This is a genomic window from Flavobacterium anhuiense, from assembly GCF_004151235.1.
Taxonomy (GTDB): Bacteria; Bacteroidota; Bacteroidia; order Flavobacteriales; family Flavobacteriaceae; genus Flavobacterium; species Flavobacterium anhuiense_A.
The window spans coordinates 1-57671 of the sequence record NZ_JUIV01000006.1 but is presented as its reverse complement, the minus strand read 5'-3'; the positions used below and the strand labels follow the sequence as shown (position 1 = coordinate 57671).

The window sequence follows — 57671 nt, the reverse complement described above, 5'->3', positions numbered from 1 at the left end:
TATACGTATGAATGTTTACACGAGGCAATTCTTTTAAATTCATGGCACTTGCCAAAATCACTTCGGCTTGACCGTGAGCATTTCCTGCTGCATCTGTCTCTAAACTCGGCGGTAATAAAAATCGCTTCTGATCTGAATTGAAATAGCCCACCACTAATTTAACGGCTTTTGTATTTCTAAACTTCAAATGCGTTCCTTTTTCGTTTTGCTCATTTTCTACAAACGAATATCCTCTTAAGTTTTGAAGCTCTGGAGCAATTTTCGTTAATTCAGAAATATCTGTTCCATACACTTTCGTTCCAGTCTTTACTAAATAACTTCCTGGTTTTTCATCGATAAAAGTTACATCAGCCGTTTTCCAAGGTTTTCCTTCTTTCGTTTCAATTTTACCGTCTTTTGATGATTTTAGCTTTTCTAAATTTCTTTTGAAATTAGCCAATTCACGCTCGTAATGCGGTAACAATTCAGCCCAAGTTTTGTTGTTTCCGTCGTCTCCTCCAATCGGGATTCGGCGCTGAGCAGTCTGCATACTATTCGCATAGTAATAGGTATCTTTTGTCAAGTTTACCAATAATTCGTAATGCTCGATGCTTTTCTCTAAATGAGGCATTGCTTTGTCTAAATCGGCAATGTCATTGGAATAACTGTATCTTAAAACCAATAAAGCGGCTTTTACTTTTTCTGAAAAGAAATCTGCAAACGCTTTGTAGGCATGCATATCATTTTTAAGACGTGCAAATTCTTCTTTATCTTTGGTTACGCTCGCTTCAGCTTTATCAATTGCTTCAACAGCCAGTCTTCCGTGTTCTGTGATTTCAGCAATAATCTGCGTTGGAAGTTCGCCAGAATGCGGTTCTTTGTTCCATTCTTTTTTAGCATATTCTAAAAGCAATTCGCCTGCTGGCCCGCATGATTCGTGGAATCCCGGATAAACTCTCCATTTTGATGGATTTACCAACTGACTTTCGAACATTCCCAACAATAAAGTCTGACGGTTTCCTTCTGTGATTCCGAAACGTCTTAAAGTTTTTGGAGCGATTTCTCCTGTTTCTTCGTAAGCTTTTAAAATATTGTTTGCTGCTTCTTGAGAAGTTCCGAATTTCGCAGCTAAATCATTATCCCAAAATTTAACTTCTTCGTTTCGATCTCTTTTGCTGTCCCAAGCATATCTTGCCCAAGCTTTATACCAAATCCAGTCACGATCCATTTCTAATAAACGTTCTCCTGATTTTGTTTTATCTGCCGAATATGGCCAATCCCAATATGAAGCTTGCGGATATAAGTGCAATGCATTTGCACCGTGAACGCTGTGCATTGCTTTTACCGTTTTCTGAATAAAATCTGGCGAACCATATCTAAAAGGTTCTAAGTTTGCCAAAATGTGAACATTCTCAATATGAATCGATTTTAGAGCACTCAACTGTTTGTGCGTTTCTCCCCAAGGGCCGCCTGGAGTGTACGTCGTTAAAGATTCTCCTGTATATTTACTTTCTGTATATAAGTTTTTGTATAACGGAAGTGATTTTTCCATAACCAAAGGCCCGTCTGTATCGTGAGAACGAAGGATAATTGGCGGTTCTTCCGTTTTTCCTAATGCTTGCAAACCATCGCGAACCCCCGGAATAATGGTTTTAGTAAACCATTCTACGTCATCATCAACGGTATTGATGGCTTCTCCCAAACAAACCATTAATCCAACATTTGGATATTTTTCAATGAATGCTGCAATAGATTTTCTGGTGTAATCTGACAATAAAGGTGTAATTGGTCTAGAACGATCCTGCGTTTTAATGTTATAATGTTCTGCAAAAGGCTTAGAAACAAGAATATTATAGAACATCTGAATTACCCAGATTCCGCGTTTGTTTGCCTCAACTGTTAGGAATTTATAGATTTCTTCGTTCTTTTTGAAATCCTCATCGCTCACTTCAACTGCAAACGGATAGTCTTTTAATTTTACTAAAGATGCAAACGGATGTCCGTTCCATAAATACAAAGAGTTCATGCGGTTTTCTACGAGCATATCCAGATATTTTATCCATAACGCTTTATCATAAAACCAAGGGAAAGTTTCTGGTGTATATGGGTATTCATAAACGTCACGTCCTGGAAGATAAACTGGTTTCTGCATTCCGATACAAGCTCCTCTCAAAACCATTTCCGGACTGTCGTCAATATTAATTTCTGAATGAAGCTGACCTGAATTTTTGATTCTATCTGCTAATTCTAATGCACCGTACAAAGTTCCAGAAGCATCTGTTCCTTCTATATAAACGACATTATTCTGAGTGCGAATCTGAAAACCTTCTTTCTTTGATAATTTGCTGTCGTTGATCTTAGCGCTTTTAGCATTTTGTTTCCAGAAATCGGTTCCTTTTTCTCCAATAACAATTACTTTATCTTTTGATTTTTTGAATTTAGCAGAAGAAGTTACGCTGAAGCCTTTTGACTTAAGCGTTTCAGATAATTTTTCTGCTCCAAATTTTGCTCTCGGCGAATTTGCATCACTCACAACAGTGATGTTCTGCGCTGTCGCGAAAGTGATATAAAAAAATAAAAAGAGTAATTGTAAATATTTCATGGTATGCTGTTTTTGGGTATTCATTCTAAAAATAATCTGCTAACTCTTCCTTTATCTATATAAAATCTGTGTGCAAAAATTTTTCACGCAGATTAGGCAGATTTAAGCAGATTTTATTTTTATTCTTTTGCCACAGATTAAAAGGATTAAAATGATTTTTTAATCTGTGGAAATCTTTTTAATCTGTGGCTAAAAAAAAATTAATTCTGAAAAATCTTTTTTAAGTAAGCCACATTTGCTCCATAATTGGCTTTTACATTATGGACTTGTGTTACGTCGCGAGAACGTTCTACAATAAGCCATCCACTCCATTTCATTTCATCTAATGTCGCTTTGATTTTTGGCATGTCAATCGCTTTGTCATTTTCTAACCAAAACTGATCGGTGTTGGAAGCGTGAATTTGTGCTACATATTTCTTTCCTAATATTTTCAATTCTGATGAAATATCTCTTTTATTATCTAAAGCATTCGCAAAATTGAAAGAGCTTTTTATGTATTTTGACCCCACTTCATCTAAAAGTTTTTTCTCTTCTGTGGCACTTAACGAAGTTTCAATCGCAATTACACCACCTATTTTTCCCACTTCTTTTCCTGCCCATTGCAATCTTTTAATTACTTCTGGACGCAATTCCGGATTTTTAACTAAATCGGTTTGTGTTCCTAATGGAAGATACGCCACTTTTACTTTCATGTTTTTCATCGCCTGAATACAATCCGTAATCATTGGCGTGATTTCTCTTGTGGCAAATGACTGTGCGTAAAATCCAGACATAGCAATCGAACTAATTCCAACTCCTGTTTCTTTTGATTTGTCTAGGAATTTTTGTCTTTCTACAGGATCGCCTAATTTACTATCAAAAGTTGGGCGGTTTCCTAAACCTCCCATATCCAGTTCGATTCCGTCTGCTTTAATTTCAGCAGCCAAACCAAAAGCGCCCAATTTTTGTCTTTTTAAAATCATCCAGTCGCAAACCGCTACTTTATATTTTTGCTTTTTATTGGAAGACTGAGCCGTTGCACAGCTGTTGAATGTCGTTGCTAGAACGACAAGCATTGCAATTAATAAATGTTTTTTAGATTTCATGGTTATATTTTTTTGCCACGAATTGCACAAATTTCCACGAATTAGTTTTTAAAAAATTTGTGAAAATTAGTGAAATTCGTGGCGAACTTTATTTTACTCTTCTTCCGCTTTTACTGCCGTTACCACCTTTCCTTCTTCACCTGGCCAGATTCCATTTTTGATTGGAAGTGCCACTAATTTACTTGGATCGATTTTCACATATTTCAGTTTTTCTCTTCTCCAAGTGTAAACAATATGAACCATACCGTCTGAACTTTGAATCATTGAAGGATAAGAATATTGGCTGATTTTTGAATCTTCTAAAACTAAAGCAGCATTCCAGTGAATTCCGTCTTTTGAAACCGAAACATTCAAAGGCGTTCTTGGACCTTTAGCTTCTTTTCCTGGAGGTAAAACGTGATTGTAAACTAACAAATGTCTGCCGTCTTTAAGTGTTACAGCATCAGTTCCAGAGTTGTTGTTTGGAAGTCCGATTAACTCAACAGCTGACCAGGTTTTTCCGTTATCTTTTGAGAATGTGCTGAAAATCGCTCTGTTTCTGGTTCTTCCGATAGCCTGAATACTTCCATCTTTGTGGAATAAAATACTTGGCTGAATCGCATTAATTTTTTGTTTCCCTCTTGGAAGCGTATCGCCCATTACCCAAGTTTTTCCAAAATCTGGAGTAGATTCCATGCGAAGTCTCCATCCGTCGCCTTCAATACTTGACGGACATAATAAAGTTCCGTTGCTTAATAAAACTGGTTTATTTTTAATTGGCCCTAAGAAACCGTCTGGCATTTTTTTAGCCTCAGACCAAGTTTTTCCGCCATCAGATGAAGTTCTGATTACGCCCCACCATTCTGATGGTTTTGGACCTATTTTGTAGAATAACATTAAATCGCCACCTGGAATCTGATATAAAACAGGGTTCCAAGTTGGCAATCTCGGGCCTTCTTTCATCACTCCATCAGCAACTTTTACTCCTTCGTTCCAAGTATCGCTTCCTTTTGGTTTGATGGCTACATAAATGCAAACGTCAGGGTGCCTTTCGTGTGTTCCCCCAAACCATGAGGCAACTAAATCACCATTTGTAGCTTCAACAATTGTTATCGCGTGACAAGACGGATAAGGCGCTTTATCGTAAACAAATTGATCTACCAAAATTCCTTCTTTCCAAGTCTTTTTCTCTAAAGCCGATTTACAACTTCCTAAAAGGAAAAGTCCAAACAAGACAAATGCTAATTTTGTTATCTTCATTCTTAATTAAATTATGAATTATTTTTTTTGACTATAAATACATACCTAACATTTTTTTAGGTAAAAATATTTAATAAGTGTAAAAATAACACCAAAAAATTAACAATCTATCCTGTACTGTCCCGAATTATTAAAAATGCGGATTATTTAACGTTTATCGCATAATTTCCTGACGAAAGTGTGACAACTATTTTATTTTTTTCTACCGAATAAGTGTAAGAAGTCTTATCCAGCTTCTCTTTATTGATTGAAATGGCTGAAACATTAGTCGCAGGAAGATACACAATTGCAGAAGTATTAGCCGGAATAGTAATATTCCAAACCAATACTTTTTTATCTTTTTTCCAATCGCTTTTAATTGTTCCGTAAATTGATTCGTATGACGCATTTACGTAAGTCAATCCTGCATTAAAATCTGGTTTCATGATGATTTGTTTGAAACCGGGAGTTTCAGGATTGCTTTTAATTCCTGCCATATTTTCGTAATACCAAATCAATAAATCGCCTAAAAGCATGACGTGGTTTTGCGAATTCATTGCAGGATCTGCCGTGTTTCCGTTCCAAAGCTCCCAGATTGTTGTAGCGCCATTTTCGACCATATAACCCCAGCTTGGATAGGTTTTGTTTGATGCTAATTTGAAAGCCAAATCTCCACGACCAAAATTGGTTAATGTTCGCATTAAAAACTGCGTTCCGATAACACCTGTACTTACATGACCGTTTTTAGTAACTTCTACTTCATGTACAAGATTTTCGAAAACCTTTTGTTTTAATACTTCTGGAACCATTCCGAAAGTCAAAGGCAGTAAATTAGCTGTTACGGTATTATTGGCATAATTATTTTTTGATGCATTGAAATATTTAGCGTTGAATGCTTTTTTGATTCTTAAAGCTAACTCATCATAATGTTTAATATCATTTTCTGCATTAGCAATTACTGCAAACTTTTTCATGATATTTAAAAGCTGATAATAAAACGCACTCGAAATCAATTCGCCATCCGTCAAACGAGAAGGATCTTTCGAACGAATTAATTCCAACGATTCTGGAGGAACACACCAATCGCCGTATTTATCTTTGGTCATAATATCATCAACCAAATAATTTTCTTCCATATAATCCATCCATTTTTTCATGTATGGATATTGTTTTTCTACCACTTTTGCATCTCCAAATTGCTGATACAGCATATATGCAACTGTAATATACGTTCCCGGCCAAGTTACATTATCGCCGTAATAACGCCAAAAAGCTGGTGCCACATCTGGAATTCCGCCATCAATAGTTTGTGAATTTTTAATATCATCCAACCATTTTGCGTACAAAGTCTGATTATCAAATAAGAAACTTTCTCCGTAAGCTCCCGTTGTTCTATCTCCCAACCAAGGCTGACGCTCATTTCTTTGCGGACAATCAATTGGCATTCCTTTATAATTACCGCTGATTCCCCACCAAGCATTTTTAAAAATCTGATTCATAGTAGGATTAGAAGAATCGAAAGTTCCTGTTGTTGCAATATCATCATAAACGACTTTTCCAACAAAATTTTCTAAAGTCGGTTTTGTTTTGAAACCCGAAATTTCTACAAATCGAAATCCGTGAAAAATAAAACGAGGTTCCCAAACTTCTTCTCCTTCTCCTTTTAACGTATAAATATCAGTCGTTTTCGCATCACGAAGATTGGCAATATACAACGAACCATCTGGTTGTAACGATTCAGCAAATTTCATCGTGATTTTGTTGCCAGCGTTTCCTTTTACTTTCAACTGTAACCAGCCCACCATATTTTGCCCCATATCCAAGATATAAGTTCCTTTTGGTGTTTGTTTGATCGAAATCGGTTTTACTTCACGTTTAATCTTCATATTCGCCGACATCTGTCCTTCGTAGAATCCGCCTGGTTCTTGAACGTATCTGGCATTTATCCAGTTTTTATCATCAAAATTGGTCGTGCTCCAGCCTTTCATTTCTTTGCGGGCGTCATATTCTTCTCCATCGTATTCGTTATTCGATAAAATCGGTCCGTCGGTTGTGATTTTCCAAGTATCATCAGTTCTGATAACGTCTTTGCTTCCATCGGTATATTCTACAAATAATTGAAGAGCCATTTTCGGCAAACCAAATGACTTAATTTTATAGGGTTTATAATCTTGGCGCATGGCAAAAAAACGTCCGTTCCCTAAAATCGTTCCCAACATATTTTTGCCTTCTTTCAATTGCGAAGTCACATCAAAAACATTGTATTTTACATTTTTAGTATAATCCGTAGGAACGGGTGCCAAAACCTGATCGCCAATTTTACTCCCATTAATGTACAACTCATACAAGCCCATTCCCATGATATAGACTTTGGCGCTTTTAACTTGTTTTTTCAAGTTGATTTCTTTTCTCAGATAACGCGCTGACAATTTTGAATACTGCGAAATACTGTCATCATTCGATAATTTTTCATAACCAATCCAGCGTGTCGATTTCCAGTCGGCATAAGTTAAAATTCCGATACTGAAATGTGCCGTTTCTTTTGATTGAATTTCTCCTTTATTGGTAAAAACCGTTACTTTCCAATAAACGTCTTGTCGATCTTTTAGTTTTTTTCCGTTATAAATCACATTGACAGAAGCATCACTTTGCACTTTTCCGCTGTCCCATAAATCTCCGTTTCCTGCATTTAATTTCTCTAAACTTGATGAAGCAGTAATCTGATATGAAGTTTGTTTTACATGGTTTATATCTGCTTTAATTTTCCAGCTTAATCTTGGCTGTAAAACATCAATTCCTTCCGGATTGGTCAGCATTTCGCATTTTAAATCACTTACAATGATTTTGGTTTGGGCTTTCGCCGAAATGGTAAAAAGTGAAATGATTAATGTAAGATGTAAAAAAAACTTTTTCATGGTATTACTTTTTAAGCTTTTGGCTTTATTTTTTTCTCCCGCAGATTTTGCTGATTGAGCAGATTATTTTTGCTTTAATTTAAAATCTCCCCAATCACCAAAATCTGCGAGAGTAAATTCTGTACTCATTTTTGTCATTTCGACGTAAGGAGAAATCTTCGCAAGAAACTCCACAATCAAAATCGACAATCTTTGTCGAGCTACTAACGGAGATTTCTCCTTACGTCGAAATGACAAACAAGACGGTTAAGCATTGATTTTATTCTGAAATAACTCGCTCTAATTTCTCAGAAAACGCAATTTCCTTTCCATTTTTAAAGATTCTAAAACCTTTTCCTTTTTTATATTTTTCTCCTGTTTTATCCCAAAGAATGGTAATAATATTTCCGTGATACAGAACATTATCCAAACAAAACCAATCCCATTTTTCTTGTGGAATCAACGGATTTACTTCAATCTTTTCATCTGCTCTCGGACGTAAACCAACCAAACCTGTAATCACCAAATCATTGAAAGTCGAATGATTATAATAACGGCTTCTTTCTCTATCGCCCATTAACCAATACCCTGTTGTTTCGTCTAAATATTCGCCAAGATAAGGTTTACCTCTGTAATACTGCGACTGAACATACAATTCCATCTGCTTGAAATAATCGGTTTTACCAACATAATTCTGATTGTAATTATTCAAAACATTCGCCAAAGCGGTTAACGTCTGCGAACTCGCAAATGGCCAAATTGCACCGTCCCATTCACAGGTTCCTGTTCCGTGTGTTCTAAATCTCGGACTTCTTCTTTCTGCCGTTGTTAATCCAAACGGAGCCGAAAATCCTTTTTCATCTTTAATTTGCTCCCAAGCTTTTTCAAAACCTTTTCCTTTTTCAGGAAGATTAAAATACCATGGAATAAATCCGATGGCTTCGCGAACTTGAGCTAATGTATCTTTTTGTGTCAAAGTTTCAAAAAACTCACTTTTAGAATTCCATAATTTCGTTTGTATTGATTGTTGTAGAACAGAAGCTAAAGCTTTATATACGGTTTCCGCAACCTTATCGCCTTTCATTTCAGCCATTTTAGAAATCGCTACAGCATTTCCGTACATATAACTGTTAATCGTTGGTCTTGCATTTTGCACTTTTCGTCCACCACTTAAGGATTCTTCCATTCCGTCCTTTACATCATGTTGCCAAAACAAACCATCTTTACGCTGACGGTCTTTTACCCAAACAGCATAATCGGCAACCATGTCCGGGTACAAATCCAATAAGAACTTTTCATCTTTATTCACCAAATAACGATTGTATAAAGCATCGGCTGTCCAACTGCTAAACTTATACAATTTATTCATCGGTTTTCCATCATTTCCTCGATACCAGATTTTCACATCCTGCTCAATATATTTCGGATCATGAACCCATCGGAATTCATTGATATGATGCCCCAAAGCACAGCTGATCATATTGTATTTGTCGGCATAAGAACGGTCTACCAAAAACTCGGTAATCGCAAATCCTTGCGGCGTATTTTTAATATGTTTACGAACGCTCCACCATCTGAAATAATAAATTTCCTCGAAATTCTGCTGTGGACATTCAAACAACGGAATATTCTTTTCCATCCAAGTCCACGCACTGTCGTTTGGAATTGCAAACTTCAAATTTTCATCTTCCATCGTGTTGAAATAATCCACATAATGTTTGAAGTTTTTTTCTTTTAAAATAACTGCTTTTCTACTTTGAGAATGCTTCGCAGTCGATTTACAACCGCTACTTATACAAGCAATTACTATTGAAAGTGTTATTATTTTATGTTTGAAATTTGTCAACATTATTCTGTTTTTTATTTTATTCTTTTCACACAATCTTGTCATTTCGACGAAGGAGAAATCTCCGCAAGTAACTCCGTAAAGTGAGTCTCCAATCTTTGTCGAATTTCTAACGAAGATTTCTCCTTCGTCGAAATGACAAATATGGCGTGCTATTATATTTTCTTAAATCACTTATATGGTTCAAAATTTTTAATTCCCAGTAAAAGTATAAGTCTGTCCCGCTTTCATATTTATATCATAAATATTGTAATTCGGCAATTGTACTTTAGGCAATTTTGCTTCCTTAGAAATAATTGGTTTCTTTACTTCAACATCGTAAAACAACGGATTTGAATTTTTCCCTTTTGCTTTTTTGTTTAAAGAACCTTTCAATGTATTCTCAACTTTCAATCGGCAGTTTCCTCCAATTTTCGAATAGATTTTAAGCGTCGAAACTTTATTGTTCTTCCAAGTCATATCGATTACGAAACCGCCTCTTGCTACTAAACCTTTTATGCTTCCGTCTTTCCAAACCGTTGGCAAAGCAGGCAATAAATGAATGGCATCTTCCTGACTCTGCATCAGCATTTCAGCAAAACCAGCCGTGCATCCAAAATTACCATCAATTTGGAACGGCTGATGCGCATCTAACATATTCGGATACGTTCCACCACCTTTTCTTTGATCTGCCGTAACTAAATGCAATTGATCCTGAATCAATTTATAAGCGTGATTTCCGTCTAACAATCTTGCCCATAAATTCACTTTCCATCCCATTGACCAGCCAGTAGATTCGTCTGTTCTATAAATCAATGATTGTTTCGCAGCTTCAAATAATTCTGGTGTTTTGATTGGCGAAATCTGATTACTTGGATACAATCCGTACAAATGCGAAACGTGTCTGTGATTGTCTTTCGGATTGTCCCAATCGTCCTGCCATTCTTGTAACTGATTGTGTTTTCCCACTTTCATTGGAGGCATTTTTGCCAAAGCATCGCTTACTTTTTTTATATAAGATGCATCTGGAGAAACCAATTCCGAAGCTTCGATAACATGCGTAAACAAATCGAAAACAAGCTGATTATCCATTGTTGTTCCCGATGCAATTGTTGCTTTTCCTGTTCCACCAGCGTGTGTGTTTTCAGGAGAACTTGACGGAACAACAACCAAATATCCTGTGTTTGGATCCACAATCATAAAATCCAAAAAGAAATCAGCAGCCCCTTTCATGATGGGGTAAATTTCTGCTAAATACTTTTTATCTCCTGTATATAAATATCTTTCCCATAAATCCTGACAAACCCAAGCACCGCCTGTCGGCCACATTCCCGAAGCAGCTGAATCTACTGGAGCGGTTACACGCCAAATATCGGTATTGTGGTGTAAAACCCAACCGCTGGCATTATACATTGTTTTTGCTGTTTCTGCACCAGTTACAGCTAACTCTTTTGCCATTTGTACAAAAGGTTCGTGCATTTCCTGCAAATTGGTTACTTGTGCCGGCCAGTAATTCATTTCGGCATTGATGTTTGTCGTGTATTTACTGTCCCAAGGCGGAGTGACCATATCGTTCCAAATTCCTTGCAAATTCGCTGGCTGACCGCCTGGCTGTGAACTCGAAATCAAAAGATAACGTCCGAATTGGAAATATAGCGAAGCCAACTGCGGATCGAATTGTTTCGAAAAATCTCTGATTCTTTCGTTTGTTGGTTTCTTTGTCAATTCGTTTGAACCTAAATCTAAAACCACTCTGTTGAAGAATTTTTGATAATAATCAACGTGGGCTTTCTTTATTGTTTCAAAATCTTTTGTTTCTGCTTTCGCTAAATAATCTTTGCTTTTTGCAATTTCATCTCCAGAAATGTCTTTATAGTTTTTGAAATTCGTTGCAATGGAAATATACAATGTCACTTCATCAGCTTTGTAGATACTTAAAACACCGTTGCTGGCTTCGATTTGGCCGCCTTTATTTTTAGCTGTCAGTCTTCCTTGGAATTTTACTTTTCCTTTTACGCCTTCAAAGTTAGTTCCAACTCCAGAAAGTATGATCTGGTTTCCTTCTGTCGAAGCGACTGTTTTATCAATCGGACTGTTCATGAAAACGTTACACGTAATCTGTCCCGGCTGACTTGCAGTAAGTTTTACCACAATAACCTGATCTGAAAATGCGGTTAGAATTTCTCTTGTAAACTCAACACCATTTACTTTGTATTTTACTTTTGCCGTAGCATTGCTGATGTCTAAATCTCGGTAATAATCGGTATATTTTTGATGTCCGTTGAATGAAATATAAACGCTTCCAAAAGTCTGATACGGCATTCCGTCATTCGTCTGCGACATAATATCTTGAGTAGCCAAATCCTGCGCTTCATCAAATTTTCCGTCAAAAATTAACTGACGAACAATTGGCAGCGCTTTAATAGATTTATTATGTGCATTGCTGTTTGGAGAACCTGCCCAGATGGTTTCTTCGTTCAATTGCAAACGTTCAACTGCTGGATCGCCAAAAACCATTGCGCCCAAACGTCCGTTACCCAAAGGCAAAGCTTCGTTCCAGATAGATGCAGGTTTATCGTACCAAAGTTTTAGGTCGTTGTTGTTTTGCGCTATTGTGTTTTGTAAAACAAATAACGAAAGACCTAGAAAAACAATTATTTTATTTTTAAACTTCATATTTTATACTTTATGGGCAAAACCCGAATTGTTTTTTTAACCACAAATTTCACAAATTAGCACAAATTTTCTTGAGTTACGAGAGCGCGTGAGGGATAGAAGCTGGCTACCGAAGTAGCGCGGATAGTCCGACACGATTTGAGAAAGGGGGCGAAATAAACGGTTACAAAAGTGCCCACTTTTTCAAATTGGGTCACGCCCAAATATCATTTCTTAACTTCATAATTTTTTTCGCCACAAATTCACGAATTTTCTCTAATTATTCTTTGCGCTTTATTTCTCTAATTTTTACCGAAAGCTTTAATTCGATTAATTTGACACAAAAATTGCATATCCATTATAAAAAATAATTCGTGAAATTCGTGGCTATAAATCTATTTTTTAACCTCGTAAACTTTCAGATTTTTTTCTCCGAACATTTCGTATAATTTGTTAATGTCTTTCAATGCATTTTTTGGTAAATTTTCTGCTTTATTACCAAAAACATATAATTTATCATAAGGTTCAATTACGCAAGTCGATTCGTCAATTTCGCCTTTTTCGTTCCTCACTTTATTCAAATCTAAATTTAAATATTTCGCCATAAACGGATACAAAGCCATACGTTTTGAGATTCCGAAATCATGTCCTTCTTTTGCAAAATGGGCATTCTCTACTAAATCTTTCTTTCCGTACAATTCGTATGTTCTTTGGATAAAAGGAAATTCCAGTTCAGGAACCGCCAATGTCCAGTCTTTTCCATCCGAAACAATCAATTGCGTTTTTGGTGCCATCATCGCTGAGATTTCGGCATTATTTGTTCCGTTTCCGCAAAGGTGAATTCCACGTCCGCTTTCGCATGGACAACCGCCTGAAAAGTGCGAGGAAACCATCACGACCGGAGCTGAAACTTTTACTCTATCATCAATTGCTGCCAAAAACATCGTATGTGAACCTCCGCCAGAACCACCCGTAACGCCAACTCTCGACATATCAGCATTTTTTACGGTTGACAAATAATCCAATAAACGAATTCCTGTCAACAATTGGACTGTCGATGCAATACTATTTCTATGCGTTTCTTCAGGAAACTGCAATAACGATTCTCCCCAAGCAAATAAATCATACCCGACTACAATTGCGCCCATTTTTGCCATCATGGCACAACGGTATTGCTCGTCTTTTCTGTATCTTCCGTCTCCGAAATGCCCGTCTGGCGTGATAATTACAGCCGACTTTTTATTTAGCGGATACGGTTTGTAAATCGATCCTGTGGCATAAACTCCCGGAAGAATTTCCAAAGCAATATTTTCTACACTATAGTCTTTGTAAATTCTTTTTGGAGTCAAAAGTGGTTTAGACTTTGGTGTTGGGGGTGCCTTGTCTAAACCAAATGAGGTTATCATACAAGCTTTTAACTCCGTTTTGCGTTTCTCCCATTCTTCTTTGGTCGAATAAAGGCTTTCTAAATAAAACAAGCGTTCTTTTCCTTTATCTACCGAAACTTTATGGTTTTCATACTTGCGTATAATGTAGGTTCCATCGGGTTGTTTAAAATACATCAATTCAAACGGCGCTAAAATATTAGTCAGCGAAAGTGGCAGATTTCCGGGTTCAATTCTCCAATCGGCATAGTCCAGTTCTTTTCCTTTTAATAAACCTCTGTCATCGTTGATGGTTACGTTAAAAACAGTTTCTATTTTTTTCAGTGTTTCTGATACTGGCTTTCTAAAATTCGTATCAGAAGTACTTTGCGCATTGGCAAATGTCAAAGCAAAAATGGAAACTAAGAAGATGTATTTTATTTTTTTCATTTTGATATAATTCAACACATTTTTTGAATTGCCTCCTGCTTTAGCTGGAGGTAATTGATTTCTCTATTTTTTTCGAGCTTAATTGCAATTCATAACTCATAACTCATAACTCATAACTCATAACTCATAATTACAATTGACATTCTATTGTATAAATTCCCGATCCTAATTCTAAAACAGGCTTTTGTGCCTTTTCATCAAAACCTGTCCTAAATCTTTTACCATCCATTTTTATCTCTGAATTTTTAGCAACAGGCAATTTTACTGTTGCTGTTGTATTTACCGGAATCTGAACTGTCAAAATAAACTTGCCGTCTTTCTTTTCCCAAGAAGAAGCGATTTTTCCGTAAACCGATTGATAATCCGCTTTCGCGAAAGTCATATCGCCCACCACTTCTGGCTGAATAAAGAAATGTTTGAAACCCGGTTTTTCAGGATCTGATTTGATTCCGGCTAAACTTTGGTAAAACCATTCTTCGATTTGCCCTAACATAAAGTGATTCCATGAATTTCCTTTTCTAGGATCCCATTGTTCGGTTAAAGTGGTCAAGCCAAATTTAATCTGAAAACCATAACCCGGCGCATCGTAATGATTATGCATTCTAAACATGGTTTCGTTTTCTCCATTTTGTGCCAGAGTTTGAAATAAATAACGATTTCCAACATCTCCCGTTGTCAAACGATCGCCTTTTTCTTTGATATCGGCTAAAAGATTTTGCATTACCGCTTCTTTAAATTGCGGTTCTACAATATCCATAAAAATCGGAACAGCATTGCTAAACTGACTATTCGTTCCGTATTGCTTGGTTTCTTCGTTGAAAAACTCCTTGTTGAAAGCCGTTTTAATCTCTAAAGCTAAAGCATTGTATTTCTCGAAATCTTCGGTTTTACCTAATAATTTCCCTGCTTTAGCAGTCAAATATGCTCCATAATAATAATGAGAAGTTGCAGAAAGTGCAATCGGACTATTTTTAGAATATCCAGCAGGATGTGTTCCGTAATCGTACCAATCGCCTAATCCGTGCGAAACGATATGGTTTGTCGCTTTAGTTCCTAGATAATCCACATAGTTTTTCATTACAGGAAAATATTTTTCTAATAATGAAGCATCTCCGTAATATTCATAATACATCCAAGGCAAAATCACGCCTGTAACGCCCCATTCTGGAGAATCGGTAAAATCGCCACCAAAAATTACATATTCAGGGACTATTGTCGGAATTAAACCATTTTCTCTTTGTGAATCAGAAATATTCTGCATCATTGCAGGAAGGAAATTCTGAAGGTTATAATTGAACATTAAACCCGGGCCATTCAATTGAATTTCTTCCAGCCAGCCTAACTTTTCACGTTGCGGACAATCGGTAAAAACGCTTTGGAAATTACTTTTTATAGAGTTGTTTATCAGTTCGTGTGTTTTATTGAAAATCTCATTCGAACATGAAAAACTTCCCGCTTCTCCAGCCGAATTGTAAATGAAATTCGATTTTAAATCTACCAATGTTGGAAGATCTTTATTCTTATCTTCTTTGTAATTAATGTTTTCAATCTGAACATATTGATAACCGTAGAAACTGAATTTTGGCGTCCATTCTTCAACTCCATCGCCTTTTAAAGTATAATCGTAGTAATATGGTTTTCCAGATCTTCCTTGCGCAATTGTACCTTCTTCATTTAATCCTTCTGCAACCCAGACACGAATCGTTTGTCCCCTTTTTCCTTTTACTTTGATGGTTGGAAATCCCGAAAGATTCTGTCCCATATCAAAAACGTAGAAATTGGGTTTCAGTTCTTTTACGGATTTCACTTCGTATTGTTTCTGAATCGTAACAGGCGGAGCAGTCTGTGGTCTTAAAACTCCTTTTGGTGCTTCCTGAATGACTACTTTTTTCCAATCTCTATCTTTGAAACCTTTTTTATTCCAATCCTTTTGTTCTAGGTTCGAATTGTAATCTTCTCCTCCAAAAATGCTGTTGTACGTAATCGGACTTTTACTGTATTTCCAAGTTCTATCTGACTTTACAATTTCTTCCGAACCATCATTGTATTTGATTTTCATCTTAAAGAATAAAGTCGGCGGACCAAAACTCACGAAGAATTTGGTATATCTTTCAGCCAAAGTATTGTACATTCCGTTTCCTAACAGAACGCCAATTACGTTATCACCTTTTTGAAAATCTTTGGCACTTAATTCGTAAACATTGTAGTTAACTGTTTTATCGTAATCTGTCCACAGAGGAGCAAATTGGCTGTTCCCAACTTTTTTACCATTGATAGTCAATTCGTAATGTCCTAAACCTGAAATATAAACAACGGCCTGTTTGACTTCTTTTTCTACTTCGAAAGGTTTGCGAAGCATGATACTTCTTCTGGAAAGAGAATCAGAAGCGTTGATAATCGAATCTTTCTTTTCTCTTTTATAAGTTGCACTATGAAAGTTTCTACCTTCCGGTAAATGACTGTCAGCTTTTGCAATTGCACCAATCCAAGTTGGATTTAGATCTGATTCCAACGGCGCCGTTCTAAAAGAAGCGTTTTTACTCCATTTTGAAACTTTTCCTGATTGATTCCAAACTTTGACTTTCCAGAAATATTTGGTTTCGCTTTTTAATGGTTTTCCGCTATAAACAATGTGCAAGTTTTTATCGGAATTTACTCTTCCGGTATTCCAAATGTCTCCATCGTCATTGTTTAGTTTTTCTTCAGAAGAAGCTACTAAAATCAAATAAGCAATTTGTGATGCATCTGATTCTTTTGAAATCAACTGCCAGCTTAATCTCGGCTGATTCTCTACAACTGCTAATGGATTTTCAGCCATTTCTGTTGTTAGGCGCACAGGCAGAATTTGTCCTTTAGAAACTAGAGTTACTAAGAGGAATGCGGTTATTATTATGCTTTTGAAAAACTTCACTTTTATATTTTTTTTCGCCACGAATTCACGAATTAACTCTAATTTTCTTTGTGTTTGATTTTTCGAATTTATACCGAAATATTAATTCGATTAATCTGTGAAATTATTTCAATCTGTGGCAAATAAATTTACGACCAGCGATTAAAATAATTCGTGAATTCGTGGCTATTTAATTTTTATAATTTTTTAGTCACCAAAGATTCAATATTGAATACTGCTTCTTGAATTTGTTTTCCGGTTTGAGGCAGATCGTCGTAATCGTCTATGTCTGGCGCTGTGTCTGGATTTGGATTATGTCTTTGCTCTCCTGTGCGGAACATAATTCGTTCAAAACCATCTGTTGGCGCATACAATATCTTTGTTGACTCTTTTTCGTCGTTTACTTTTACGGTGTACGAACGGTTTTTAGCGTCTAATTTTACCGCAACTTTGTACATTTTATTCGCCTCGTATTTTGCAATTGTGTTGAAACGTGCTCCCGTTTTTACTTTCAATTGTCCGTCGCTGTCAAAAACCAATCTTACGGATGGCAAACCTTGTTTATTTTGGAATTCAATCTGCAACAGACCATGATTATTCTGTTCTGGCATTACGGTAAAAACAGCTTCCATTTTTGCTGCGAACGGAATCACTCTCTCCACACGAGAATAATCAAAATAATCCTGATCTCTTAACGTCAGCCATTTTTTGCCATCGGCTTTCTTTTCGATTTTTGTTGATGCCCAAGAAAGATCGTACGTATTCCATAATTTTAATTCTTGTCCGTCTGGAAGGTTATTAAAAACGTCATTTACATTTTCCTTTACAACAGAAGTTACTGGAACAGGAATTGATGCCACCCAAATATCTTCTTTGTTCATACTGTACCCAACCCAGATTTTTCCGTCTGGCGGAGTTCCATTTTTCTCTGTGATTCCGCGAACATACTGAGGACCTGCAGATTTGTAGTTTCCGCCATAACGCATCGGACTTACTTCGCCATGAACCAATAAAAGATCTTTATAATTCAATCCGTCGTCACTTGTAGAAATTGCCAAAGGCCAACGGTATTCTGACGGATTATAAAGCGTTGCATAACGATTGTCTGATGTTTTTTGTCCCCAGATTTTAGCATTGCTGTTTACAAATCCTGGCGCACGCAATGGCATATAATCCCACGATTTTCCGCCGTCTCTGCTGATAGATGTTAAAGCATGTTTCCATAAACCAACAACATTTCCATTTGGCAAATGATAATAACTAAACGCTTTGTATGGTTTCTGCAACGGAATTAATTCGTCATCTCGATCGGCTTCTTCCACCCATTGCTGTAAAACTAACGGCTCTGATAAAATTTCTTCGCAGGCTTTCTTCAAACCTTTGTCTTTTGATGCGGTATAAAATGGGAATTTCGATTTCGTTTTATCCCAAGTTTTGTTATATCTGATGAAATAGATTTCGCCAAAACTTCCGTCTTTCTTGATTTCACGAATCACACGACCAATTCCTTTTCCGTCGTTTGGATCGTCTTTTTCATCCATTGCAATTCCGTAATACGCTAAAGCAAAAAGGCGGTTGTCTTTTGAGGTATAAAAACCCATTCTCTGGTGCATAATCGCATCCAAATTTTTGGCAACACCTTCAACGCCTTCTTTTTTCCATCCGTCAGGAATACGGTAAATTGGGAAAATCACTTCTGGTTTTGTCCACGTTACGCCATCTTTAGAAGTCATTAATAAAGTCTGACTCGGCGGAATATGTTCGCCCGAAGGATCGCTTAAATAATGCAAATAAAAAGTGTTATTCCAATACGCCATCATCGGCTGATGGTTGTACGTCCATCCAAAACCATCTGCTTTTTCTGGATGTTCACGGCTGGCACGCATGATTTGTGTGGCGTGAACTCCAACCGCAGGACTTAATTGTCCGTGATGATAATCGATGTTTGATAGTGTTTTGCCAACATAACGGACTGTGTCTTTCTGTGCATTTACAACGGTGCAAGCCAAAAGGATTGTGGCTGTGATGATGTTGGTTTTTATGTTTTGGAAAGTAATCATTTTATACTTTTTTTGTTTCACGCAGATTAGGCAGATTTTAGCTGATTTAATTTTAATCTTTCTGATTTTATACAGATTAAAAAATCTGCTTGATCTGCTTAAATCATTTTAAATCTGCGTGAAATTTTTTTTTCTATTTCTTTTCAATTAATCCCTTTAAAACGTCCGCTGAGATTGTTGTAATCGTTCCGTGTTTGTGTCCTTCGGGAAGGCTTATTTTGGAGGATACATCTTCAAAATGAACAAAATCTGTTGTGCTTAACGCTTTATAATTTTTTGAACCGTAATTATCATAATACAACAGCCAGTTTTTATCGACTTTCACTACTGTTGGACCTTCAGATAAATATTCTGTCAAAGGCGCTGAACTTTTTTGAAACGGTCCTAAAGGTGATTTTCCGAAAGCTACTTTTATGTTTCGCATGGGTCTTGTATTGTCTTTCAAAACTAAAACATAATCTTTTTTGCTTTTCTTGAGAATCACGCAGTCTATTACGCTGAAACCTGGATCGTAATATAATTTTGTATCTGAAAACATTTTGAAATCCTTAGTCGTTACATAATACATTCTATGGTTGTTTTTCTCCTCTTCAACACCTTTTGGATATCTAAACGGAATTGTAGATGCCCAAATAATAATGTATTCTTTTTTCACATCATCATAAAAAATCTCCGGCGCCCAAACGTTTACTACTTCTGGCTCATTCTTCATGACTGGAATATATTGCTGTTCAGACCAATGAATTAAGTCTTTTGAACTTGCATAGCCAAAACCATTTCCGCCTTTCCAATCGGTTGTCCAAACCATGTGATAGGTTCCGTCTGCTCCTTTTGTGATGGACGGGTCACGCATGATTTTACTGGCTCCGATTTCGGGTTTTAAAAACGATCCTTCCAATCCTTTCCAATTGTAACCGTCTTCGCTGTATGCCAAATACAAACCTTCTGTTGCAGGTTCTCTAAACGACGTAAAAAGATATAAATCTTTCTTTTTTTGCGAATAACTAATCGCAAAAAGTGAAAGGGTTACTATGATGAATATTTTTTTCATGATATAAAATTGAACACTAATTTCACTAATTATCACGAATAAAAATTGATGTAAATTCATGAAATCTGTGTTATTATACTCTATTCTGTAATTGCTTTTTTATCTAAAGAAGCTCCTTTTTTGATTTTCGTTGTTACGTTGTTTAAAACATTGTTTTTTAAAAAAATGTTTTTAGTTTCTTTTCCATCAGCTTCAATAAAAATATCAGTTAGATTGAATGGAAAATTATTGTTGATTAACGCATTCGAAACATTATCTAATTTGATAACTGGAACTCCTTTTATCGCTGTTGAAGATCCTACATTGTCTAAAATTACATTTTTTGAATCTGAGATTTTGAAAGACGAACCAACGGTTGCGTTTACTTTTACATCGTGAAATTCAACATCTGTTGCTGTGCTTACCGTAAATCCTTCTTTTCCATCCATATTGATGTTAGAGAAAGTGATATTTTGAATTGGCATTTCAGTAATTCCTAAAATCTGTCCGGCTTTGTTTACGTTTGAAGCCGTAATATTGCTCATGTGGATGTTTCTGAAAATCGGCGTTTTCTCGGTTACAGGTTCAACTGTAGTTCCCTTATCGTAGAAAAGACTTAAAACGATGGCTTCTTCTTTGATGTTTTTCATGACAATATTATCGACACGAATATCTTCTACAACGCCACCTCTTCCACGAGCCGACTTAATACGGATTCCACGATCTGTTCCGTCAAAAACACAGTTTGAAATCGTGATTTTTTTGATTCCACCCGACATTTCGCTACCGATAACCACTCCGCCATGACCGCTTAACATCGTACAATTTGTGATTGTTACATTTTCTGTCGCTTTTCCATATTTACGTCCGTCTCCGTCTCTTCCTGATTTGATAGTAATACAATCGTCGCCAACGCTAATATGGCAGTTTGAGATATGAACATTGGTGCATGAAGAAGGATTGATTCCGTCTGTATTTGGCGAATGCGGATTGAAAATAGAAATTCCTGTAACCGTTACATTATCACAGAATTCAGGATTGATTGTCCAGAAAGGCGAATTTTGAAACGTAACACCTTCAATTAAAATGTTTTTGCAGTTGTAAGCCTGAAAGAAAGAGGGTCTAAAAAATTTCTTATCGACTGTTCTTTTATAATATGGTTCAGTGTAAAGACCTTTATTTTGCTCTTCCCACATCGTTTGATATTTGGTTGGAGGAAGGGGTTCTTTTGCTGTTTCTATTCGATAAACTTCGTTCCACCATGCTTTTCCTTGTCCGTCGATTACGCCTCTTCCTGTAATGGTGATATTTTCTACATCTTTTGCATAAAACAAGGGTTGGAAACTTTTCATTACAATTCCTTCGTAACGCATTTCTACATAAGGAAGAAAATCATCGAAGTTCTCTGAAAACTTTAAAAGTGCTCCAGAATCTAAGTGAATTGTAATGTTGCTTTTTAGTGTTAAAGCTCCCGTTAAATATTCTCCTGCAGGGAAAAAGATGGTTCCTCCGCCGTTTTTAGATGCTTTTTCGATAGCATTCTGAATGGCTTGAGTGCATTTTATTCCTTTGTTGTTCCCGCCTTCTTTTAGGATGTTTATCCAACCGTCTTGTGCAAAAGTGGTGTTTAATCCTGTTATGAAGCAGAGTATTATTAGTATATTTTTCATAGTTGTATTTTTGGTTTCACGCAGATCTTGCAGATTTTGGCAGATCAACGCTGATTTATATTTTAAAAATATCTGCAGAATCTGCTTAAATCTTTTTAAATCTGCGTGAAATATTTTATTCTTATTTTTTGTCATTTCGACGAAGGGGAAATCTCACTAGAAATTACGTAAAGTAATTCTCCAATCTTTGTCGATTCTCGAGTGTGATTCCTCGTTCCTCGGAATGACAAACTGAGTGGTTACTTTGACTTCAAAATCAAAACCCAGTCATTGCCATCTTCTTTTTTACCTTCTGGTTGAAAATTCTGAGTCCCTTTGTTATCAAATGTTCCGATTTTAGTTTTCTTACCATTTCTTGGATTGTACCAACTTGCTTCGAATTTATCCCCAGCAATTTTTCCAAGTTTTACTTCTATTATTCTTCCGTTGTACGTGTATAATAAAGCGTATTTTTCTCCTCTTATGGCTGGAATATAATCATATTTCTCGCCTTGGTTTACTACTAAAGAAACATCTGGCACTCCTTCTAAAAATGGTACTTCTTCCATTAATTTCTTAATATAAACCATTTGTTTTGCTCCGGGAGCATTGATGGCTGATGTCCATAATTCTTTGTTTCCGTACGCTGGTTTATCACCTTTTCTGAACATTTGCATTACGGCATTGTGTCCGTATGTGTAACCTGCCCCACCTGATAAAACCGACCAATATCCGTAACGGCGAACGTCGTTTGCTGTCCATTTTGGTTGTAAAGTATCGTGCAAACCGTGTGGAATTCCTTCGTAAGATGGTTCTCCATCAAGTGTAGGTTTTGTTGGTTTTAATTCGAAATCTCTAAGGACAAACTTGTAATTGTCTTCTTTGAAATTCGTTTTTGATGAATCCTGATCGTATCTTCTATGTCCTGATTGAAACATATTGAAATCCAGCCATTTTTCATTATGAAAATTCTCTGAAGAATCGGTTCTTCCAAACGGGTGAAAAGTCACTAACTGGTTTCGATTGTTGCTTTTTAAAGTATTCCCGATCACATTCCAAATATCCTGAAATTCGTTTCCGTGTGTGTCTCCACCGTTTAACCAGATTAGGTTGGTTCTGTTTTTATATCTGTCGGCCAAGAATTTAGCGTAAACGGTTGCTTGTTCTTTGCTTACTTTATTTCCTTTTGAGACGTTGGTTCCCCAAACTGGAACCATTGCTAAGTAAATTCCGTTTTTCTGAGCCACGTCTAAAGTATAATCTACATGATCCCAGTAATCGTATTGCTTCGCATCTTTGAAATCATTTCCAGCCGTAATCAACGGTTTTGAAACGTCTTCGTTAATTAAAGCCGAAGCGCCATAAACGTTAACGGCATTGATGTTATGCAAAACCATGACCTGAACTACATTAAATCCTTTGTCTTTTCTGTCTTTAAAATATTTCTCAATTCCTGCTCTATCCAATTTTCCAAATGCCAACCAGCCTGTGTCGCCTAGCCAGAAAAATGGTTTTTCGTTTTCGGTAACAAAATAATGCTGATTTTTAGATACTTTGATTTCAGGCAGAGATGCTTTTGTTCTAGCAGATTGCGAAAATCCGCTTTGTGCTGTAAACATAAAGCTTATACAAAGAGCGTATAAAGATTTAATTTTCAGATTCATTTTGGGTTGTTTTTGAATTTATGTTTTTTGGTTTTTAGCCACGAATTCACGAATTTTTCTTTTATAATCATTGTGTTTTTATTTCACGCAGATTCTGCCGATTTTGGCAGATTTGCGCAGATCTAAATTTTAAAAAATCTGCTTAATCTGCTTTAATCTTTTTAAATCTGCGTGAAATTTTTTTTACTCTCGCAGATTTGGCAAATTAAACAGATTTATTTTTTTAATTAATTCGTGAATTCATGGCTATTAACTTTTACTTTCTTGCTACAAAAAGCACTTTTTCTTTTATTTCGGCTTGTGGAATTGTGAATTGTTTTCCTCCGCTGATGTTGGCCTTTTTTGTTGTATTTCCTGTCGTTGCATTAATTGCAAATACTTCAAATGTTCCTTTTTCATTTGATAAATCGATTGTGATATCCTGATTATTTTTTAAATAGAAAAGATAACTTTTTCCTTTGTTTTCTAATTTCCAAAGATTATCTGAAAACGTATTGCCGTCAACTAATTTCATTTCGCTTAAAGCGGCATAAAATTGAGGCAATTCAATTTTCGGAATGTTTGGCAATGAAGCTCCTGCCATTAAAGCCGGCCATGCAAATCTTGAAGAACCGTCTGTTGAATATAAAATGACTTTTTCCGGATATTTTTCTCGGTATTCACGAACTGCACGATAAACTTGATTATCGGTTTCTTTTCCGGTTTTTAGTTTTCTGGCATGCTGTCTTGGTGCTAAATTAACTCCGCCTTGCGGTGCATAAGCAGAACCGTCTTCTTTATAATACCAATAACGAATGTCGATTACATCAACTGTTTTTACTCTTTTGGCATCATTCAAAATAGCATCCTGAACATCTTTTGTCGCGCTTAAACCAATTAAACCTTTTTTACCAGTTTCATCTTTCCATTTTTGAGCTTGGTCTAACCAAAATTCCATAAAGTGTAATGGACCTGTATATTCGGCACTTGTGAGTTGAATTACATTGCTGTTTTCCTGAAAGTTCTCAAATGATTTTCTAATGAAACCTTCGTGTAATTTTCTCCTTTGAGCATTCGTAATATCATAAAACTGCTCCGCCATGAAAATGCGTTTGTCTCCTGCATAAGGTGGAGGTTCTGGAAATCCTGTGCTGTTAATATTGTTTGCAGAACGCCAAGGTGAACTTGCCCAGTGTGCTCCAGCTTCTAAAATATTATGCTGAAAATATTGCTGATTGATTAACAATTGTCCGTTTGGTTCTGCTAATGTTGCAAACTGCGCTAAACGACTCCAGTACCAATCATTGAATTTTGTTAAATCATATTTGCTCAAATGATCCCAAGCAAAATCTTTTCCGCTTCTTGCAAAAGGCTGTTCGTAAAACGGAGGCCAAACATCATCATCGACTCTGCGAACGCGTTCGTGATCGTCCATTCTTCTGTCGTACCATAATCCGTAATTATGTTCTAAAGCAACGATATTATTTTTAGTCAAATAATCTACCGTTTCCTGCACTTTATCTGTTAATCCGTTTCCTGTTCTTCCTGGAACGAAACGAGTAATGTGTGGTGTAGATTTGTTTACGAAATCATCACTTAAATCACCTCTCCACCATGCTACATTGGTTTGTTTTCCTGCAATTACTTTTCCATCAAAAGTTAACCAACCATTTACTGTGATTACTTTTGAAGTCGATTTTTTTGTTTTATTTGGAACAACTTTTATATCGTTTGCATTTTTTAAACCTTTACTGTCTGTGTTTATCGGATTTGCTTTTGAAGCTTCTACAATCAATTCTTGTAAACTTTTTGCTGTCGTTGCCGAGTTTTTAGTCAATTCCGCAGCTACTTCTATACTCGGACTTGAAGAAGCTTCTGAACCTAAATCATAAATAAAAGGTTGAACTGGAAGTTTTCCTAATCTGGCTTCTAACTGTGTGTAGAATAAACTTCTTGGACTAATATGTTCGTTTACGTTTTTCCAATGTCCGTTTCCTCCAAATTGTCCCCAAACTCCAAATGCCCAGTTTTGCGCTGTTGGCGGACTATAACATTCTACTTTTGATGCTGATGATTCCCAAATTACAGAATTCGCTGCTGTCCAACCTGCACCTCTTCCGCCTTGTTCTCTGTTGTTATAACTTAAAGATTTCCCATCGATATTGGCAATGTCAAATAAAACTCCAGTTGCCCAGCTTCCGATTGCACCGCTGTTTTCGAATGGTAAATGCGATTCGCACTGAACAAACGCATTTGGACCCGTTGTTCCAAATCCGCCCACGGCGAAATCATGATATCCAAATTCTGAATAACAGCGTTGGAATAAAGTCTGCTGACCTTCTGTATAAAAAGTATGTCTTCTAAATGAAGCAATCTCTGAAATCGGTTCAGTTGCAATACAATCTTCAACAGTTACTTGTTGACTTGTTTTTAAAACCGTAACGGCTCCGCCTGCAAAATGTTTGAAATTAACCTGTTTCACCCAAGCATTTCTTGCGTTTTCAATACTGATTGCCTGCCAACGGTGTTCTTCATCTTTTAAATTTGAAGGATTGTAAGTTGATTTTATTAAGATATTTTCAATTCCGATATGTTCGATTCTTCCTGCCCATGAATAAACAGTTACTTTTGAAATTCCGAAAACATCATCCAAAGACATTGTAATTGGAGCGTTAACTGTTACTTCATTTCCGTTTATTTTAGTTACGACACGATTCCAAGTTGTAGTCCAATCGCCTTTTTTCCAGCCAATCCAAGAAGTTTCTCCGCCGAAATCCTGCATGTTTACTTCTTTAATGAAATTATCCGTTAAAGGTTTACTGATTTCGATTTCGTCTCCAACTTTTAATTTTGATGTGTTTTTTAATTGGATTTTCTGAGTTCCAAGCGGCGTATAAGCATTCGCAAATTCAAATGAATCTTTATACACTTTATCACTTTCACCTAAAACTCTAATTAAAGCTTCTCTTTCTAATCCAATTCCTAAAAGTACGGTTCCGTTTTCAGTATTTCCGCTTCCTCTTAAAACTACTCCTGATTTTTTGATGTATAATGTTCCGCTGATTTTAAAAATTCCTTTATCTAACAAAACTGCTCCTCGAAAACCAGTTTTATCTGGTTTTAATGCGCTTACATAATCAATAGCGTTTTGGATTTTCTGCGTTGCATCTTCTTCTTGTTTGGAAACAAAAATCTTGTTTTCCAGATTCGGAATCGCAACTTCAGAATTTCTATATCCTGCAAAAGAAAAATCTGGGATTTGATTACCTTGATTATCTGTTGTGAAAGAAAGTTTTCCTTCTTTGGTTTTTACGATATCTGGGAAATTATTTTGGGCTGTGATGTTTATACTGAAAAGCATCGCCAAACCAGATAAAACTATTTTATCTTTTTGAAGAGAGATTGTATTTTTTAACTGGATAAAATTCACCTTATTATTTTTTTAGACTTTAAAATTAAACCATATAAGTAATATAAGCTCATATAATTTTTAGGTTTGTCTTTTTCCACAATCTTGTCATTTCGACGAAGGAGAAATCTTCGTTAGTAGCTCCGCATGCTTGATAGACTTTGTGTTAATTTCTTGCGAAGATTTCTCCTTCGTCGAAATGACAAACTAGATGGACATTCTTTTTGTACTTAAACCTGACAGGTTTTAAAAACCTGTCAGGTTTGCGTTGAGAATACTTTACTATTGCAATAATGATTTCAATTTCGCCAATGTATCTGTATTGTTTTCCATTTTCGTCCAATCAACTTTACTGTTTGGATCGATTCCGTTAAAATACTTTTCAATGTTTGTATAACCGTCTCCGTTTGCGTCTTTATTTGCATCTGAAGGATCATTCGGATTTAAACCGTATTTCTTTTCCCAAGCATCCGGAATTCCGTCATTATCAGAATCTTTATAGGCTTTTCCTTTATAAGTTGGATATCCTCCCACTTGGTCAGGATGTGTAATAATTCCTTTTTTATAAGAATCGGCAGGTAATCTTCTTTTGATATATTCTTTTCCAATTGAATTTTCTAAACCGTCTTTTACTTCGATTTTTCCTGTACGAACTTGTTTTAGGATTCTTTCGTCAACTGCATCTCTTTTTGGGATTGTAGCTCCAACATTTGCTAAAACAAATTCGTATGCTTCTTCAGCTTTCATAATTTTGAATTCTGGCATTGAAAAAGGTTTTGGCTGTTTGATTGCCGCTAAAAATTCCTTTGTTTCAGCTTCAGGAAGATTTTCCAATTGTACTCCGCCATTCCAATTATCTGCTGTAACTTCTGGTGAACCTACAATAAAGTTTCCTGAAACGTAAGCTCTTCCATATTGTTTTGGTTCAATATAACCCGATTCCGGTTTTACGATTCTATATGAAATTGGCTCGTTTTGCGGTGTAATTGGTCCTGGTTTAAAATAGTTGTTGATGATGTTCAACATTGAACGATAATCACCGCCGTCCAGCGTACGATTCCACCAATTGAATACTACGTTATTCACAAAATTAAAGTCGCCATACATTCCAATAGAAGCATTTCTAGAAATGTTGTCCGCCCATAAGTTGCGCATAAAAGTACTATTTAATCCGCCGATTGTACTTCCAAAGGCATGATTGTACGTATCTAAACCTTCTGATGAAATCGTGTTTTGAATCGTAATATTACAAGCAGGAAGTTTTTCCAGTTTTGATTTTGCATTAGCTGCAAATTGATGTCTGTACAAAGAAATATTTTCGTCTAATCCCCAGCTCACAGAACAGTGATCTACAATGATATTTCCCATTGGATTTCCGCCCAATGCATCATCCCTTCTGGTAACTTCGGTAGCGCCACGACGGAAACGCATGTGTCTGATAATAACATCGTGCGTATCGATTTCTAAAGTTTCTCCTGCAATGCAAATTCCATCACCAGGAGCCGTTTGTCCAGCAATTGTAACGTAAGGCGCACGCATGCTGATTCTTTTTTTCAACTGAATGATTCCTGAAACGTTGAAAACGATTGTTCTCGCTCCAACTGCTTCGCAGGCTTCACGAAAAGTTCCTTTTCCGCTGTCTTCTAAACTCGTAACTACAAATATTTTTCCGCCACGTCCACCTTGTGTATATGCTCCACCGCCTTCAGCACCTGGAAAAGCAGGAATATCAGCAAAAACAAAATCTTTTGGATACGAAGCCCAAGGTAAATAAGGTTTTCCTTGCTTTGCTTCTTCTTTGATTATATGCAGATTAGCGTTCCAGATTTCACTCAGCCTTTTTTCTTCGTCAGCTAAGATAGCATCAGCTTTTGCTTGAACATCTTTTGGAATTACAGGATATTGGGCATAAGCCGACGAAACAAGCGAACAAAATGAAAAAGCTATTAATGTTCTCTTTAAAGTACGGTTGGGAAAAATATTTTGCATTAAATTGTGGTGTAGTTAATAGTAGTTAGTTTTTGAGAGGTTTTACTCTTTTGAAGTAGTATCTTTTGCTTTCTCTCTTTCTTCAATACGTTTGTGCCAATCAGCACTTTCTTTATTTAAATCGTAACCTTGTTTTGATAAATAGTTGTTGATTCTTCCTTTGTACTTACCAAACCAGCCGTGTTTTTCTTTAGATGAACCAGCATCCATTGCATGTTCTCTGGCTTCAACTAAAGCTTTGTAGATATAGTCTTTTTGTTCTGCTGTTAAATTTGGAAGCATATCATTATAACCTGCCACTGTGATTGGAAGCACACCATACGTCATTCCGTCTTTAACCTCAGTAATTTTGTCTTCAGATAATTCTTTACCTAATTTTTTGATATAAGATTTGTGCAGTTTCGCAATTGATTCGTCTGCTTTTGCTTTTAATTTATCAATCTTTTCGTTTTGTTTTTCTTTAGCTAAAGAAGTATCTTCTTTTACTTTTTTGATTTCAGCATCTCTTCCGTCCTGAATTTCAGTTAAATCTCTAAACTGCTGAGCGATGATGTTTGAAACTGCTTTTTCTTTTGCTTCGTTTTTCAAATCTAATTTGGTAACGATTTTTGTGGCTCTTTCGTTGGTAACTTTTACATATTCAGGATCTAAATGCTGTTGTGCATTTAAACTTGAAAATGCGAAAACCAGCGATAACAAGCATATGTTTATTTTATTTAGTGCCATTGTCTTTCTTTTTTAGTTACTTTTTTAACTCAATCATAAGGCCAACGGCCTTTAAGCAGTACCATAGGATAAAACCCTATGAATTACAAATTACAAATCATATAGCAAAGCCCTGAAAGGGCGTAAGCCTTTGCCCATATTTCATTAATTGCTTTCGCCCTTTCAGGGCTTTTTTCTTTATTCTCTAATACATAGGACTTTGTCCTATGTTAGTGCTTTGAGCCTTTCAGGCTCTTCTTCAAAATATTCCTTATTTTAAGTCTAATAAAGGTCTAACTAATGTTTCTTTATTATTAGCTAAATCTTTCCAGTCCACTTTTATCGCAGGATTTACACCGTTGATATAATCTTCGATATTAGTGTATCCATCTCCGTTTAGATCTCCTTGTGCATCAGATGGATCATTTGGGTTTAAGCCATATTTTTTCTCCCATGCATCAGGCATTCCATCTTTGTCTGTATCTACATAAGGTTTTCCTTTGTATTCCGGATATCCGCCAACTTGAGATATATCTGTAATGATTCCTTTTTTATAAGAATCCATCGGCAAACGTCTGTGTTCAAATTGGTAGAAAGTCTTTTTCTCTAATCCCTTTGCATATTCTGGAACTCCAGTTTTTACAGTTCTTACGATTCTTTCATCTACTTTATCTCTTATTGGAAGAGTCGCTCCAACATTTTTAAGAACAAATTCATAAGCGTCTTCAGCAGTCATAAATTTGTTGAACCATGGCATTGGGAAAGGTTTAGCTGCTTTCATTTTAGCAAAATACTCTTTTGCTTCGTCATACGTCATTAATTCACCTTTCTTATTCTCTAACTGAATTCCACCGTCCCAGTTGTCTTTAGTCACTTTTTCGTTTCCGTTAACCACGTTTCCGTTTACATAAGCTCTACCAAAAACCATATAAGGCAATTTACTTCTTCCCGATTCTGGTTTTAAGATTCTGTAGCTAATTGGCTGAGTCAAATCGGTTACTGGACCTGGTTTGTAGAAGTTGTTGATGATGTTATAATTAGCAGTATAATCTCCACCATCTGTAGATCTGTTGTACCAGTTGAAAACTACGTTATTTACAAAGTTGAAAATTCCGTTCCAACCGATAGAAGGGTTTCTTCCTGCATTGTTTGCCCACATATTTCTCATGAAAGAGCAATTTTCTCCACCTAAAGTACTTCCGAAAGCGTGATTGTAAGTATCCAGAGCTTCTCCGAATAAACTGTTTTGGATGGTAATATTTACCGTTCCCACCTTAATATCTGGATAACCTGGTCCTGGATTGTACATGTGTCTGTAGATTGACATGTTTTCGTCTAATCCCCAAGTTGCAGAAACGTGGTCAATCATAATATTTCCAACAGGATTTCCTCCGATTGCATCATCACGACGTCCTACGAAAGTTTCTCCACGACGGAAACGTACGTGTCTGATAATTACATCATGCGTATCAATCCAAGTTGATTCTCCTGCTATACAAATACCGTCGCCAGGAGCTGTTTGTCCAGCAATTGTAATGTATGGCGCACGAATAATCAACGGACTTTTCAATCTGATAATTCCAGCAACATTAAATACCACTATTCTCGCTCCTCCTTGTTCGCAGGCTTCACGCAAAGTTCCCGGTCCACGATCTTCCAAACTTGTTACGGTGTACACTTTTCCGCCACGGCCTCCAAATGTGTACATTCCGCCACCTTCGGCACCTGGGAAAGCTGGAATTTCAGCCTGAGGCAAATCAGTTGGACGTGATGCCCATGGAATGTATGGCTTTCCATGTTTAGCTTCTTCTTCGATAACTACTAAAGCTTTTGCCCAAGCTTCATCAGAAAGTCTTTGAGCTTCTTCTTTAATTGCTTTTTCCTGAGCCTGAACTTCTGGACTTATCTTCGGATATTGAGCAAAACATTTTGCGCTTCCCAAAAAAAGCAGAGATGATGCGATAAATAATGCGGAATTTTTCATGTTAATTTCTAGTTGTGGTAATTCTTTTTAAACAAATCACCTGTATCATTTGACGAATACAGGTGAAAAGCTTGATATAAAATTCTGTTTCTTAATAGTTAAATTATTCTTGGTAGTTGAAAGTTCCATTAGATCCTCCATTCCATCCAATAGTTTGTTGTAACCAAGGATTCTGAGTTAGGATACTAGTATGTAATCCCATTATATAATAATTCGGATTAAACTTAATTTGTACTGCAACGTTATTTACATTATCCATTGGGGTCAATAAATTAGTGAATACAAAGTTATTTGTATAAAAAGCTGCCAAATCATCTAGTTGAGTACTAAAATTAGCCGAATCTGGATCAACACTGATTGATCCGCGAACACTTTTTAAAGGATCGTTCTTTGTGGCAGTATTTTTATATTGCAGGTAGAATCCTGTGCGTTGTGTTCCATTGATAGGTGTTAAACCTAATTTAGTTACAGTACCACCACTAGTTCCTGCAAGAGCTTCGTTACTATAAAGCATCCAACGTTGTACATCCCAGAAACGTTTTCCTTCGTATGCTAATTCTACTCTTCGTTCATATAGACAAGCGGCAATAGCTGCATATTTATCCGCCAAAATACCTATTCCGTAATTATTGGTTGCAGGAATTCCAACACGAGCTCTAATTTTTCCTAAATAACTGATTGCATTACCAATGTCACCTTTTGCAGCATAGCATTCAGCAATATTTAGCAATAATTCTGCATAACGATATTCCATGATATTAGTAACAGAATACTGAAAACTACTAGCATTTGATGCTGTTACATTTGACATTTTTCTTACAAATGCCGGGCTATTTTCCTGATTGTTATCACTAAAATATGGTTTGTCTTTATCAGATCCGTCTAACCAACGGTAAGACCAGGCTACACTGTTTGCATCTTCAGCATATCCCCATTTCATTCCGGAAAAGGCAAATGTTCTATAAAATCTAGGGTCACGTTTTTTAAAGAATAAGAAAGGATCGTAACCATTTGCAGCTGTCGGTTTTGATCCGTCAGACATTGGAAACAAATCAATCATTTCCTTAGGAGCTTCAAAAGCCCCAGTACCACCTTGGCTAACCAAACGCATAGCTTTTTCCCAAGAATTGTTGTTACTTACTGCAACAGTTGATCCGTTTCCTAACAATTGAACCACAATTGCTTCTTTATTAAAACCTTCAACTTTAAACATCTCATCCCATTGTTTGGCATTGCTACCATATAATCCATAGCCATCAGCTGTCAATTGAGCTTCTGCTGCCAATCCAGCTTGTAGTGCTGCTTCCCATCTTTCTGTAGAACCATCCCAGTTTTTATTAAATAATGGACTAGCATAAGTTAACAATACTCTAGCTTTTTGCGCCATTGCAGCTCCCTTTGTAAAACGACCATAATCAGCACCAGCATCTGGCCAGTTACCTGGCAATAATGAAGCCGCCATATCTAAGTCTGCTACAATTTGATTTACCACTTCAGTAACTGAAGCTCTTGGCAGTTTTATTGCCTCATTAGCTGAAGACGCGGCTTGTACAGTTGTCACAAGAGGTATACCTCCATAGATGCGCATTAAATCAAAATATTGAACGGCTCTTAGATAATACACTTGCCCTTTTGCACGATCACGGAATGTTTTGTCTAATGTAGATCCTTTAACATCAATATCCTCTAAAAAACTATTACAGTCTCTGATACGATTGTAAGGTTCATTTTTAATTTTATCTTCCAATTTTGTTCCAAAATAATTAGTCGCATCATCTGAATTTACTAACGTTTTGGTTGGATTGACAAGATCCTGAATTCCGCCAATCTCTTCTGTTAATCTAGAGTATGAATCATTGTACTGACCTACCAAGGTTGCTAAAGGCGACTTATACGCATAGAAAAAGTCATAATATAAATTGTTTATATACCAATTTGTACGCTCTTGACTTTCATAAAATGAATCGTCAACTTGTCCAAAATTTTTCTTGTCTTCAAGAAAATTATCACTACATGAAGCACTAACTATAAGTAATACCGCAAGAGTTAATATTGAGTTTATTCTTAGTTTCATAATTACTTATTTTTTATTAGAATGACACACTTAAGTTAACAGACCAAGTTCTCAAAGTTGGATAAGTATCATACGATGAATCATACATATTACGATAGTGATTAGGATATGGGTTGTAGAAATCCCAAAGATTATTTCCAGTTACACCGATCGCTAAACTACTAATGTTTAATTTATTTAAAACGTCTTTTGGCAAACCATAACCTACTGTTAAGTTTCTAACAAAACAACGGAAAGTATCTAACTGCCAGAAGTTTGAAGGAGCACCAACCAATTCGTCGTCATAAAGCGCTAAATTTGGGTATTTACCATTTACATTATCTGGTCCATACATGTCTGTCCAGTAGCTTTCATGAGCCCACATATTGTGCGCAGAAGATGTACCTTGTTTTACAACATCAAGTTCACGGAATCCTCCCCAAGAAGTAGAGATCTGAGTTCTTGCATAAAATCCTTTGTATTTCATACCTAAATTGGTTGTAAAACCATAAGTTCTGTTTACATTGACTAATTTCTGATAATCTAAATTTTTATCAATTCTTCCATCAGGTCCAGCTTGTTCTCCAGTTGTAGGATCAAATGCACCACCAACATCTTCATATGCTAACATACCTTTAACCATGCCTGATACGCTAGTAATTTTATTAAAACTAGGTGTTGTACCAGCTGCTGCAGCTCTTTCTGATAAATAGGCCCAGTAGTTTGCGATATCTTCATCTGTACGTAAAATTCCGTCTCCTGTAGAAGTTCCGTTCCAAGTTTTGAACCCCCAGTATGGGAAGAAAGAAGAAGAGCCTGTTTGAGTTACATTAAATGACGGATGTTGCAAAGCTTGATCTGGATATTTTTTTACTTTGTTATCTGAGTATCCAAAGTTTACTCCAACATTATAACTAAAATCATCTTTGATTTTATCACTCCAGTTCAAACTTACCTCAAGTCCCCATGCATCAACAGCAGCGTAGTTTTGTTCAGCAAAACCACCACCAACTGAAATTGGCACACCAACAGCACCTGCCATGTTAGTTAACATATCTGTTGTTCTATCGTAATAGAAATCAGTACTCATTTGTAATCTATTTTTCAATACATTAATATCAAGTCCAATATTATTTTTGATTGTTGTATCCCAACCAACATTTCTATTTGGGTTTACTTTTGGAGTAACTCCTCCTCCTAGAGATCCTCCTGTATTACCTGTTCCAAATACAGCACCTTTGTCTACAATAACATCATAATATTGCATCCATCTCCAAGCCTGTACGTTATCTTTTCCTGTTTTACCTATAGAATATCGCAGTTTCAAAAAGTCTATGCCTGGTAATGCTTTAGTAAACCAGTCTTCTTTAGACATAATCCAACCTGCTTGAAGTGATGGGAAAAATCCCCAATAGTTTTCAGGAGCGAATTTTGTTGAAGCATCACTACGGAAAAGAAATTCTAATAGATATCTAGACTTAAAACTGTAATTAAATCTTCCTAAATATGAAAGTGTTCCTGATTCTCCTTTTGTATTAATAGAGTTAGAAGAAATTACACCAGCTGTTTGATATGTCCCTCCATAATCTTTTCCAGTTTGTTCATATGCTAAGCGTGTAGTTCTGTACTCAGCTTCTGTACGCTCCATACCAAACATAGCGCCAACATCATGATTACCAAAAACTCTTGCATAGTTAGCAAAAAAGTTAGCTTGATTATTTCTGCTAAGAGAAGTATTATAATATACACGAGAGTTACGAACATTGGTGTCAATTTGGTAATAAGGATCAACGCCATTGTTTGTAGTAGATGGAACTGCAGCACTTGCTAAGTGCATATCAGCTTTTTCATATCCAACAATTCTAGCCAAATCAAATGGCAGCTGAACTTGTTCGGTATATCCTGTGCTTTCGGTTCTTGCAAAAGTACCTTTAAGAGACAATCCTTTCACAAAAGGAACTTTATAATTTAAAGACATATTCACATTGTATGAGAAATCATCTGAAACTTGCTTAGAACCATTGTTTAAAGTTGCAAAATAATTCCAACCTGCAATTGTAGTGTTAGCATTTGCGCTTCCTAAAGTCCTTGTTGTTTTAGGAAAAGGAGACATATAATACTCTTTGCCATCGACTACCGTTTCCCAAGGAATATATTTTGGCATGTGCAATAAATATCCGTAATCGGCTTGCTCACCTCCACCAGCAATACTTCCATAACTGCTATCATTAATGTTAGCTGACGCTTTTGTAAATGATTTTTCTATATCGCCTGAATTAGTAGAAATTGCTGCTGAGAAATCTAATGAGTTCGAGATCTTAGCATTAATACCCGTTCTAAAATTCCATTTCTGGTAATCTTGAGATCCTAAGTTTGCTCCTTGCGTAAAATAGTTAAGACCTGCAAAATATGTCATTTTTTCATTACCTCCAGTAACAGTTAAAGTATGCTTATCTTGAGTAGCAGGTCGCCAAGCTTCTTTTAACCAATCATAATTTAGGCCTTTCATTTGCTCTAATTCAGAATCTGAAAAATAACCTACTCCATTATTACTTAAATTTTTAACTGATAAAAATCTATTAGACCAAACCCCATACTCATAAGCGCTCATAGTTTTACTATGGCTAACAGCGTCATTTACTGCAAATTGGCTATAGTATGAAAATTTGGTAACTCCCGCTTTACCTCTTTTTGTTTTCACAACAATTGCACCTTGAGAAGCACGAGAACCATAAATAGCAGCCGAAGCATCTTTTAATACTGTAATACTTTCTATTTCTGAAGGATCTAAACGGTTAAAAGCATCTAAAGTAGGGAAACCCGATACTGGATCTACCTGTACCATATCATCAATAACAATTAATGGTGTATTAAATCCTCCATCTTTAGAGAAACTAAAAGTTTGACGAATCTGTAACGAAGCAGCATCACCAGGGCGTCCACCTCCATCTATAACAGCTAATCCAGGAACTAATCCTTTCAATGCGTCTGATAAATTAGAAACTGGCAAATCCTGAACATCTGCAGCATTAATCGTCGCAATTGCCCCTGTAAGTTTTTCTTTTTTCTGAGTACCGTAACCTACTACAACTATATTTTGAAGTTCGTTTGAATCTTCAGATAACTTAGCATCAACTATAGTACGTCCATTAATAGCAATTTCTAATTTTTTCATTCCTATAAATGAAAACACCAAAGTAGCGCCTGGTTTCACTTTAATTTGATACTTACCATTAAAATCTGTTGTAACTGTATTCTTTGTAGATTTCTCAGTTACGTTTACTCCAGGAAGAAGACCAGATAAATTATCGGTAACAGCTCCCGTTACAGTAACTTGATTACTTTGAGCATAACTCAATACACTCATCAGTGTAAACAAAAGAAAACTACATCTTTTTATAAGTGCTTGTTTCATAAATGTTTTTTTGGTTAGGTTATTAATGTTAGTTAGTCATGTTTAATGTGTCTCGTCTATAACAAAATTTTCTTAATGGAATCTTAAATTAATTTTATTAAATGTTTAAAACACATTTATTTTAATATTCCAAAAATATGATGATGACACATTAGAACCGTCCTGCTCTATCCTGTTTTAATCGTATAATCTCGAAAAAAAAGCGACTAAAAAAACAATATTAATAAAAAACGAATGGAAAAAATAGATGAACCAAAATATTTAAGACAAATGTTTGATTAAAACAAAATTTAAAAACCCATTTTGATTAAAAAACAACAAGATTATTATTAAAAACAAGCATCTGCTGTGTATTTTTCAAAACTTAACAATATCCTATCTGATATTTAAGCGCTTAGAAAACTCTAATTTTTACGAAAACGATAGAGATAATTGTGGCAATTGCACTTATTTCACGATAAAAAACCTACAAATTATAATACAGGATACCAGCAGGATTACTTAAAAAAACATTAAATAAATTTTAGTAAAAAAAATAATTTTTAAAAGTAAATTCTGACCAACAAAATTTAAACGTTCTTTTTCTATCTATAGTTATAGAAAAAATTAAACGGAAAGCCCACTAATATTGACATTAGTGGGCTTTCCGTTGATCCATTTTAATTCAGCATTAACTATTGAATGAGATTCCATCCATTTAAAACTAAATCTCTATTATATTTCTTAGTATCCTCTTTCTTTAATTGATACGACCATGAAACTCGTTGAGACACATATTTAGCACTCGTTCCTTTGCTTCCATATTCAGCATAATAAGCTGTTTTATCTTTGTCAGGAAATCTAGTATCAATCCAGGCATTCCAACCTTCAGGAATAATATGGGAACCTAAATCTGTATTAATAAAAACAGTTTGTGCATAAGGTCTCCAAGGTCTTCCTAAAAAAACTTTGTCTACAGATTTGTCTTTTGCAGTGAGCTTACAATCTGTAAAAACAAAACCATAAGCTTGTCCTTGCGGAGTTGAAGCTGCCGTAATATAAGAATTCGTTAAACTTTCAATTGTACACTTATAAAAATACGCTGTTGCAGCTCCAAAAATAAAATCGGTTGTACCGTTGATAAAACAGTTTTCAAAATACGTACGAGTATTTCCTTCTGATAAATAAAGCGTGTCCTGATTTCCTAAAAGATTACAGTTCTTCACAATAACCCGATCGCTTTTTATATGAAGAGCTACCGCCTGTCCTACTCTTCCCGCTGTATTTTCAATTGTAAGATTTTCTAATGTACAGTCATTACCTTTAATTAAAAAAGAGTAAGATGTTGAAGTTCCAAACTCCTTTTTTCCTGATGGATCTGGTTCGCGAAGCGGTTTTCCTGAATAATCATCAAATGAAATTATCGTTTTACTGCGATCTGTTCCTTTTAAAGTAATGAAAGATTTTGAAGCAGGAATTTCTAATTTCTCGACATACTTTCCTGGTTTTATAGTAATTACAACTCGTTTTTCTGAATTGTCTTTGACATTATTTATCGCTCCCTGAATGGTTTTAAAATCTCCTGAACCATCTTGAGCAACGGTTAATACAAGTTTGTTATCGAGCGTTTGGGCTGATAAAGAAAGTGTTGTTATTAAAAATAGAGTTACAATATATTTCATATGTTTTTTGTTTACTCGTCTTCTTTTTGTCATTTCGAACGTAGAGAGAAATCTCCGCAAGTAGCTCTACAAAGATTGGCTTTTCGTTGCGGAGTTACTTGTGAAGATTTCTCCTTCGTCGAAATGAAAAACTGAACGATTAATATCTTTGACAAAAATTTAAAAATCCGTTTTAATCCGTGTTTTGCCAAGGGCAATCCGTTTCATCCGTGTCCAAAATTTAATGCGACATCCAAACCGTCATCTCTCCCTGCCCTTTGTTTCCCCATGCAAAATACGGAATCAATTTTACTTGTACGGTATTTTCATTTTTAGCAGAAAGCGGTTTGTACAACGTTTTGTCCCATGAATTATTAGCATTTATAACGGCATCAGCATCAATGCTCATTAAACTTCTATTGTTTAATGTAAACGGATTCGTTGTAAATTTCGAATTCAATTTTAAAGCCACATCATTCACACTAATTTTAGCTGGCAATTGATCAGATTCTAAACAATACACCAAAGGTCCTCTTTTTACAGCAACTTGATTTTTAACTTCTTCTACTAACGGATTCGCTTCCATCAATTCAACTGGCATCGGAATATTCAATTCAATTACATCTCCTTTTTTCCATTTCTGATTCAATTTGAGATAACTTCCAGAAACGATTTTATCGGTAATCTTTGCATTATTTATCGAAACTTCCGCATTTTGACTCCAACCCGGAATTCTCAAAAAGAAAGCCTGCAGATCTTTTGGAGTTTTTATGATTTTCAACGCTATTTTTCCGTCCCACGGATAATTGGTTTGCTGTTCAATCTCTAAAGATTCTCCGTTTAATGTTTTTGTATTCAAAGTATTGCTCCCGTATAAATTTACATACAAACCTTCTTTTGAAAGATTATAAGCGTAATTTCCAATCTCGGCAACTGTTCTGGTTACGTTTGGCGCACAGCAGTTGGATAAAGCGATATAACCTTCACGCACATTTCCCCATCTTTGATGAAACGGCAAATCATTTGAAACATTCAATGGATTATTATAAAGGAATTTTTCTCCCTCTAAATCCATTCCTGAAAGTACACTGTTGTAAAGTGCCAATTCTACAATATCAGCATATTTGGCATCTCCAGTAATTTGAAGCATTCTCCAATTCCATAAAACGTTTCCAATATTAGCGCAAGTTTCTGTGTGAGCGGTTGCATTTGGCAATTGGAAAGGTCTTCCATAAGCTTGATGAATTTTCTGAACGACAGATGGATCATAAGAAGTTCCGTCTGGAGAAACTCCATCGTATAAAGAGCCACAGCCTCCTGTAATGTACATTTTACGGTACGTTACATCATCCCAAATCGATTCTAAATTATCTAGTAATTTCTTTTCTCCCGTTTCGGCATACAAATCGGCAACTCCGGCATAAAGATAATTTGCTCTTACAGCGTGCCCCATTGCAGTTGTTTGCTGTCTAAACGGAACTCTGTCCTGATTATCATCAGTTCCGTCATTTGTAGTTCCTCTAATATCAATTAGATTATTAGCCAATTCTAAGTATTTCGGATTTTTTGTCGTTCTGTACATTTCGACAATTCCCATGTAATGAGACGGACAAATGGCATTTCGAGCCAATTCTGGTGAAGCTTTTTTATAGAAATCATACAAGAAATCGGCAACACCTTTAGCGATATTCAGGAAATTTGTTTTTCCTGTCGCGCGATAATGAATACAAGCTGCAGTCATTAAATGTCCCATATTGTATTTCTCAAAACCCAGTTGTTTTTTAACTTCTTCTGGGCCTAAAGTTCCCCAACGTTCATCAATTAAAACTGGAGTATGGATATAACCGTCTTTGCGCTGTACTTTCGCGAAAAGCGCAATAGCCTTATCCATTTCGGCATCGAGTTTTTTATCTTTTGTAACGGCATACGTTGCTGCCATTCCTTCAAAAATCTTATAAAAATCACCATCATGAAATGAAGGCCCTTTAAAAGTTCCTTTACTCAAACCTGCCGCAATTTCGAAGTTTTTGTAAGCATGCGAAACTTCATCGTTATGATACAAATCCCACATGTACGGCAAGGTATTTTTGGTTTCTACATCAAATTGTTCTTTCCAAAATCCGTTTATCCATTTTACATCCTGTAAACCAATACTTTGTAATTTAGAATACGGACTTTCTGAATTGGCAACTAAGCCTTTGTTCTGCGCAAAGATTACGGTTGAAAGAAATAATGATGATATGATGATGTTCTTTTTCATTTTGAATTTATTTTTTTTGCCACGAATTACACGAATTGCACTAATTTTTCTTTTTTTAGCCACAGATTAAAAAGATTAAAATGATTTTTTTTATAAATAATCTGTGTAAATCCTTTAATGTGTGGCAAAAAACTAATTCGTGGAAATTAGTGTAATTCGTGGCAAACCTATTTTTTTACTTAACAAAGAAATTAATAGTTCTGCTCATAGAATCTCCGTCAGCATCTTTTACCGTTACTACGAAAGAAGCAAAACCTTTATCTGAAGCCGTAAACTGAATTTCTTTCCCTTTTAAACTTACTTTTCCGTTTTTAACATCAGAAAAACTATAAACTGGCTTGTTTTCAAAACCTTTGAAATAATCTCCTGTATTTAAAACCTTTTTATCTTTTAAATTGATAAAATAATGAGGCTGAGCCAACCAATCTAAATAATTATCTAACTGCGTAAATCCATCTTTATCGGTATCTTGATTAGCATCTGAAAAATCTCCCGAAGCTGAATTTTCATTCAACCCAAAAGCTTTCTCCCACCAATTTGGCAAACCGTCATGATCTGTATCCCAATCTGCTGGACGAGTTTCTGAAACAAAATTCGGCCATCCGCCTGCATCTTGTTCGTTATCAATCATTCCGCCCAAACCACTTTTACTTCCTTTATATGTGAAAGTTCCTTTTAAAGTTTCATCTACAATTCGGTTATCGTGTTTATCAAAAAATGGCTGATTTGCTCCAACATCTGAAAGTACATTTTTATAAGCCGCTTTCGCTGATTGCGTTTCTACGTAAGAAGGAAAAAATGGTTTATCAACGAATGTTTCATATTCTACTTTTTCTTTATTTGTTACCGTAGATTTTCTTCCTTTATCTTGAGATTTTTCATCAAAATAACCTGGCATAACATTTCCATTAAAATAATAACGTTGCATTCCTTTTCCAACGCCTTCGTGCTGTGCATTTAACGCTACAAAAATTCCAGTTGAAGCTCCGGGTTTATAATAATTATTCACAAAATTTACCTCATTTGCTCCTCCGTCTGTCGTTCTTTTTCCCCAGTTGTAAACTACGTTATTTGTAATATCAAGTCTTCCTGTATAAAATCCATCACCGCTTAAACCACCGCCAATACTCCAGTTTCTTCCATAATTATGAGCCAGTAAATTGTGATGAAAACTACCAATATCACCGCCAATCGTAGCAGCATAACCATGCATTTTTCCGGCTTCGTATTTATCATGGCCAGCCACGTTTAAAGCTTCTGAAATTAATGTTCTTTGTAATGTAATATGATGCGCTCCTCGCGAACTAAAAGATTCATCAATTGTCCAGCTAATTGAGCAATGATCAATAATACTGTAATCTGCACCTGTTAATCCCATTCCGTCAAAAGTAGTTCCACCGCCAATTCTTACTTTTAAGAATCGAATTACACCATCATTTCCTGTTAATCCGATTGGCGCTCTGCTGATTGTAATTCCTTCGCCAGGAGCAGTTTGTCCTGCAATAGTAATATAAGGCTGATTTGCTACTAATCTCGAAGCTAACTTGATATTTCCCGAAACATTAAAAACAATCGTTCTTGGCCCAATTTCCTGATTAATCGCGTCACGTAAACTTCCCGGTCCGTCGTCATTTAAATTCGTTACTTCAATTACTTTTCCGCCACGTCCACCAACGGCATAACGTCCGTAACCTTCAGCGCCTGGAAATGCTAATTGTGCAGGTTTAAACGACCAAACATTTCCTAATGTCACTTCCCCATTATTATCTACTTCATCAACTCTCCAGTAATAGGTTGTTCCGCTGTATAAATCAGAAACTGTAAAAGATTTATCGGTTAATTTTCCTTTAAACTCTTTTGAACTTTCTGTTGCATTTTCAACAGCATTTTTATCTTCACCAAAATAAATTTTATGCGATACTACTTTTTTTACAGCATCCCATTTTAAAATTAAAGTTTTGCCTACTTCAACATGTTCGTCTCTATTTTTTGGTTCTGGAGTTCTTGCCTGATTCATCAAGTTTGGTGTATCAATTTCGAAACCATTAATCACAATCTGTTTTACAATATCAGGGTTTGAAGTCGGATCAATTTCAAAACGAACGATTACATCTTTTCCTTTTTCAGCATTGAATGTAATATATGCCATCGAAGCATCAATTTTAGCATTGGCTCTCTGACTTGCATTTACCGTTTCCTGAAGTTTTCCGTTTACGAAGATTTTAATTGGAGAAAAAGTTTTTCCTGTAATGACATCAAAAGCGTTATGAAAAGTCAAGAGCGTATGTTTTCCTGCTTTCAATCCGCTGATTTTTAATTCTAAATTTTCTGCCGTAACTAAACCGTCACTTCCTAATTTATTGTAAAACGGAGCATTCATGCCCACTTTGTACCATTTTGAAGTGAAGTTTCCTTTTAGTTTAAATGACACATTGTTAAATGATTTTTCGGCTTCTTTTCCTTCATTAATCACCCACGAATCGTAACTCGGATCATGAACTTCTTCTAGTCTTCTTTGAAAAAAGTCAAAGTCAACTTTTACAATTTGTTTGTCTGTATTTTGAACTGACTGTGCTTCTCCGTTTGCTGTCAAAAACATTGACAAAACTGTTGCACTTAGTAATTTCTTAATCATTTTTTTGTGGTAATAGTTAGTTTAATTTCGTTTTCTCTGCTTCAGATTTTCCAAGCAGATTTATAATGTATTTTTTTCGTTCTTCAGGAATTACTTTTAAAACCTTTACTTCTCCGTTTAAGAGTTCGGCTTCAATCGTAGTGTTTTGTTTAGCATGTAATTTAAAATGAACGTTCCACTCTTTTGGCCAAGCTGGAAAAAGATAAATCTTACCATCAGTTTCCTGCAAAAGCATTTCCTGCATGCCAATCATTCCCGATCCTCCCCAATTATGGTCTGGAACCCAATCAAAACCCGGACCGAAAAATGCTGGAAAACGTCTTTCTGAATTCGCCATTTTCATTATATTGTATTTTACCGCTTCTTCTGTCAATCCTAAACGAGCCGAGAAAATATTGTCTTGTTTCCAGCCAACATGACTTCTGAATTTTAAAGCATCTGCATCATATTTCCATGTATTCAAAGCCGTTTCTAAATCAGGTTTTCCAATGCCATAAATTCCCCAAGGATAAACAGGATACAATTGCGGAACTTCAGAATTATTCACTCTTTCCCAAGATTTAGCAGGAACCAAAACTTTATGATTTTCAATTTGTCCAAAATTCAAAGGCGGAATTCTTCCTGAAAAGTCAATTAAATATGCCGCATCTTCAACTGATAATTGGTTCCCAGAAAGCTTTAAAAGACTTTCTGTAATCACTTGTAAAGCCGAAATCGTACTATTGGCATTATTCGCCATTTTATACGTTTCTGCTCCAGAACCTGGAAAAAGAATTAATTTTCCGTTTCCATCCAAGGCTTTTCTTCCTCTTTGTTTGGCTAAATATTGATAATGTTCATCAAAAAAACGAAGACAACTGATTATGAATGAATTGTATTTCTGAATATCTTCTCCAGCATATTCTTTCTGCTGTAACATCATTTGACAGAATTCTAAAACCGTATCCCATTCATATTCGAGCCACGCATTATATTCCATTCCGGGATCGTAATCTACAGGACGTTTCCATTCGTATTCGGCAGGATTTGGAAGACCGAAATTTTCCAATTGTTCTGTGAATGATGCACCGTTATGTTTCCAGTAAACTTTACTTCTTAATTCAGCATTTTTTTGAAGGCTCAGGTAATAGTCCAATTGCGATTTCATCATGTCAAAATCACCGTTTTTTATCATCGGAAAATAAACCAATCGCTGGTTTTGAGCTGTCATCGTTCCGCCTCCCCAATTTCTAAAATCGGGTGTAAAATCCAGATCTTTATTGGTATAAACTGGATCAACCGTAAAAAGTCCACCATTAAATTTCGTTGGATATTTTCCGTACGCATTACATCCAAGCATATATCGGAACAACTGATAATTCTGTCCGATTTGATACACCGAATCTTTTTCTATCGATTGATTTTTTTGCGTAAAAATAAAACTGCGATTCCAGAAATTATTCCACCATTTTTGAGTGTTCTTTTCTGCTTGTTTGGCTGTGTTTTTATTTGCAGCAATCAAACTTTTTAGTCCGTTATTCCAAGTCGAAAAATCAGATTGATTGGTGTTTAAATATATTTCTAACGAGTGCTTTTTGGAAGGTTTTACACTTGATAAATTAAACCCTTTAAAATCTGTTGACTGATATTTTCCTAAATAGGTTCCGTTTGGTTTTAGGTTATTTCCTGTCATGAATCCACCGAAAGTCAGATTCGCAATCGGGTTCATCATTTGATCTTTAACTGATTCCATTTTCTGTTGTTTTACCGTAACGTCAAAAACGGTATTTTCTCTGTTTCTGTGGTAAAATTTGATTCCGTTATTTTCAAATAAAATAGAATCTTTATACGTAATAAGTTCTCCTTGAGGTGCCCATTTATAAGAATTGGCATTATTTTCTTTTCCTTTCGGATAACGGTTTTGATAACGCCAACTTTCATAAGAAGCTGTCATTTTCAACGCATTTTTACTTTCTAAATCAACATGAATAATGGGTTTAAAAACATCTACCCAAAGTTTAATTTTAGTATTACTTTGTCCAACTAAAACATATCCATCTTTCAGTTTTAATTCCTGACGAAAACCATCTTTTCCTTCAAACGGATTCGGCGTTAAAGTCACTTTTACGCGACCTAATTTCAATAAAGTATTATGCTCATCGAAAGTACCGCTTCGCGAAAAATAGAAATACAAATCGCCTTTCTCAACCCAGACATTCAGACCAATATCGCCACCTCCCAAAGGCATCGATTCTGATGAATTCTGACTCTGCTTTGTCCAAACCTGATTGTAATTATCAAGCGTAGGGATTTGCGCTTTGAGGCAAAGCGTGGTGAAGAGAAATATGTATTTTATGTATTTCAATTTTACTCTTTTTAAAGTTCTTTTGTCATTTCGACGAAGGAGAAATCTTCGTTGCATGATCGACAAAGATTGCGGAGCTACTTGCGAAGATTTCTCCTTCGTCGAAATGACAAACTAGTCGTTAAACTCATCATTAATCATTTACAATTCATAATTACCATTCGTCTGTTCTAAACGAAGAAACCGGCAAACCGCCTGCGCTAAACAATTCCGCTTTAGCGAAATCTTTCCATAAATATCTTGCTGCAACTGGTTTTTTGACTTTATCAGAAGTCAAAACCACTGACTTTCTTCTCACAACCGTTTTTGCCGGATAGAAAACTTTGTCTTCTCCTGCAATTTCAAAACCAGTTACTTCTTTATCATACGATGTTATTCCGTTTGCAACATCATCAAAAGAAACGGTTACAGCACCATCTTTTATTTCCATCGATTTGTATTTCGGACTTTCGTATTCAAAACCTTCAATTCCGTATGTTCTTGCCAGAGCCTGAAAAGCCAAACGGTTTCCTCCTTTTTCTTTATCCATAGGATGAATGTTGTTTTCTTCACCAACATCCATTAAAACTGCCATTGCTGAGTTCCGAATTTCCTTTGAAGCCTTAGACTGCGCTTCTCTCAAATAAGCCGAATTATACTTTTCCAAATAATCTTTTGGATGAAATGAAGCATAATTGAATGGCGCAATCTGAGCGAAATAAAAAGGAAAATCTCCCTGATTCCACAACGTTCTCCAACTGCTGACCATTTTTTTCATTAAAGCGGTATACTCACTTGCTCTTTCATAATTTGATTCTCCCTGATACCAAATACAGCCTTTTATTCCGTAACCAATTACAGGCGAAAGCATCCCGTTAAACAAAGTCGTTGGAACACGATTTGGATCTTTTGCCAATTCTTCTTTTGTGGTTGGAATTTTAGCGCTGGTAAAATCTTTCAGCATTTCCTGATTCATCCACGCTTCCATGCTCGAACCTCCGTACGAAACATGAATCAAACCTACTGGTACATCTAAAACTTCCTGCAAAAGCGATCCAAAATACCAAGCTGTTGCACTAAAATTGGATGTCGATTTTGGAGAAGCTTCTTCCCATTTTCCTTCGAAATCTTGTAAAGGTTCTAAAACCGTTGCACGCGGAATCGTAATTAAACGAATATTTTTATTGGTCGATCTTACGATAATTTCATTTCCGTTTTTAACTGGTTGACCTTGAAATCCTTTTAATGGCATTTCCATATTCGACTGTCCAGAACAAAGCCAAACTTCTCCCAACAAAACATTTTTAATGGTTACTTTTTCGTTTCCTTCTGAGACTTCAATGGTGTAAGGCCCACCAAAAGTGGAAGTTTGTAATTCTGTTTTCCATTTTCCTGAAGCGTTTGCTTTTACCTTGTAGATTTTAGAATCCCAAGAAGTTTTGATTACGATATTGGCGTTTTTTTCTGCCCAGCCCCAAATTGGTGCATTTGATTTTTGCTGCAACATCATGTTATCAGTAAACAATGCCGGTAATTTTATTTTAGCATTCACTTGAAAGCTTGCTAAAATCGTTAAAAATGCAATAATTGATTTTTTCATATTCTATTTTTTTCCGCCACGAATTCACGAATTATTTTTAAAATCAGAATAATAAAAAATTCGTGAATTCGGGCTAACATTTATTTCTCTTGTAAAATCGTAACTGGACCTAACAATCCCGCTTTTAACAATGGCTCTCCTTCTAAACGGAACGGAGCTGTTGTCCATGTTAGTCTTTCTTCTTTTGGCAATTTTTGATCACCAATTAATCGGTTTCTCCAGGTATTTGTCACCTTAATTTCTATAGTATTTTTTCCTTTTTGTAAAGCTTTTGAAATATCAGTTTTGAAAGGGAAAGTCCAAAGTGTTCCACAATCTTTTCCATTGATTTTGATTTGAGCGATATTGTCAATTTCGCCCAAATCCAGCCAAATTTTATCTGTGCTTTTTCCTTTCCAAACAAAATCTTTTCTGTAAACTACAGTTCCTGAATAATATTTGATTTGATCATTTTCTGAAACACTCCAATCGAAAAACTTTTTTGTTTTAATTACTTCTTTTGGCCCTTTAAAAACAGGATCAAATTGCAATTCCCAGTTTTCATCTAAAGCCTGCACTTTCTCCAATTCAGATGATTTTCCTTTTACTACAACTTCTTTCGTTTCTTCTTTAAAAATCACAAAACCAGATTCGTTGGCATCTAAAGTTATCGAAACAATTGTTCTTCCATTTTCTATTTTCCAATTAGCTAAAGCCGAAGTTTGATCTGTAACGGGATTGTACCATTGCGGAACTTTCCCTGAAATTCTGAAAGAAGCCTCAAAAGAACGTTTCTCTGCTTTTTGATTGGAAATGAAATAAATATCTTCTGTATCCGATTTTCGATGTGTCCACGCTAATGTTTCTGAATCGGCTCTGTTTAAACTTGGAAAATAAACGTCTTGCGTGATTCCAATTGAAGTAAAATCATTTCCTAAATACGGTAATTTGACAACCGTTCCTTTTCCGATTTTCCATGAAGATGAATTACTGTTATTCCAGATTTCATCAATTACATGCTGCCATTTCTTTTGGTCTGCTTCTGATTGAATTCCTGGTTGAATAGTTGGCTTTTCATCTACAAAAATCGTTGCTCCGTCTTTTAGCAATTGCAGGATTTTTTCGGCGGAAGCCAAAGAAAGCATTTTGTTTGGCGCCATTTTGTGACTTACTGGGAAGAATAAAGCTCCATATTCTATTCCGCCTTCAAATGAAATTTTTCCGTTCACGACTTTCGCACCATTAATCAAAACATCAGCATTGAAAGAATCATATTGATAACCGTTTAACGGATTAATCCATTGTGATAAATCGGTGATATTTTTAGAATAGGTCACTTCTTTTGGCATTTTTGCCGTTGGCTGACCTTCATTTTCTACACGGATTTTTTCACTTTCGAGTCTTTCTTTTCCAAACACATTTGGCATAAAAGGCACTAATCTATCGGGAACAAAAGAACGAGAAGGAAAATCTTCTCCGATAAAAACCGCTAAATCAATCACAGGTTTTCCTTTTTGCAACTGAAACTGCACTCTTTGGCAATAATCAAACCATGCTTGCCCAGGTTTCCACCAAGTTTGGTCTCTTTGAAAAAAGGTTCCAATATCGTCCAGAGTCATTCCGGGTTTTCTATCCGTCCACGGATTGTGTACAAAAACGTGATAGAATAAACGATTAATCCCTAAAGCATAATTTCGATCTGCCGTTGTTTTTAGATTTCCGGGATGTTCGTCCCAATCCATTCGCAGAGCCGTAAAAGATTCGGCCTGAATAATATCTTTCCCGTAAATATGTCCGCCAGAAATGGCATCGACCATATCAAAAGGTTTATCGTGAGTTGGGCTTTTCAGCCAAAATTCACCACCCGGATAGTCAACATATTTATAATGCAATAAAGCATCGCTCATCATCGTTGGCGCAACGTTTTCTGAACTTAACTTAACGTTATATTCTTCGGCAATTTGAGCGACAGTTCCGTAGAAATTATCGGCAACTAAATCGGCAATTGTTTTTCTAACATCGTATAAAACTTTCTCTGAGAAATTGGCACTTTCTATCGGAATTCCAGCCATTACAGGCAAATATTCTACAATATCGTAACCTCTTCTCTTTTTAAATTCAGATTGAAAAACCGAAGACCAATTTTGGCTTCCGCATTCCCAACTGTCAAAATGAAGGATTTCTAGCACTTTTGAAGCCAGTTCTGGCCCAGCAGAACGAACGGCTTCTCCAAACCAATGATCCAATTGAAAACGAATTAATTCTGGATTGAATTTGTCTACTTCCAACCCTTTTCCTGCTCCGCCTGTTGCATTTTCATGTCCTGTAGAGGTATGTCCCATTCGGATAATTTTCCACTTCCCTTTTGGTACTTTCCAGTTTAAGTTTCCATCAGCATCTACAAAATTGGATATATTGATAATTTCTGATTTTTTGAATGCATCTGAATTCGGAATTTCTTTGTCTGTAGTCTCCGCAGTCAAACGCCAGATTGCTCCCGATTTTCCTTCGTAATTATTAATCAACGATTGGTTTGAAAGCGTAATTTTACTCACTTTCAGATTCTGTTTCCACTTCGCAAAATCTAAATCTTCTGCTCCAGGTTCTGTTCCTTTTGGATCATAAACAAATCGGAAATATTTTGCTGTTACAGGCGTAATCGTATGTGTGTTTGGGAAATCCATATCCTGCCAGCCGTGACGTGGTGCAATCATTCTTTCGTGGAATCTAAAATTAACGCCGTCATCGCTCACTTCTACAATTAGACGCTGTGCCTGAAAATCTCTTCCTTTAGTTTCAATAACTATTGATTTACAAGTAAAAGGCTGTGCAAATTCGTACTGAATCCAACCTGCATCTGCAAACTTGAAGTTTTCGTCTTTTTTAGGATCTGCCAAAAACGAGGCATCGGTGTTGTTGGATGTCGTTACTTTTGGCAATTGCATTTGCGAAGTGATTTGGTATTCTTTAATCGGAATAGCAAAAGTGGCAATGTCTTTATAATAGTCTTTGTAATGCGCTGGAACTGGCAGTTTTGAAACCACTTTTTTTCCGCCTAAAATTTCGACTGTTGACCAAACTACTTTTTGCATCGACATTTCTGGTGTAATCCAAGGCCCACCTGCAACTGCAAATCCGTCTGCTCCGTGAAAAGCCAATTTCAGCCCCAAACGATCGGCTTCTTTAAAAGCCCAATGAATCATATCCCAAAATTCAGGCGTCAACTGTAAAACCGGCGGGTCTAGCAATGGCGGATTAGCTGGCCCTTTAATGGTCATTAAATATGCACCCGCAATTCCACCTTGTTTCATCGCTTCTAAATCGGCTGTGATTCCCGCTTTAGAATACGCCGATTTCATCCAATACCAATACACCCAAGGTTTGGAGGATTCTAATGTTGGCTGAAAGGATTCTTTTTTATGGACTTCCTGCGCAGAGATGATGCTTGCCAAAAAGAGTATAAAAAAGAGGTATTTTTTTTGAAACATTTTTATTGTCTTTAACCGTTTTGTTTGTCATTCCGACGAAGGAGGAATCTTCGTAAGATGCTCTAGAAAGATTGGCTTTTCTTTGCGGAGTTACTCGTGGAGATTCCTCCTTCGTCGGAATGACAAACTGTACTTAAAATATACTTTATCAATAAATACAAATACCTAACAGGTTTTGGAAACCTGTTAGGATAAATCGTAATCTAATATTTAAACTTCTTCAAACTATTTTCCAATTCATCCTTCGAACCGCTGAAAGGCGTCAAATAAAAACTGTATTCATAATTTCCAGACTTAATCTGATATTGTTCTAATGGCTGTGCTACAATCGTCCAGCTGTCGTTTCCTCCCACTCCCATTTGGATTAAATCGATGTTCAGCGTTAAAAATCCTGGATCTTTCAAATCATACGTATGTCCAGATGCGCTTAGATTTTCTTGTGTATATGGCCATGCACTCATGCTTAAAACTTTAGTATCATTTACCACTAAAAATCCGTTGTTTTTCTGTGGAGTACTAAGTGCCATCCATCTTACATCGCATCGGTTTCCGTTTTCCTGTGGTTTTGGATAATGTTCGATAAAATCATTTATTGGAAGCGAATATTTCCCAACAAACGAACCAAAACTTCTGTCGCTGTAATTTTCTAGTTCACCTTTTCCGTACCATGAAATCTGGTCGAAGTTTCTTTTAACTCCCATTTGCATTCCAATTTTTGGAATGTTTGGCAGTTTGTCTGAGGCTTTTAAACTGTAATCTACTTTTATTAATCCGTTTGATAAAATGTTGTAGATTACTTTTACACTTGCGCTGTCTTTTATGACTTCGTAATCGCTTGTTATTTTGATTTCTGAAGCTGATTTATCGATTGAAATGTTAACCAATTTTGGTTTTGATTTATACCATTGTTTCAATAACTTTTGCGATTTCCATCCGCGTTTATCGTTGTCTGTAAGTGGTCTTACGAAGTTCGGTAATAGCGGTGCAAAAACTTGTTCTTCTCCATTAAATACATACGAACTTAAAGCTCCGTTTGTTTTTCCAATTGTAATGTCAAAAGTTTTTCCTTTGATTTTGAAATCAGAATCGGATTCAGAAACGTTTAAAGTTTCTTTTTTGGATTCTGGCGAAACGACTTCTTTCTTTTTCAACACAAACTGATCTTCCGCGACAGCGTAACCTTTTGCTGCCCAAAGTTCCTCTTTTGAAAGCTGGAATTCTATATTTAAAATATATTCGGCATCGGCTTTCATTTTTGGAAGATACGGACTAACATCTAAAGTTGTTGACTGTCCTGCTTCTACTTTGAACGGTTTTAAAATCTGAGTTTTAATTACATTTCCGTTTTCTAATACTTTTAAAACCGGAATATATCCTTCCAAAGATTTAACTGCCTGACGATTTTTTATTTCTAACTGATTTCCGTTTAAAGTCGAAATCGCTGGCTGATAAACCCATTTGTTTTCAAAAATAGAACCTTTTGGTTTTCCGTTAGAATCTACAATTCCTTTTGTATTGAAGTTTCCATCGTGGTATTTTTCACCAAAATCTCCTCCATGAGCAAAATAATTCTGACCAGATCTGGAATCAAATTTCACGATTCCCTGATCTTTAAATTCCCAAATACAGCCTCCAATCACTCTTGGAAGCGAACGGAATTCATCCCATAATTCTTTTAAATTTCCAACTGAATTTCCCATCGCATGCGAATATTCAACGAAAATAATTGGGCGTGTGTCTTTCTTTTGATCCACTAAAAATTTTGGTGTGAAAACGCCAGGATAAAAACGACTGACCATATCGACATAAGAATCATCCTGCGGATTTTCGAATCGATACGCGTGATCGATTGTTTTTGGATAACGTGGATCAAGTGGATCGATGTATCCGTCTAATTTGGCGTTTCCTTGTGCTGGTTCGTAATGCACTGGACGTGTAATGTCAAAATCGTGAACCCAGCCCGACATTGCAGCATGATTTGGGCCTTTTCCTCCTTCGTTACCCAAACTCCACATTACAACAGAGGGATGGTTTTTATCGCGTTCTACCATTCGGATCATTCTTTCCATATATGCATTTGTCCAAAGCGGATCGTTGCTTAATTTACCTCCAATTCCGTGCGTTTCTTGGTTTGCTTCGTCCATCACCATGATTCCATATTGATCGCATAATTCGTAGAAATAAGGATCGTTTGGATAATGGCTCGTACGTATAAAATTGAAATTGTACTTTTTAATAGTGGTTATATCTTGTTTGATATCTTCTCTCGTAACCGCTTTTCCTCTTGTTGGATGATGATCGTGACGGTTTACGCCATAAACGTAAGTTTCTTTTCCGTTGATGAGCATTTTTCCGTTTTCTTTCGAAAATTCAATCGAACGGAAACCTACTTTACAGCTTTTAGCTTCGGTAACATTGCCATTTTTATCTTTTATCGAAATGACCATTGTGTATAAATTCGGTTCTTCTGAACTCCATTTCTTAGGATTTTTGATCGTTTCCTGAAAGAATCCAAAAGGAACATTGTCCAAACGAGGATAACTTTCATTGATTAAATCAATCACAGGTCTTTGAAGCGGTTCTTTGAACATAGCAGTATTATTGGCATCGTACAACTGAACATTCATCGTATAATCTTTGATTTTTGCTCCAGTCAAATTCTCCACTTTTGGACGTAATTTGAAAATAGCATCTTTGTATTCTTTATCCAATTTAGTTTGAACAAAGAAATCCTGAATACGCAGTTTTGGCTCGGCCATAATGAAAACTTCACGCTGGATGCCGCTCATGCGCCAATGATCCTGATCTTCTAAATAAGAGCCATCCGTCCAACGAATTACACGAACTGAAACTACATTTTCTCCCGCTTTTAAATAAGGTGTAATATCAAATTCTGATGGCAGAAAACTGTCTTCGCCATAACCTAAAAATTCTCCGTTTAACCAAACTTCAAAGCCTGAACTTACAGCTCCAAAATGTAAAGTCACGGTCATATCTTTCCAGTTTTCCGGAACGGTAAAACTGCGTTGATAAGAACCAACTCCATTATAATCTTTAGGAATATAAGGCGGATTTATTGGTCTAAATGGATAAACAGCGCTTTTGTAAATTGGATTATCGTATCCTTTCATTTCCCAGTTGGAAGGCACTTCAATTTTATCCCAGCCTGAAACAGTATTTTTATAGAAATCTTTTGAAGCTTCTTTTAAATTTACAGCGTATTTGAAATTCCAATCGCCGTTTAGCATTTGGATTCGGCTTTTGGTTCTGTCGCCTTTTAAAGCGTCTTCAACAGTTGCATATGAATAGGCAGTTGCTCTTGAAGGTTGTCTGTTAATGCTTGTAACCGTTGGATCTTCCCAAGGAGCAAATTCGTATTTTTTATGCAATTCTGGAACTCCCGCCGGTTCTCCTGTTACAGATTGTGCCTGCGTGTAAGTTGTGAATAGTAAAATTACAGTCAAAAAGTCGAAAGTCGAAAGTCGAAAGTTGAAAAATTGCTGAATATGATTGGTTTTAAACATTATTTTATTTTTAGTTTTTTTGTCATTCCGACGAAGGAGGAATCTTCGCCCGATATTCTACAAAGATTGGTAGTTTTTCTGTGTGGAGCTACTTGTGGAGATTTCTCCTTCGTCGAAATGACAAAACTGTGTCTTTATTTATCTTATGGTCGTTAAACCTGACAGGTTTAAAACGTACTTTTTCTTAATTCTTCTTCTTTTTCTCCGGCGGAGCCACAAAATTCAATTTGCTTTTTCCTAAATCTTTAGACGTTGCAATGGCAATTCCTCTTTGTTCTGCTTTGTTAACGGCGCAGTAAAAATGATACACAACGCCATCATGTTTTACTACAAATGATTTATGCGCAAACAAATCGTCGTATGGTTCTGATGATTTAACTAAATCATCGCCTTTCCAGTCCGTCCAATTTACTAAGTCATTTGAAACCGCGAAACGGTTAAATGCACCTTGATTCCAACCCGTCCAGAAAGCTCCGAAATAGAACATCACCCAAGTATCATTAATTCGCTGAATATAAGCATCTCCCGATATTCCTTTATGATGATTGATTAACGGCTTACTGCCATAACGTTGCCAGTGTTTCATATCGTTTGATACTGCCATCGCGATACGTTCCGCGCCTTTAGCAGGATTGATACTATCTCCACGAGCATTATAATACATGATAAAATTATGTCCTGTCAATTTATCTTTATCACGAATAACACTGTTTTTGTACATCGTACTATTATCCCACCATCTGGCATCTTTGTCTTTTGGTGTTAAAACCGGATTTTCTAATCTCTGAAATTCATGTGGTTTTGTCGGCGCTTCTTTGGTATAAGCCATTCCGATTGATAAAACGCCTGCTTCGTAACCTTTGCTGTCTCCACCAAAATAGCTCATCCAGTATTTATCATCGTACTTTTCCCATTCGTAGCTTCCGCCCCAAGTCATGTCTTGCAACGAAATATATCCTGCTTTTTGGTTCACATCCCAATGCTTTTCATTTTCTGAGAACGACATTATTTTTCCCAGATGTTTCCAGTCTAAAAGATTATCGCTTTCTGCTAGCCAGGTTTCGTAACCTCTTCCGTCGTAAATTAAATATGTCATATACCATTTCCCATCTTTTCTAAACACACTCGGACAATCCATTTTGTATGAGTTGTCTGCAGGAACCATTACCAAACCGTATTTATAAGGCGTTTTGATTTCTTCGTAAATCTCCTGCATTACGCTGTCGGTAATTTCTCTTTTCTTGTATTTGGTTGCACAGCTGGTTATGGCAAGTGCTGAAATGGCTAGGATTAGATATTTAATTTTCATTTTGGTTATGTTTAGTTTGCCACGAAGGCGCTATCCCGATAGCTATCGGGACTAAGTTTTTTTTCAAGTTTTTTTAGCTCTCGTAAAGTCGCAGAGTCGCAAAGTTCTATTTTCTATGCTCTATATTCTATATTCAAAAATCTTGCTTCTTGCATCTTTCTTCTTCCCCCACTCTCTTCTATTTCTTCAATTCTTTCAAACGCAAATCCATCACATCTCTATTCAGTTTTACTTTTACCATTCCTGTTGGATGAAATCTTCTTTTCAAATCGATTGCATTATATACTATGGTATAAACGTCATTTCCTTCTGGAATTAAGCAAAGCGGAGTTCTCATAATATCCCACCATTTATCTACTTTGGTTTCGATTGGCAGATAATGTGCTTCTGCCCAATTAACACCATCTGCTGATAACGAATACGCAATCATATTTGGTAAATGATGTCCCCAGCCGTCCGGACCTCCGTCGAAAATTGCGATGTACAGACCGTTTGGTAATTGACTTACAATTGGGTTTTCTACGAATAACGGATGCATGGTTTTAATTGGTTCCAAACCTTTGTTCATCCTCAACCAAGGACCTTCTAAACTTTTTGATTCCGCTAAAGCCACAAACCATCCTTTTCCTGATTTCTTCGGATAATCTGCCCATGAATTGAACGGATACGCACCGCTATAAAATCCAAAGTATTTATCGCCTACCTGATACGGAAAAAATGAAGCAACACCCTGACGACCTTCCCAAGGCTGAGAATCTAATCCCGGTTCCATAATGATTCCCATATCTTTATAAGGTCCGCCAATTCCATTGATTCCTTCTACAGTCGACTCACAACGCCAGATTCTTCCAAAGGAATGATTCGGTTCTATTTCTTTGCTAACAGTATAAGCCAAATAATAGCCGTACCATTTATTTGCTTTTTCATTGAAAACCGACATATACGACCAAATCGCCGCGCGACGATCATTCATCGGGTTATCATCTTCTGTAACAGCATAAACACCACTCGCTTGGTAGATGGTAGATTCTCTTTTCCAATGAATTGCATCTTTACTTGTCCAATGTCCGATTTTGGTTTTTACACGATCATAATAGTAATCAACGCCTTTTTCTCCTGCTCTTTCGGTTGGAAACATATGATAAGTATCGCCGACTTTTACCACACGTCCGCCTTCAAAACCACCTTGAATTCCTTCTGTTCCAGACATTCCTTCATCAATAACGGGTTTGTTTTCTCCGCCAATAATTTCGAAAAGCGGTTTTTCATCTGAAAATCCCTCTACAATAAAAGTTGGATTCCAAAGTTTTCCGTCTGGGAAATTGGCATTTCTTGCTTCAAGTTTTTCTGAGGCTTTTACAACTCCTAAAAAAGCAAATAATCCTTTTCCAAAATTTAATGTTTGTGTTCCTTTTGAAAAAGAAACCGCATAAACATTTACTGAAGGCAATCCCGTTATAGTTATCCCGTTTTCTAAAACTAACTTGCTGTTTTGAAGTTTATCAGCTTGAAGATATTCTGAATTATTTTCCTGAAAAATACCAACCAAAATAGTTACAGGTTCTTTAAATTTCAATTGTAAAGATGCATTAGTTCCGTTTTTATATTTATCTAAAGGAAGTTCAATTCCTGTCAAGCCTTCTAATTCCGGAGCTAAACGAACTATATTGTGTTTGCTTCCCGAAAATACATGAGCATATTGTGTTGTTTTGAACGTTTTGTATTTTGATTTTACAATTTCAAATGAGGCTGGTTTCCATGCGGTTGTTTGCCCTGTCACTTGAATGCACACAGTCGATAACATTAGGAAAGCAGTTTTTAATTTGATGTTGTACTTTTTATTTTTTGAAAACATTGTTTTTTTATTTTTTGCTTTTTTTGTCATTTCGACCGAAGGGAGAAATCACACTGGGAATTCCTCAACAGTAGTCGACAATCTTTGTGGTTACTAGTGTGATTCCTCCTTTCAGTCGGAATTGTAAAAGTTACTTATTTCGGTAACGGATTTATCATT

27 protein-coding genes (1 of these 27 running past the window's edge) are annotated in these 57671 nt (G+C 36.1%); all 27 read right to left on the bottom strand.

The window, feature by feature from the left end:
* A protein-coding gene (locus NU08_RS09815) for a glycoside hydrolase family 20 zincin-like fold domain-containing protein (protein ID WP_129746958.1) crosses the window boundary here: on the bottom strand, positions 1-2581 show its 5' portion. The gene continues 149 nt to the left of window position 1, outside the view; 2581 of the gene's 2730 nt are visible here — the first part of the coding sequence; the start codon lies at positions 2579-2581; its stop codon lies beyond the left edge, outside the window.
* A gap of 200 nt (positions 2582-2781) precedes the next feature.
* Positions 2782-3666: a sugar phosphate isomerase/epimerase family protein gene (locus tag NU08_RS09810; RefSeq protein WP_129746957.1), complete on the bottom strand. Its 885-nt coding sequence runs from the start codon at positions 3664-3666 to the stop codon at positions 2782-2784.
* A gap of 93 nt (positions 3667-3759) precedes the next feature.
* Complete coding sequence (locus NU08_RS09805) at positions 3760-4905, bottom strand: sialidase family protein (protein ID WP_129746956.1); 1146 nt, start codon at positions 4903-4905, stop codon at positions 3760-3762.
* Between the two features lie 143 nt (positions 4906-5048).
* Positions 5049-7799, bottom strand: coding sequence for a glycoside hydrolase family 78 protein (locus NU08_RS09800; protein WP_129746955.1), 2751 nt, complete (start codon positions 7797-7799; stop codon positions 5049-5051).
* A 259-nt stretch (positions 7800-8058) separates the two neighbouring features.
* The gene (locus NU08_RS09795; protein ID WP_129746954.1) at positions 8059-9627 is read right to left on the bottom strand and encodes an MGH1-like glycoside hydrolase domain-containing protein; all 1569 of its coding nucleotides are present in this window, start codon (positions 9625-9627) and stop codon (positions 8059-8061) included.
* A gap of 189 nt (positions 9628-9816) precedes the next feature.
* Complete coding sequence (locus NU08_RS09790; protein WP_129746953.1) at positions 9817-12279, bottom strand: glycosyl hydrolase family 95 catalytic domain-containing protein; 2463 nt, start codon at positions 12277-12279, stop codon at positions 9817-9819.
* Between the two features lie 374 nt (positions 12280-12653).
* Positions 12654-14072 carry an acetylxylan esterase gene (locus NU08_RS09785; RefSeq protein WP_129746952.1) on the bottom strand — a complete coding sequence of 473 codons (1419 nt, stop codon included), beginning with the start codon at positions 14070-14072 and terminating at the stop codon, positions 12654-12656.
* A gap of 130 nt (positions 14073-14202) precedes the next feature.
* On the bottom strand, positions 14203-16890 hold the full coding sequence (locus tag NU08_RS09780) for a glycoside hydrolase family 78 protein (protein WP_242502528.1): 2688 nt from the start codon (positions 16888-16890) through the stop codon (positions 14203-14205).
* A 269-nt stretch (positions 16891-17159) separates the two neighbouring features.
* Complete coding sequence (locus NU08_RS09775) at positions 17160-19022, bottom strand: six-hairpin glycosidase (protein ID WP_129746950.1); 1863 nt, start codon at positions 19020-19022, stop codon at positions 17160-17162.
* A gap of 133 nt (positions 19023-19155) precedes the next feature.
* Positions 19156-20073, bottom strand: a complete 918-nt coding sequence (locus NU08_RS09770; protein WP_129746949.1) for a glycoside hydrolase family 43 protein — start codon at positions 20071-20073, stop codon at positions 19156-19158.
* Positions 20074-20153: 80 nt separating this feature from the next.
* Entirely contained in the window at positions 20154-21722 is a 1569-nt protein-coding gene (locus NU08_RS09765) for a glycoside hydrolase family 28 protein (RefSeq protein WP_129746948.1), read from the bottom strand.
* 239 nt (positions 21723-21961) lie between these two features.
* Complete coding sequence (locus NU08_RS09760) at positions 21962-23365, bottom strand: glycoside hydrolase family 140 protein (protein ID WP_129746947.1); 1404 nt, start codon at positions 23363-23365, stop codon at positions 21962-21964.
* Between the two features lie 256 nt (positions 23366-23621).
* A complete protein-coding gene (locus tag NU08_RS09755; RefSeq protein WP_242502527.1) occupies positions 23622-26774 on the bottom strand; it encodes a DUF6298 domain-containing protein in 3153 nt (1050 codons plus the stop codon).
* Between the two features lie 261 nt (positions 26775-27035).
* Complete coding sequence (locus NU08_RS09750; RefSeq protein ID WP_129746946.1) at positions 27036-28742, bottom strand: polysaccharide lyase; 1707 nt, start codon at positions 28740-28742, stop codon at positions 27036-27038.
* Between the two features lie 42 nt (positions 28743-28784).
* Entirely contained in the window at positions 28785-29468 is a 684-nt protein-coding gene (locus NU08_RS09745; protein WP_129746945.1) for a DUF3826 domain-containing protein, read from the bottom strand.
* A 250-nt stretch (positions 29469-29718) separates the two neighbouring features.
* Positions 29719-31431: a polysaccharide lyase gene (locus NU08_RS09740; protein ID WP_129746944.1), complete on the bottom strand. Its 1713-nt coding sequence runs from the start codon at positions 31429-31431 to the stop codon at positions 29719-29721.
* Positions 31432-31534: 103 nt separating this feature from the next.
* Positions 31535-33505, bottom strand: a complete 1971-nt coding sequence (locus NU08_RS09735) for a RagB/SusD family nutrient uptake outer membrane protein (RefSeq protein WP_129746943.1) — start codon at positions 33503-33505, stop codon at positions 31535-31537.
* Positions 33506-33521: 16 nt separating this feature from the next.
* Entirely contained in the window at positions 33522-36899 is a 3378-nt protein-coding gene (locus tag NU08_RS09730) for a SusC/RagA family TonB-linked outer membrane protein (RefSeq protein WP_129746942.1), read from the bottom strand.
* A 674-nt stretch (positions 36900-37573) separates the two neighbouring features.
* Positions 37574-38560 carry a pectinesterase family protein gene (locus NU08_RS09725; RefSeq protein ID WP_129746941.1) on the bottom strand — a complete coding sequence of 329 codons (987 nt, stop codon included), beginning with the start codon at positions 38558-38560 and terminating at the stop codon, positions 37574-37576.
* Between the two features lie 220 nt (positions 38561-38780).
* On the bottom strand, positions 38781-40799 hold the full coding sequence (locus NU08_RS09720) for a glycoside hydrolase family 127 protein (RefSeq protein ID WP_129746940.1): 2019 nt from the start codon (positions 40797-40799) through the stop codon (positions 38781-38783).
* Between the two features lie 175 nt (positions 40800-40974).
* A complete protein-coding gene (locus NU08_RS09715) occupies positions 40975-43434 on the bottom strand; it encodes a polysaccharide lyase family 1 protein (protein WP_129746939.1) in 2460 nt (819 codons plus the stop codon).
* A gap of 16 nt (positions 43435-43450) precedes the next feature.
* The gene (locus NU08_RS09710) at positions 43451-45778 is read right to left on the bottom strand and encodes a DUF5703 domain-containing protein (protein ID WP_242502525.1); all 2328 of its coding nucleotides are present in this window, start codon (positions 45776-45778) and stop codon (positions 43451-43453) included.
* 154 nt (positions 45779-45932) lie between these two features.
* Positions 45933-47357, bottom strand: a complete 1425-nt coding sequence (locus tag NU08_RS09705) for a sialate O-acetylesterase (protein ID WP_129746937.1) — start codon at positions 47355-47357, stop codon at positions 45933-45935.
* A gap of 80 nt (positions 47358-47437) precedes the next feature.
* Entirely contained in the window at positions 47438-50824 is a 3387-nt protein-coding gene (locus tag NU08_RS09700; protein WP_129746936.1) for a glycosyl hydrolase, read from the bottom strand.
* Positions 50825-51027: 203 nt separating this feature from the next.
* On the bottom strand, positions 51028-54348 hold the full coding sequence (locus NU08_RS09695) for a glycoside hydrolase family 2 TIM barrel-domain containing protein (protein ID WP_242502524.1): 3321 nt from the start codon (positions 54346-54348) through the stop codon (positions 51028-51030).
* A gap of 184 nt (positions 54349-54532) precedes the next feature.
* Positions 54533-55657, bottom strand: a complete 1125-nt coding sequence (locus tag NU08_RS09690; protein ID WP_129746935.1) for a glycosylase — start codon at positions 55655-55657, stop codon at positions 54533-54535.
* Between the two features lie 178 nt (positions 55658-55835).
* Positions 55836-57512: a hypothetical protein gene (locus NU08_RS09685; RefSeq protein ID WP_129746934.1), complete on the bottom strand. Its 1677-nt coding sequence runs from the start codon at positions 57510-57512 to the stop codon at positions 55836-55838.
* Positions 57513-57671 lie beyond the last annotated feature (159 nt).

Bases quoted from the DNA above. Each gene is read 5' to 3' on its own strand.
- NU08_RS09810 (WP_129746957.1), bottom strand. From the start codon at position 3,666: ATGAAATCTAAAAAACATTTATTAATTGCAATGCTTGTCGTTCTAGCA.
- NU08_RS09805 (WP_129746956.1), bottom strand. From the start codon at position 4,905: ATGAAGATAACAAAATTAGCATTTGTCTTGTTTGGACTTTTCCTTTTA.
- NU08_RS09800 (WP_129746955.1), bottom strand. From the start codon at position 7,799: ATGAAAAAGTTTTTTTTACATCTTACATTAATCATTTCACTTTTTACC.
- NU08_RS09795 (WP_129746954.1), bottom strand. From the start codon at position 9,627: ATGTTGACAAATTTCAAACATAAAATAATAACACTTTCAATAGTAATT.
- NU08_RS09790 (WP_129746953.1), bottom strand. From the start codon at position 12,279: ATGAAGTTTAAAAATAAAATAATTGTTTTTCTAGGTCTTTCGTTATTT.
- NU08_RS09785 (WP_129746952.1), bottom strand. From the start codon at position 14,072: ATGAAAAAAATAAAATACATCTTCTTAGTTTCCATTTTTGCTTTGACA.
- NU08_RS09780 (WP_242502528.1), bottom strand. From the start codon at position 16,890: ATGGCTGAAAATCCATTAGCAGTTGTAGAGAATCAGCCGAGATTAAGC.
- NU08_RS09775 (WP_129746950.1), bottom strand. From the start codon at position 19,022: ATGATTACTTTCCAAAACATAAAAACCAACATCATCACAGCCACAATC.
- NU08_RS09770 (WP_129746949.1), bottom strand. From the start codon at position 20,073: ATGAAAAAAATATTCATCATAGTAACCCTTTCACTTTTTGCGATTAGT.
- NU08_RS09765 (WP_129746948.1), bottom strand. From the start codon at position 21,722: ATGAAAAATATACTAATAATACTCTGCTTCATAACAGGATTAAACACC.
- NU08_RS09760 (WP_129746947.1), bottom strand. From the start codon at position 23,365: ATGAATCTGAAAATTAAATCTTTATACGCTCTTTGTATAAGCTTTATG.
- NU08_RS09750 (WP_129746946.1), bottom strand. From the start codon at position 28,742: ATGCAAAATATTTTTCCCAACCGTACTTTAAAGAGAACATTAATAGCT.
- NU08_RS09745 (WP_129746945.1), bottom strand. From the start codon at position 29,468: ATGGCACTAAATAAAATAAACATATGCTTGTTATCGCTGGTTTTCGCA.
- NU08_RS09740 (WP_129746944.1), bottom strand. From the start codon at position 31,431: ATGAAAAATTCCGCATTATTTATCGCATCATCTCTGCTTTTTTTGGGA.
- NU08_RS09735 (WP_129746943.1), bottom strand. From the start codon at position 33,505: ATGAAACTAAGAATAAACTCAATATTAACTCTTGCGGTATTACTTATA.
- NU08_RS09730 (WP_129746942.1), bottom strand. From the start codon at position 36,899: ATGAAACAAGCACTTATAAAAAGATGTAGTTTTCTTTTGTTTACACTG.
- NU08_RS09725 (WP_129746941.1), bottom strand. From the start codon at position 38,560: ATGAAATATATTGTAACTCTATTTTTAATAACAACACTTTCTTTATCA.
- NU08_RS09720 (WP_129746940.1), bottom strand. From the start codon at position 40,799: ATGAAAAAGAACATCATCATATCATCATTATTTCTTTCAACCGTAATC.
- NU08_RS09715 (WP_129746939.1), bottom strand. From the start codon at position 43,434: ATGATTAAGAAATTACTAAGTGCAACAGTTTTGTCAATGTTTTTGACA.
- NU08_RS09705 (WP_129746937.1), bottom strand. From the start codon at position 47,357: ATGAAAAAATCAATTATTGCATTTTTAACGATTTTAGCAAGCTTTCAA.
- NU08_RS09700 (WP_129746936.1), bottom strand. From the start codon at position 50,824: ATGTTTCAAAAAAAATACCTCTTTTTTATACTCTTTTTGGCAAGCATC.
- NU08_RS09695 (WP_242502524.1), bottom strand. From the start codon at position 54,348: ATGTTTAAAACCAATCATATTCAGCAATTTTTCAACTTTCGACTTTCG.
- NU08_RS09690 (WP_129746935.1), bottom strand. From the start codon at position 55,657: ATGAAAATTAAATATCTAATCCTAGCCATTTCAGCACTTGCCATAACC.
- NU08_RS09685 (WP_129746934.1), bottom strand. From the start codon at position 57,512: ATGTTTTCAAAAAATAAAAAGTACAACATCAAATTAAAAACTGCTTTC.